We start from the raw sequence: 55,725 nt of genomic DNA, 5'->3' as shown, positions 1-55,725 counted from the left end.
AAGCCGGCCACCGCCTGGTAGACCCGGCGCCGGGTGTACGTCCGCAGGCCGCTTCCCTCAAGCGCTGTCGCGAACTTGGGGTCTTCGGCGTACAGCGCTCGCTCCATCTGCTCAAGCATTCGCTGCTCGTGCTCCGAGAGCGGCACGGCGTCCTCCTCATCGTGCAGTCGCCGGGGCGACCCGGGGGGTCCCTTCAGGATAGGCAGGGAATCGCCCCCGTGAAACCCGCCCCTCTAGGCCAATTGGCCAACCGGAACCCGCCATGGCAGTCCCGGCTCGCTGAGGCTTCCATTCCCCGGCAGCCGACCCGTCATGCCGGGTTGGTCTCCCTCGATCATACGGCGCAAACCCCTCGATCGGGGGGCCTGTGGCGTACTCCATCCGCTGCCGAGCCCCTGATCAGGGGGCTCGTCTCAGGAGACTCTCAGACCCCTGCGGCACCCGGTGTCTCGCCGAGCACGTGCAGCTGGGTGGCGACGGCGTGGAAGGCGGGGAGCTCGGCCGCGGCGGCCTCCAGCTTGAGCAGGGCGTCCAGGGCGCCGGGCTCGGTGTCCACCAGGACGCCGGGGACCAGGTCGGCGAAGACCCGCACGCCGTGCACGGCGGCGACGACCAGGCCCGCGCCCTCGACCAGGCCGGTGAGCTGCTCGGCGGTGAAGCGGCGCGGCATCGGATCGCCGCTGCCCCAGCGCCCGTCGGGGTCCTCCAGGGCCTGCTTGGCCTCCGTGAAGTGCCCGGCGAGGGCGCGGGCGACCACGGCCCCGCCGAGCCCGGCGGCGAGCAGACTGAGGACGCCCTCGGAACGCAGCGCGGCCACCGTGTTGCGCACGCCCTCGGCCGGGTCGTCGACGTGCTCCAGGACGCCGTGGCAGAGCACCACGTCGTGGCTGCCGCGCTCGACCACGTCGAACAGGCCGAGGACATCGCCCTGGACGCCCTTGACCCGGTCGGCCACGCCGGCCTCGGCGGCCCGGCGCTCCAGCGCGAACAGCGCGTTCGGGCTGGGGTCAACGACGGTGACGCGATGGCCGAGGCGGGCCAGGGGGACGGCGAAGTTGCCGCTGCCGCCGCCGGTGTCCAGGACGTCCAGCGCGTCCCGGCCGGTGGCCTTGACCCGGCGGTCGAGAGCGTCCTGAAGAACCTCCCAGACCACGGCGGTACGGAGAGAAGCGCGGGGTCGAGTGGGGTCCGGCACGGCAGTTGACTCCTCGGCGCGGCACCGCCTGTTGCCCGGCGGCGCGAACTCGGTGCCTCCCCGGCCCGGAGTGCGGGAGGAAGGAAGGCTTCAGGCGCTCTCCACCCTATTGCCTCCGCCGCCCGTTGCCCCCGCCGCCTTGCCTGGTCATCCCGCGTCGGGCAGTTCCCTTCCCGGGTCGCCAGCCGGCCGCTCCCCGTCCTGCCGGCGCGGCTGCGGCAGCACCGGCTGGAGGACGAGCATCCGCTCGACGATCCGGAGAAACATCGCCACGTCACGTATCAGGTCGTCGGCGTCCCGGCGGCCCGCCGCGCCCTGGATGCCGGCCTCGGCGCGGGCCCGGCGGGCGGCACCGGAGGCGAACAGGGCGCTCCACTCGGTGAGCTCGGGTGCGACCTCGGGGAGCACCTCCCAGGCGCTGCGGATCCGGGCCCGGCGCCGGGGCGAGGTCTCGGGGCGGGCGCGGGCGGCGAGCACGGCGGCCGCGGTGCGCAGGGCGGCCAGGTGGGCGGTCGCGTAGCGCTCGTTGGGGGTGTCGAGCAGCTCGGCCTCGTCGAGGGCGGCGCGGGCCTGGGTGAGCAGGTCGAGGGCGGCGGGCGGGGCCGTGGCCCGGCGGAGCACGGGGTGCACATCGCTCGCCGGGCCGGTCAGTGAGGGGGCAGGGCCGGTGGCGCGGCGCCGGTGGGCGGCGGACGCTGACGAGTTGGCCATGACGAACCTCCTGTCGTCTGAGTGACGGCGCCCTCACACGGGGTGCCGTATGTGCCCATCGTGAGGTATGGCACTGACAATCCGTCCTGACCTGGGGTTTTGCTTCGATCGTAGGTTCGGAGTAGTTTTTGCACTGACCAGTCAGTTCAAAAACAGTGCCGCTACGAACGAGAATGCAGGGGGGAACCTGTGCACGGCGTACCTGTCACGGCCGAGCGCCTCGGGCTCGAGGGCCCGCGGGGCTGGGCGTTCCGGGGGATCTCCCTGGACGCCGGGCCCGGCGCACTGATCGCGGTGGAGGGGCCGTCCGGCTCCGGCCGCACCTGTCTGCTGCTCGCGCTCACCGGCCGGATGAAGGCCACCGAGGGCACCGCGACCGTCGGCGGCGCCCGGCTGCCCAAGCAGCTCGCGGCCGTACGGCGGATCAGCGCGGTGGCCAACGTGGCCGGGGTCACCGACCTCGAACCCGCCCTGACCGTCGGCGAGCACCTGCGCGAACGGGCCCTGCTGCAGCGCCGGTTCGGTGACTCCCTGCGCGCGCTGCTGCGGCCGCGCGCGGAGCGCGGGGCGCGGGCACAGCAGCGGATCGACGACGCGCTGGCCGCCGCCGGGCTCGACCTGGAGTCGCTGCCCAAGGGCGCCCGGACCGCCGTACGGGACCTGGAGCGGATCGAGGCGCTGCGGCTGTCCGTGGCGCTGGCGCTGGTCGGCAAGCCGCGGCTGCTGGCCGTGGACGACGCGGACCTGAAGCTGTCGGAGTCCGAACGGGCCGAGGTGCAGGAGCTGTTGGCGTCGATCGCCGGGACCGGGACGACGGTGGTGGCGGTGTGCGGACAGGCGATGGCGGGGGCCGTCGTCGTGCGCACCGGGAGCACTGACGCAGCGGAGGCAGCACAGGCAGCAGAGACAGCACAGGCATCGGAAGACGAGGAGGCCGGCGATGCGCTCGCCGCGACTGGCCGCGCTTGAGCTCAGGCGCTTCGGACGGGGCAGGCTGCCACGGGCGGCCCTGGTGGCCCTGCTGGTGCTGCCGCTGCTGTACGGCGCGCTGTACCTGTGGTCGTTCTGGGATCCCTACGGCCGCCTCGACCGCGTCCCCGTGGCGCTCGTGAACGACGACAAGGGGGCGACCGCGAGCGGCAGGCGGGTCACCGCGGGCGACGACATCGTGGCCGGGCTGAAGGACAGCAAGGCCTTCGACTGGCACGAGGTGAGCGCCGCCGAGGCCCGCCGGGGCGTCGAGAACGGCACGTACTACCTGTCGTTGACCATGCCCGCCGACTTCAGCGCGCGCATCGCCTCCAGCGCGGGCGACTCCCCGGAGACCGGCGCGCTCCAGGTGCGTACGAACGACGCGAACAACTACATCGTCGGGCAGATCTCCCGCACGGTCTTCAACGAGGTGCGCTCGGCCGCGTCCACCAAGGCGTCCCGGTCCTTCCTGGACCGGATCTTCATCTCGTTCGCCGACATCCACGGGCAGACGGTGCAGGCCGCCGAGGGCGCCGACACCCTCGCCGGCGGCATCGGGAAGGCCGAGAAGGGGTCGAAGGACCTCGCGGACGGCCTGGCGGACGCCAAGACCGGCAGCGGGAAGCTCGCCAAGGGGATCAGGAAGCTGGACGCGGGCGCGGGGACGCTGGAGGACGGCTCGCGGCAGGTCGCGGACGGCACCCAGGCCCTCGCCGACCGGGTCGACGGGGTCTACGGGACGGTCGGCCCGTACCTGGCGAGGAACGAGAAGACCATCGGTGACACCGCCCGGCTGGTCGCCGACTCGGCACAGACCGTCCGCGACAACCTGGGCGTCCTGGTGAAGACCGCTCCGGCGGCCGCGAAGACCGCGCACGCGGCCGCCGACACGCTGGACGAGGTCTACGCGGCGCGCTGCTCGGCGGACCTGCTGACCGACCCGGTCTGCCCCGACCTGAAGAAGGCCAGGGACGCGGCCGACGACGTGGCCGCCGTCGCCGACGACCTGAACACGCTGATCGCCGACCAGAACGGCGACCTGAAGACCCTCGACGCGAACCTCGGCACGCTCCAGACCCAGGCACGAGCCCTCGCCGACCGTGCCCCGCACCTCTCCGAGGACGTCGCCGACGCCGTCAAGAAGATCGACAAGCTGAACGACGGCGCGGCCCGGGTCGCCGCGGGCGCCGCGAAGCTGCACACCGGACTCGGCACGGCCACCACCGGCGCCACCGGCCTCGACAGCGGCCTCGGCAGGCTCGAGTCCGGCGCCTACGACCTCAACGGCGGGATGTACAAGCTCGCCGACGGGTCCAACACGCTCGCGGGCGGCCTGCACGACGGCGCGGCGAAGATCCCCGACTACGACAAGCAGGACCGCGACGAGCGCACCGGCGTCATGGCCGACCCGGTCCAGCTCGCCTCGCACGACCTGCACAAGGCGCCCAACTACGGCACCGGGTTCGCCCCGTACTTCATCCCGCTCTCCCTGTGGGTCGGCGCCATGGTGGCCTACATGCTGATCCAGCCGCTCAACCGGCGCGCCCTGGCGGCCGGCTCGGCGGCCTGGCGGATCGCGCTGGCGGGCTGGCTGCCGGTGGTCGCGGTCGGGGTGCTGCAGACGGCCGCCCTGATGGCCGTACTGCACTGGGCGATCGGGCTCCAGATGGTCCGCGCGGCCGGGACGGTCGGGTTCCTGTTCCTGGTGGCGGCCTGTTTCGCGGCGATCGTGCAGTGGCTGAACGCGCGCTTCGGGGCGGCGGGGCGGATCCTGGTTCTCGCCCTGCTGATGCTCCAGCTGACGTCGGCGGGCGGCACGTATCCCGTGCAGACCAGTCCGGGCTTCTTCAACGCGGTCCACCCGTTCCTGCCGATGAGCTACGTCGTGTCGGCGCTGCGGCGGCTGATCACGGGCGGCGGCCTCGGACCGGTGTGGCAGGCCTGTGCCGTCCTGGCGGCCTTCACCGCCGGCGCGCTCGCGCTCACCGCCCTTTCGGCCCGGCGCCGCCAGGTGTGGACGCTGGACCGCCTGCATCCCGAGCTGAGCCTGTGAGGCGTCGATGACCTCCTCGTCCGTGTCCGCGGGGGCCGCGGTTCCTGTGAGAATCGGAACCATGGAAAGCAGCAGCACCACGGGCGGCAGCACACGCCGTGAGGCCACCCGGCAAAAGCTCTACGAAGCCGCCGTCACGCTCATCGCCGAGCAGGGCTTCTCCGCCACCACGGTGGACGAGATCGCCGAACGGGCCGGGGTCGCGAAGGGCACCGTCTACTACAACTTCGCGAGCAAGTCGGTCCTCTTCGAGGAGCTGCTGCGGCACGGCGTGGGCCTGCTCACCGCGTCCCTGCGAGACGCCGCCGAGCAGACCGCGCGGGAGGGCGGCAGCCGGGTCGACGCCCTGGACGCGATGGTCCGCGCGGGCCTCGTCTTCATCGACCGCTACCCGGCCTTCACCCAGCTCTACGTGGCGGAGCTGTGGCGCACCAACCGGGCCTGGCAGTCGACGCTGATGGTGGTCCGGCAGCAGGCCGTCGCGGTCGTCGAGGGCGTCCTGCGCGAGGGCGTGGAGAACGGCGAGTTCAGCGACGAGATCGATGTGCAGCTGACGGCGGCCGCGCTGGTCGGGATGGTGCTGGTGGCGGCGCTGGACTGGAAGTCCTTCCAGCCGGAGCGCTCCCTGGACGACGTGCACGCGGCCCTGTCCCGGCTGCTGCAGGGGCGGGTGAGCGGGAAGGGCTGAACCGGTGCGCGAAAGCGCCGGTCCCGCGGCGGCCGCGTCCCCCGCGGGCCGCCGTCGGACCGGCGCCTTCCGTGCACCCCCGTTTTCCCCCGGTTTCCCGTTGTTCCCCCGGGTCCCCTCTCCCCCGTGTCTCGCTTCCGCCGACGCGAATCGGCGGAAGGAGCGGTCGAGGGCGCCGGCGCCGTTCCGCCGCCCCGTGTCGGCGGTGCCGGGCCTCGCGTCCCTTTCCGTGTCTCCACTGTCTCGTTCACGCAGGTCGCGGCCCATCCGCGCGGGTACTCAACTCGCGCCCTAGGTACCCGTACTCAGGTCTGCGCACCGAGGCCCAGGACGCGCGGCCGCCGACTGGTTACGATCGCGTCCGTGTCGGTACTCCCCTTGGTCTTCACCAGCGGCTGGGCCAGCGGAATCAACGCCTACGCGGTGGTTCTCCTGCTCGGCCTCTTCGGCGCGACGGGCCTGAGCGACGACGTCCCCGAGACGCTGCAGCGCCCCGAGGTGCTGATCGTCGCGGGCGTGCTGTTCCTGTGCGAGGCGGTCGCCGACAAGATCCCGTACGTCGACTCGGTGTGGGACTCCGTGCACACGGTGATCCGGCCGCTGGCGGGCGCCTGGGTCGGAGCGCTGCTCGCCGGGCACAGCGGCTCGCTGTCGGACGTGGCGGCCGGGCTGGTCGGCGGTTCGACGGCGCTGGCCAGTCACACCGTGAAGGCCGGGACCCGGATGGCGGTCAACACCTCGCCTGAGCCGTTCAGCAACATCGTGCTGAGCTTCGCCGAGGATCTCGGGGTCGCCGGGATCGTGTCGTTCGCGATGTTCCATCCGCTGGCGGCGGCGATCATCGCCGCGGTGCTGCTGGCGAGCGGCCTGATCGTGCTGGTGTTCCTGGTCTCCCGGATCCGGCGCTTCTGGCGCCGCCGGGCCCAGCGCCGGGAGGAACGGCGGCTCGCGGCGCAGGTGGGACGGCCGCCCGGCTGACGGCCCGCCGGACCGGACTGTCGGTGGCGGTCGATAAAGTCGCGGGCATGGGACGGATTGCGGTGATCGGCGCCGGGATGGGCGCCATGGCGGCGGCCGCCCGGCTGGCCGTCGCGGGCCACCGGGTGACGGTGTACGAGCGTACGGAGACGTACGGCGGCGAGGTGCGCCGGTTCGAGCGCGACGGGTTCGCCTTCGACACCGGACCGGGACTGCTGCCGCTGCCCGCCGTGTACCGCGACCTGTTCGTCAAGACCGGCAAGGAGCCGCTGGAGGACTGCGTCGAGCTGGTCCAGGTGGACCCGTCGGCCCGGCACGTCTTCGCGGACGGCACGGAGGTGTCGCTGCCGAACGCGTCCCGCGCGGGCGTCGTCGCCGCCCTCGACGAGGCCCTCGGGGCCGGTGCCGGGCAGCGCTGGGGCGACTTCCTGGTGCGGGCCCGGGAGGCCTGGGACCGCACCCGGCGCCCGCTCCTGGAGGAGCCGCTGTGGCCGAACTGGCAGGTGCTGGCCGAGCGCGAGCCGTACCCGTCGGTCCCGCACAAGAGGCTGCTGCGCACCCGACGGGCAAGCACCCTCTACGAGATCGGCGCCTGGGAGCTGCGCGACGAGCGGCTGGCCGCGCTCCTCAACAGCCACGCGCTCGCGTACGGCCTCAACCCCCGTGACACGCCGGCGAGCGCGGCCGTGCTGCCGTACCTGGAGCACGCCTTCGGCACCTGGTATGTGCGCGGTGGCATACGGGAGTTGGCGCGCGCGGTGTACGAGCGCTGTGTGCGGCGGCGGGTCGAGTTCGTGTTCGGCGCCGAGGTCACGGCGGTGCTGGCGAAGGACGGCCGGGCAGCGGGGGTGGAGCTCGCCGACGGCGGTGTGGTCGACGCGGACCAGGTGGTGGCCGGAGTGGATCCGGTGCGGCTCGACACCCTCACCCGGCCCACGGGGTACCGGCTCGACGCCGACGGCGACGTGGCGGCCGGCCTGAAGGCGCCTCCCGCGGTCCCCCTCACCGTGCTGCTCGCGCTCCGTGGCGGGCCGGAGGCCGGTGCCGCGCACCGCACGGTCGTGCACGCCCCGGACGACGAGGCCGAGCTGGACCTGCTGACCGCGCCGGGCGGCGACCGGCCGGTGCGCCCCACCGTGACGGTGCTGCGCCCCGCCGACCCGGCGCTCAGACCGGACGACGAGCACGAGTCCGTGGTGCTGTCGGCGGTGCTGTCGGCCGAGGCCGGCTGGGAGCGGGACAGCACGGGCCGGGCCTGCACGGACTTCCTCCTCGAAGCCGCCGAGGCGGCCGTGCCGGGGCTGCGGGAGCGCCTGCTCTGGCACGAGACGCGGCTGCCGGAACAGGCCACGGACGGCACGGGGTTCGGGGGGATCTCCGCTCCCGCCCTGGCCGCGGGCGGGGGGCGCTTCCTGCACCCGGCCAACACCACCCGGCTGCCGGGGCTGTACCGCGTGGGCGGCTGGTCGCACCCCGGCGGCGGGCTTCCGCACGCGGGCATGTCGGGGGCGCTGGTGGCCGGACTGATCGTGGAGGGGCCGGAGTTCCGCGGCTCGCAGTGAGCCGGGCGCTGCCGGAAGGCTTCAGAAACGGTACTGCTCGTCGTACCCGTTGCCCTGGTGGCCCTGCTGCTGCCCCTGCCCGTCGCCCTGGTAGGGGTACTGCTGCTCCTGCGGGAGTTCGCCGCCGTAGGTCTCCTCGGCGCGCTGCTGCGGGACCCAGACCCCGCCCGCCGGGGTCTCACCGTAGCCGCCGGTGCCGTACTGGCCCTGGGCGTACCCCTGCTGGTCGTACTGCTGGGTCCCGTACGACGACTGGTCGTACCCGGCGCCGTAGGTCTGGTTGCCGATGTACGGGTCGGAGTAGTTGGCGTACTGCTGCTGGCCGCCGCTGGCGTCGTAGCCGTACTGCTGCTGGCCGTAGCCGGAGTAGTCGTAGGCGTAGTTCTGGTCGGTGCCCTGGGCGGCGTACGCCTGGTCCTGGCCGGCGGTCGCGTAGGCCGCCTGCTGGTCGCCGGTGGCGGCGTAGCCGGAGTCGCGGTAGACGCCGTAGGAGCCGGTGTCGTCGGGCATCGGCTGCGGCTCGTACACCGCGGTGGACTCGTTCGCGCCGGGCTCCATGGTGCGGGCCGCCGGGGTGAAGACGTCGTCGCGGTCGTACTCGTCACCGCCGTAGGACGGATTGCCGCCGTTCGCGGCGTAGCCGCCCTGCTGTTCGGCGTAGGCGGCGTCGGCCGCGTCCGGGTCGGTGGCCTCCAGACCCGGGTCCTCGTCCGGCTCGCCACGGCGGCGCTTGGTCAGGCCGGCGCCGTCACCGTCCGCACCGGGGCGCTTGACCGCCCAGCCGGCCTCGAAGCCACGGCGGAACGACAGCGTGACGTAGGTCTGGCCGACCGCGAAGGCGATCGCGCCCACACCGATGACGATCACGGACGGGATCAGGACACCGAAGACGACCCCGAGGAAGCCGACGAAGGCGAGCAGCCGCCAGCGCAGCCGCGCCTTGTACTGCAGCAGTACCTCGCCCAGCAACCACAGCGCGACGATGCCGAACGCTACGTAGAGGACCGTCCAGCCCATGTACGCCCCTCTCCCTGTAACCGCTACGCAGTGTGTCGTACTCCGGTGCGGCCGGTCTAGGCCCGCGGGGGATGGTGCAGGCCCAGGTTCTCGTAGATTTCCAGCGTCGCCGTGGAGTTGTTGAGCGTGATGAAGTGCAGTCCTGGCACTCCCTCGGCCAGCAGCCGTGCGCAGAACTCCGTGGCGTGTTCGATGCCAATGGAGCGTACCGCCGCCGGATCGTCTTTCGCTGTGAGGATCCGCTCTTTCAGGGCGTCCGGGAAGGCGGCGTTGCTGAGTTTGGGCAGCCGTTCCAGCATCTTCACACTGGTGACGGGCAGGATTTCCGGAATCACCGGAGTTTCGCAGCCGGCCGCGACGACCCGGTCGCGAAGGCGAAGGTAGGACTCGGGCTGGAAGAACATCTGCGTGATGGCGTAGTCGGCGCCCGCGCGGCACTTGTCGACGAAGTGCCGGACGTCGGTGTCCCAGTCGCTGGAGCGCGGGTGCATCTCCGGGAAGGCGGCGACGCCCACGCAGAAGTCGCCCGACTCCTTGATGAGACGGACGAGTTCGGCCGCGTAGGTCAGGCCTTCCGGATGCGCGACCCAGTCGCCCATCGGGTCGCCGGGCGGGTCGCCGCGCACCGCGAGCATGTTGCGGATCCCGGCGTCCGCGTACTGGCCGATGATGTTGCGCAGCTCGGCCAGCGAGTGGTCGACCGCGGTGAGGTGGGCGACCGGGGTGAGCGTGGTGTCGGCGACGATCTGCTGCGTCTCCCTGACCGTGCCGGCGCGGGTGGAACCGCCGGCGCCGTAGGTCACGGAGACGAAGTCGGGGGCGACCGCCTCGACCCGCCGGAGCGCGCTCCACAGGTTCCGCTCACCCTTCGGGGTCTTCGGCGCCGAGAACTCGAACGAGTACGTGGTCTTGCCGGAGGCGAGCATGTCGCGCACGGTGCGTGCGCGGTCAGTCCTGGTGGATGCGGTTCCGAGGGCCATACCCGCAGGTTAGTCAGGGGCGGACGGTCACCCAACCGAACTCGGGATATTTGCCGGAATTGCCCACCTCTTGTGGACCTCGCGTCCGGATACTGGACAAGTTTCCGGACCACCGCACCCCGCGCGTCACCGCGACCGCAGTCGCTTCGCGAACTCGGCCGCCGCCGTGCCCGGGTCGTCGGCCGCGGTGAGCGCGCGGACGACGACCACCCGGCGGGCGCCCGCGTCCAGCACCTGGTCGAGGTTGCCGAGGTCGATGCCGCCGATGGCGAACCAGGGGCGGTCGGTGCCCAGGGCGGCGGTGTACCGCACCAGGTCGAGCCCGGGAGCGGGCCTGCCGGGCTTGGTGGGGGTGGGCCAGCAGGGGCCGGTGCAGAAGTAGTCCACGCCGTCCTGCACGGCGGCCGCGGCCGCCTCGGACTCGGCGTGCGTGGAGCGGCCGATCAGGACGTCCGGGCCGAGGATCGCGCGGGCCGCCGGGACCGGCAGGTCGCCCTGGCCGAGGTGGAGCACGTCGGCACCGGCCGCGTGGGCCACGTCCGCGCGGTCGTTGACCGCGAGCAGCTTGCCGTGCCGGGCGCAGGCGTCGGCGAACACCGCGAGGTGCTCCAGCTCCTCGGCGGCCTCCATCCCCTTGTCGCGCAACTGCACGACGTCGACACCGCCCGCCAGGACCGCGTCCAGGAACTGGGCGAGGTCGCCCTGCTCCTTACGGGCGTCCGTGCACAGGTAGAGCCGGGCGTCGGCCAGCTGGGCGCGGGCGGTGTCGGTCATCGGTGTCCCCCGTTGTGTCGGTACTGGCTGCCTCAGACGGCGAGCGCCTGGGCGCGGCGCTTCACCTCCGTGCCGCGATTCTCGCTGAGCGCCTGCGCGGGGGTGCCGGGCAGGGTCGCGTCGGGAGTGAAGAGCCACTCCAGCATCTCTTCGTCCGTGAAGCCGTCGTCCCGCAGGAGCGTCAGGGTGCCGGACAGGCCCTTGACGACCTTGTCCCCGTCGATGAAGGCGGCGGGGACGTGCAGTGCCCTGTTCTCACCGCGGCGGACGGCGATGAGCTGGCCCTCCTTGACCAGCTGCCGCACGCGCGTCACCTCGACGTCCATCATCTCTGCGATGTCGGGGAGGGTGAGCCAGGAGGGGACGAGAGCATCGATCTTCGTGTCAATCTCGGTCACGGGATCCAGGGTAGGCGCTTCGCCGGGTGGGCCGCGATGGGTGGTGCCGGGTACGTGTCGGGGGTCGGGTGCGGGTGAGTGGGGGCTGGTCACGCAGTTCCTCCCCCCAGCCTTCGGCCGGGGGTGACCCCCAGCGCCCCTAAAGGGGCGCTGCAGTCGCGTTCTTCAAGGGGCGGCCGGGGTCTGCGAGGGCCTCGGGGTCCATTCGGGTACTCGCCTCGATCAGCCTGCGGCCCTGGGCCAGGTCGCGGGGGCGGCCTACCGCCAAGAGGGCGACCAGGCGGTCCGCGCGCAGCCAGCAGACGCTCCAGGAGGGGCCGGACGGGTCACCGCGCCAGACCAGGCGGTCGGCGGCGGCGTGGTGGCCGGCGTACTGGACGAAGCGGCCGAACTGTTCCGACCAGAAGTACGGGACCGGGTCGTAGACCGCGTCGGTCTCGCCGAGGATGTTGGCGGCGACCGTGCGCGGCCCCTGGAGGGCGTTGTCCCAGTGGTGGACCATGAGGCGCTCGCCGTAGCGGCCGGACGGGAACGAGGCGCAGTCGCCGACCGCGTAGACGTCGGGGACGGTGGTGCGCAGGCGGTCGTCGGCGAGCACCTCGCGGTGCGCGCCCAGCCCGATGCCGGAACCGGCCAGCCAGGCGGTGGCGGGGCGGGCGCCGATGCCGACCACGACGGCGCCCGCGGGCAGCCGCGAGCCGTCGTCGAGCACCACCACGCCGGGCTCGATGTGCACCACGCGCGCGTGGGTGCGCAGTTCGGTGCCGCTGTCCGCGTACCAGGCGGCCATCGGCGCGGCGACCTCGGCGGGGAGCGCTCCCGCGAGCGGGCGGTCCGCGGCCTCGACCACGGTGACCGCGCAGCCCGCCTCGCGGGCCGCGGTCGCGAACTCGGCGCCGATCCAGCCCGCGCCGACGACCACGATGTCGTGCTGCCGGGCGAGCACGGGCCGCAGCCGCTCGGCGTCGTCCAGGGTGCGCAGCAGATGGACGCCGGGCACGCCCTCGGTGCCGGGCAGCGTGATCGGCTCGGCGCCGGTGGCGAGGACCAGGACGTCGTACGGCACCGGTCCGGCCTCGGTGTCCAGCTCGTGGTCGGCGGTGCGCACGCCCAGCGCCTCGCGGCCGAGCGCCAGCTCGATGCCGAGCGCCTCGAAGTCGACCTCGAAGGCGGAGCCCTCCGACTTGCCGAGCAGCACGGCCTTGGAGAGCGGCGGCCGGTCGTACGGCTGGTGCGGTTCGGCGCCGATCAGCGTGACGGTTCCGGTGAACCCCTGCTCGCGCAGGGCGACGGCGGTCTGCACCCCGGCCATCCCCGCGCCCACGACGACCACGCGCCGCGTCTGTGACGTGCTCCGTCGCTGCGTCTGCTCGCTCACCTGATCACCATAGACAAGAACGATAGACAACTGACAGAGAGTCAGTCAGGGGGCGTGGCGAGTGACCTGTTCCACAGCACCGTCCACCACGCTGTCCACAGTGCCGTCCGAGGCCGTCTTACAAGGGCGGAGCTCCGCGGGCTAGGGTGGCGGGGAAGCACACGCGGGAGCCCGGACGCACCGGGCTGAGAGGGAGGCTGGCGGCCTCCGACCGTACGAACCTGATCCGGGTCATGCCGGCGAAGGGAGGGGCTGGACGCCCATGTCCTCACGTACGTCCGACGTCCTCGTCATCGGGGGCGGAATCATCGGCCTGGTCACGGCCTGGCGGGCGGCTCAGCGCGGGCTCGCCGTCGCCGTGGTCGACCCCGAGCCCGGCGGCGGGGCCGCGCAGGTCGCGGCCGGGATGCTGGCCGCGGTCACCGAACTGCACTACGGGGAGCAGACGCTGCTGGGGCTCAATCTGGCCTCCGCCCGCCGCTATCCCGCCTTCGCCGCCGAGCTCACCGAGCTGACCGGCCACGACCTCGGCTACCGGCGCTGCGGCACGCTCGCGGTCGCGCTGGACGCCGACGACCGCGCCCATCTGCGCGAGCTGCACGCCCTCCAGCAGCAGTCGGGCCTGGAGTCCGAGTGGCTGTCCGGGCGGGAGTGCCGACGCCTGGAGCCGATGCTCGCGCCGGGCGTGCGCGGCGGGCTGCGGGTCGACGGCGACCACCAGATCGACCCGCGCCGGCTGGCGGCCGCGCTGGTGGCCGCGTGCGAGCGGACCGGGGTGGTCCTCCACCGCGACTGGGCCGAGCGCCTGGAGGTGGTGCGGGGGCGGGCCGCCGGGGTCGTCACCCGTGCGGGCGCGGCCTGGGGCGCCGGGCAGGTGGTGCTCGCCGGCGGGAGCCTGAGCGGGCGGCTGGCGGGCGTGCCGGACGACGTGCTGCCGCCGGTGCGGCCGGTGAAGGGGCAGGTGCTGCGGCTGACCGTGCCCGCGCGGTACGCACCTTTCCTCAGCCGGACGGTACGGGCTGTGGTGCGCGGCGGGAACGTCTACCTGGTGCCCCGGGAGAACGGCGAGCTGGTCGTCGGCGCGACCAGCGAGGAGCTGGGCTGGGACACGACGGTCACCGCGGGCGGTGTGTACGAGCTGCTGCGCGACGCGCACGAGCTGGTCCCCGGCATCACCGAGCTGCCCCTGACCGAGACCCGGGCCGGCCTGCGCCCCGGCTCCCCCGACAACGCGCCGTTGCTCGGGCCGACCCGCCTCGACGGACTGCTGCTGGCCACCGGGCACTACCGCAACGGGGTGCTGCTCACGCCGGTCACCGGAGACGTGATGGCGGAGCTGCTGGCCGGCGGCGAGCTGCCGCAGGAGGCCCGTCCGTTCACGCCGAGGCGATTCGGCGACGTCCTCGTGGAGCAGAGCGCATGAACATCTCCGTCACCATCTCCGTCAACGGGGAGCGCCTGGAGATCGCCCCGGGCACCGCTCTCGACTCGCTGGTGCGGTCCCTCACGGCCGCGCCCTCCGGGGTGGCCGCGGCCGTCAACGAGACCGTCGTACCGCGCGGGCAGTGGGCGACGACCGGGCTCGCCGACGGTGACCGGGTGGAAGTCCTGACCGCCGTGCAGGGAGGCTGAGCGCCGTGGCCGACGATCCCTTCGTCCTGGGGGGTACGACGTTCTCCTCCCGGTTGATCATGGGTACCGGCGGTGCGCCCAGCCTGGAGGTGCTGGAGCGGGCCCTCGTCGCGTCCGGGACCGAGCTGACCACGGTCGCGATGCGGCGGGTGGACCCGGGGGTACGGGGCTCCGTGCTGTCGGTGCTCGATCGGCTCGGGATCCGGGTGCTGCCGAACACGGCCGGGTGCTACACCGCGGGCGAGGCGGTGCTGACGGCCCGGCTGGCGCGGGAGGCGCTGGGGACCTCGCTGATCAAGCTGGAGGTCATCGCCGACGAGCGGACCTTGCTCCCCGATCCGGTCGAGCTCCTTGACGCGGCGGAGACGCTGGTGGACGACGGGTTCACGGTGCTGCCGTACACGAACGACGATCCGGTGCTGGCCCGCAAGCTGGAGGACGTGGGGTGCGCCGCGGTGATGCCGCTCGGGTCGCCGATCGGGTCGGGGCTCGGGATCCGCAACCCGCACAACTTCCAGCTGATCGTCGAGCACGCGCGGGTGCCGGTGATTCTGGACGCGGGGGCCGGTACGGCGTCGGACGTGGCGCTGGCGATGGAGCTGGGGTGTGCCGGGGTGATGCTGGCGTCGGCGGTGACGCGGGCGCAGGATCCCGAGCGGATGGCTCACGCCATGCGAGCCGGGGTGGAGGCGGGGCGGCTGGCCCGGCTGGCGGGGCGGATTCCCCGCCGGTACCTCGCGGAGGCGTCGTCTCCTGCGGAGGGCCTGGCCGTGCTGGACCCCGAGCGCCCTGCGTTCTGAGCGTCGGTCCGCTCCCGCCTGCTCTCCCACCCACGCACCGCCCGAAACCGTTCGCTGGAAGGCCGGACTCTCCCGTGGGGGCCGAGCGCCGTCGGCGGCTGCGGGAGGGGGGACAAGCCCGGCCGGGGGGTCGATCACCGTCGGCGGCTGCGGGAAGGGGAGAGAGCCTGGCCGGGGGGCCGAGCGCCGTCGGCGGCTGTGGGATAGGTGCATATTTCAGCCAGGTGTGAAGCGTCACAGGTGCGCTGCAGTCCCTCTGGGAAAGCGGTCTCACCTGTGGAGGTGTCAGCCGGTGCTCGTAGACTCGCCGCGTGGATACGACCCTTCAGGACCCCCTCGTCGGGCAGGTGCTCGACGGCCGGTATCGCGTCGACGCGCGGATCGCCGTCGGCGGGATGGCCACGGTGTACCGGGCCCTGGACATCCGGCTGGACCGCGTGCTCGCGCTGAAGGTGATGCACCCGGCGCTCGCCGCCGACGGGTCCTTCGTCGAGCGGTTCATCCGGGAGGCCAAGTCGGTCGCCCGACTGGCCCACCCGAACGTCGTCCAGGTCTACGACCAGGGAGCCGACCGGTCGTACGTGTACCTCGCCATGGAGTACGTCGCCGGCTGCACCCTGCGTGACGTGCTGCGCGAGCGCGGCGCGCTGCAGCCGCGGGCCGCGCTGGACATCCTGGAGCCGGTGCTGGCCGCGCTGGGCGCCGCGCACCGCGCCGGGTTCGTGCACCGGGACATGAAGCCCGAGAACGTGTTGATAGGGGACGACGGGCGGGTCAAGGTCGCGGACTTCGGGCTGGTGCGGTCCGTGGACTCCGTCACCAGTACGACCGGCGCCGTGCTGGGCACCGTGTCGTACCTCGCGCCCGAGCAGGTCGAGAGCGGGGCCGCCGATCCGCGCGTCGACGTGTACGCGTGCGGTGTCGTGCTGTACGAGATGCTCACCGGTGAGAAGCCGCACGACTCCGATTCACCCGCGGTCATTCTGTACAAGCACCTGCACGAGGACGTGCCGGCGCCGTCGACCGTGGTGCCGGGGCTGGCCTACGAGCTGGACGAGCTGGTCGCCCGCGGCACGGCCCGTGATCCGGGGGTCCGTCCGTACGACGCCGTCGCGCTGCTCGCCCTGCTGCGGGAGACGCGGAGCGCGCTCCGGGCCGAGCAGCTGGACGCCGTGCCGCCGCAGGCGCTGGCGGAGGCGCACGACATCGGCGAGGACCGGACCAGTGTCATACCCCGGTCGCTGACGGTGCCCCGGCCGCTGCCCGTCAACGAGGAGGACGAGGGGGTGCTGCGGACCAGCCGGTTCGAGGCGCCGCCCTCCCCCACGCTCGGCTTCGCTCGCGCGGGGGCACCCCCATCCGACCGGCGGCGCGGGGGCCGTCGGTCCCGGCGCGGGCTGGTGACGCTCGTCCTGGCCGTACTGATCGTCCTCGGTGCCGGCGCCGGCGTCTGGTACATCAACTCCGGGCAGTTCACCAAGGTCCCGCCGCTGCTGTCGAAGACCGAGGCCCAGGCCACCGCGCGGCTGAAGGAGGCCGGGCTCGACGTCGGGTCGGTCGAGCACGCCTACAGCGACACGGTGAAGCGGGGCACGGTGATCAGCACCGACCCGGCGGCCGGCGAGCGGATCCGCAGCAACGACTCGGTGAAGCTCACCATCTCGGACGGCCCCGAGACGGTGAACGTGCCGGACGTGCAGGGGCGGACGCTGGCCAGGGCCAAGCTGCTGCTGACCGCCGACGGGCTGGCACCGGGCATGGTGACCCGGGAGTTCAGCGAGGGCGTGCCCAAGGGTTCGGTCATCTCGACCGACCCGGGCGCGGGTTCCAAGCGGCACGCCGGGACCGCGATCGCGCTCGTCGTCAGCAAGGGTGCCCCGGTCGACGTCCCCGACGTCACCGGCGACGACCTGGACGACGCCCGGCAGGAGCTTCAGGAGGCCGGGCTGAAGGTGACGGTGTCCGCCACCGAGATCAACTCCGAGTACGACCAGGGGCAGGTCGCCCGGCAGACCCCGGCGGGCGACGCGCAGGCCGCCGAGGGCGACACCGTGACGCTGACGCTGTCCAAGGGCCCGGAGCTGGTCGAGGTGCCCAACGTGGTCGGGGCCACGGTGGACGACGCGACCAAGCTGCTGGAGCAGTCCGGTTTCCAGGTCAAGGAGGACCGCGGGCTGCTCGGGCTGTTCGGCGACACCGTGCGGAAGCAGTCGGTGGACGCCGGCGAGCAGGCGCCCAAGGGGTCGACGATCACGATCACCATCCGGTGACCGGGTGCGGGCCGCGCCGTGACACCCTTGACGGGTGAAGAGTCAGCAGTCAGGCCCCGTCCGCAACCCCGTCGGCGGCCATGTCCCGGTGGCCGGCGGTCTGCACTCCGTGGGGCTGTCGTACGCCCGTGAGCTGAAGGCCGAGACCGTACAGGTCTTCGTCGCCAACCCGCGCGGCTGGGCCACCCCGGCGGGCAGCCCGAAGCAGGACGAGGCGTTCCGCGCGGCCTGCGCGGTGGGGGCGATCCCGGCGTACGTGCACGCCCCGTACCTGATCAACTTCGGGTCGCACACCGAGGCGACCGTGGAGAGGTCGGTGGAGTCGCTGCGGCACTCGCTGCGGCGCGGCCGGGAGATCGGGGCGCTCGGCGTGGTCGTGCACACCGGGAGCGCGACCGGCGGCCGGGCCCGGGACGTGGCGCTGAAGCAGGTACGGACGCATCTGCTGCCGCTCCTCGACGAGCTGACCCACGACGACGACCCGTTCCTGCTCCTCGAGTCCACCGCCGGGCAGGGTGCCTCGCTCTGCTCGCGGACCTGGGACTTCGGCCCGTACTTCGAGGCGCTGGACGCCCATCCGAAGCTGGGCGTCTGCCTGGACACCTGCCATGTGTTCGCCGCCGGGCACGACCTGACCGGGCCGAGCGGGATGCACCAGACGCTGGACCTGCTGGTGGACACCGTCGGCGAGGGGCGGCTGAAGCTGATCCACGCCAACGACTCCAAGGACGTCGTCGGCGCGCACAAGGACCGGCACGAGAACATCGGCGCCGGGCACATCGGCGAGGACCCGTTCCGCGCGCTCATGACCCACCCGGCGACCGCTGGCGTGCCGCTGGTCATCGAGACGCCCGGCGGCAAGGAGGGGCACGCTGCCGACGTCGAGCGCCTCAAGCGGCTCCGGGACGGCTGACCCCCCTCGCCGGACGGCTCACCCCACCGCCAGCGGCACTGCCGCCAGCAGCAGCCCCGTGCCGAGCAGCGCCATCGACCGGCGCAGCCAGCGGTACTTCGCCGACAGGATCACGCTGACGTCCTGGAGCTGGGTGAGCAGCCAGCCCACCTGGTCCGCCCCGGCTTCGGCGGCGGCGCGGCGCAGCGCCTCCGGGTCGATGCCGTGCAGGGCGTCGGCGTAGAAGGTCGGGCCGGGTGCCGAGCGGACCGTGCGGGTGCGGGGCACGATCACCGCGAGCAGCAGCAGGGTGCCGGCCGCCCAGAGCACCCCGCCCGCCGCGAGGAAGGCCAGCGCGACGCCCGACGCGCCGGACGGCGCCCCCCTGCCGAGCACCAGCGCCGGTATCGCGACGGCGCCCGAGAGCAGGACGGACGCCTTCACGTCCGCCCTGCCCAGGTCCTCGCGTACGGTCCCCAGCAGCCGTTCGGCGACGTAGTACGCGGCGGCGTCGGGTTCGCCCGGGGTCATCGGCGTGCCTCGGGGCTGGAGTCGTTCTCCACCCCCGTCCCCTGCCCGGGGATGACGTCCGCCGGCGGAACGGGCGGGGGCGCGTCGGCCGGGAGCAGCGGGGGTGCGGGCGGCATCGGGGGCATGGGCGGCACCGGCAGCGAGGTCGGGGCCTGCGGCAGGCCGTTGGGGAAGACGCCGGTGGATACCGTGCGGCTGTAGTCGATGAGCGCCTGGATCTGGTCGTCGATCTGGTGGCGCTGGACCACGCCCTGGTTGATCAGGTTGGTCAGGTAGTCCAGGGCGCCCTGCCGCTGGTCGCGGGCCTGCTGCTGGAGCACCCCGAGGATCTCGGCAGCCCGCCCCGGGTCCGAGGCGAGCAGGTGGGCGTACTGGACGGTCTCGCCGGCCGTGATCAGCTTCTGGGCGTCGTCCATGTTGGCCGCGATCCGCGCCTTGGTGACGTTGTCGATGGCCTCCTGGACCATACCGCCCTTCTCCACCGCGACCATCTGGGCCTGGTGGTCGGCGGCGGCCTGTCCGAGGTCGATGCGGACGAACGCCTGGGTGGTGAGGCCCAGTTCGGCGCCGAAGTCGCTCCACCGGCCGCTGGCCAGCTCGTCCTGGATGGCCTCGTCCACCTGCTGGGCCGAGTCCAGGCTGTAGCGGCGGCTGAGCCCGCGTAACCGGGCCTCGAGGGACGGGCGCAGCATCCGCTCCACGTCGACCACGCGCTTCTCGGCGGCGATGTAGAAGTCGCGGACCTCCCAGTTGACGTCCGCTGCCGCCCTGAACTGAGCCCGGTCGCCGAGGGTGGGCAGTGCCAGCTGGAAGGAGACCTGGTGCTGGCCGCGCGCGATCCAGCACACCGAGGTCGGCTTGCCCATCAGCGGCTTGTTGACGTGCTCGGCGCCGCGGACGGTGATGATGCTGTGCCCGCCGTTCTTGTAGTAGAGCACCGAGGCCACCTGGCTGTTGCGGTGCCGGTAGGCGGCCTGCGGGGCGAACTCGCGGACGAAGGGGCCTCTGAGGTCGTGCGGCAGGACGAACTCCTCGTCCTGGGGCGGCCACGGCTGCCACTGGTTGTGCGTCATGGTGTACTCGCTCCCTGGACCGCCCCCCACAGGCGGCGGACCTGCTGTTCGTTCAGTGGTTGGTCGGGGTCTTCGGTGAGTTCCTTGATGAGGGCCAGCAGCCGGTTGCGGTCGTCGTGGTTGTGTACGAGGAGCGGCAGGAACCGCTCCAGCCGCTCGGCCCAGGGCTGGTCGGCCGAGCCGCGCAGCCAGTCGGACACGGTCTCGATCGCCGCCTCGTAGGACCGCGGGGTCTGCAGTGCGGTCCACAAGAGCCCGGCGAGTTCCGGGGCGAGGGCGGGCCGGACGGCGGCCAGGGCCAGCATCAGCGGCCAGTCGCCGTAGCCCTCCAGGTCCTCGTGCTGGTTCCAGAGGTCGGTGACGGGGACGGAGGCGAGGTAGACCGTGGACTGCAGGCCGAGGTCCTGCTGAGGCCGACGTTGGTCGGAGAGCCAGGCGCGGATCCGGCGCGGGGTCTGGGCCTCGGGGCGGGCGCCGGCGAAGTGGGCGACCTGGGCGGCGGCGCCGGAGCGCAGCCTGCCCTCGTCCCAGACGCCGATGCCGCCGAGCAGGTCGAGAGTCTCGCGGACGGTGTCGGTGGCCCGGCCCCGGCCGAGTACGGCGCCTGCCGTCCAGCGCAGGTGCTCGTCGCCGTAGCGGGCCCAGGAGCCGATCAGGGCGCGGATCGCGGTGCCGACCTCCGGGGAGCCCAGCGCCACGTCGAGGACGGTCGCGGCGAACAGCCGGCGGCGGGCCCGCTCGGCCTGGGCCATGGGCTGGACCAGTTCGTGCACGGTGTGCGAGAGGTCGAGGCGGCACAGCTGACCGGCGGCCACGGCGGCCCGCACCCAGACCTGGGGCCGGTCGTCCTCGCAGAGTCCGGCCAGCCAGCGCAGCACGGGTCCGCGCGCGTTGTGCCGGTGCTGCCAGAGGTGGCCGAGGACGGCCGGGGCGAGGGCCTCGCCGCCGAACCGCACGGTGCGCACGGGGACTTCCTCGGTGCCGACCTCCTCGGTGCCGAGTTCGGCGACCGCGCGGGCGGAGACCAGCCGAGCGTCGACTCCGTCGCTGAACAGCGGGCGGCCGGGCGTGGCCTCGGGGTCGACGGTGACGGCCAGTTCCCAGGCGAGCACTTCGGCGGCCTCGGCGACGGCGCTGAGCGAGGCTCCGTCGAGGACGGCGACGGCGATCCGGTAGGCCGCGTCCCGCAGCCGCTCCGGGGTCTCGGAGCGGACCCCGCCGGCGAACCATTCGGCGGCCTGGTTCTCGGCGAACTTCCGGCATTCGGAGAGGAGTTCGTCGTGGGTGAGCTCGTCCCTGGTGTGCCGGGAGAGAAGTCGCGCGTAGTGCGCGGCCTCCGCGGGCCGCAGTTCGTCGAGTCCGCGTGCCTCCAGGACGTCGGGGTCCAGGGCGGTGGCCCGGGCCCGCTCGTACAGCTCGGGGGCCTTGTCCGCCAGTTCGACGGCGAGGTGGCCTTCGAGTACCGCGGTCTGGGCGGCCGGGGTGTGGGCGCGGTAGTAGCGGCCGCTGCGGGAGAGCACGTCACCGGGTTCGGGGGTGGCCAGCAGGACCGCGTACGCGTCCTTCTCGCCGAGCAGTTGGCAGAGCCGGTCGAGGCCGGTCTCGTCCGGTAACCCGGTGTCGTTCGGCTCCACGGCGTAGCCGTGGCCTTCACTGATCTGGTCGTCGTCGAGCCGGTCCAGGTCGGTGCGGGGGTCGAGCCGGGAGACCCGGCCGCCGGTCAGGCCGTCCAGCAGGGACAGGGCGGTGTAGGCGCGGCCGGTGCCGGGCTGGCCGTACAGCACCAGGAGGCGTCCGTCGCGGAGTTGCTCGCGGTGTTCGCCGTAGTCCGCCGGCTCCTGGAAGACCTGGCGCAGTCTGCGCAGCTGGTCCTCCGGGAGTGGGCCGGCGAGGACGCGTTCGGCCGTCTGCCGGCTGTAGAAGTTCATGGTGCCGACGGAGCCAGAGCTGATGAGGGTGCCGGTGCCGTGCTGGCTCACGGTCGAGCGGTAGATCCGGGAGGCGGCGGCCGCCGCGCCGGGCAGTGCCTCCTCGCCGAGCGGGTCGGCGGCGGAGCCGCCGATGACGTCGGCCTTCTCCGGCTCGGGCGCGCCGCCGGGCTCGGCGCCCTGCGGCTTGTCCGGCTCGGCCTTCTGCTGCGGCTGCGGTTGCTGCGGCGGTTTCGGGCCGCCCTGCGGCGGCGGGGGGTTCTGGGCGTTCACCGGCCACCGCCGCGGCGGTCGATGTTGAGGGTCTCGATCCGCTCGGCGGCGATGACCTCGCCGTCGCCGTGCTGGTGGATGTTCTGCACGAACGGGCCCCCGGTCTCCGTGGCGGCCGGCGTCCGTGACGGAGTGCTCGCCTGCGTACCTTTCGTACCGGCGGGCGCGATCGCCTCGGCCGGCTCGACCGACTCGGGCGGCTGGGACCGGCCGGGGACCATGAACCAGGCGGTGGTGCGGCCCTCCTTGAGCTCCACGTCGTGTCGGCGGTAGTGCTCGGGGTCCACCCAGCGCCCGCCGGGCAGGACGAAGTCCTCGTGCACGCGGTCGGAGGCGATCACCACCAGGGGCGCGCCGTCCGCGGCCTTGAGGATCGCCTTCGCGGTGCCGCAGTCGCACAACCGGCAGGCCAGGTCGACGGCGCGCCCGGAGCGGCCGTGGGCGTCGGCCGTGACCCGGCCGATGTGCAGTCCCACGCGCAGCCGCAGCGGTTTCCTGAGGTCCCGGTTGCTCTCCCGGAGGTTCTGGTGGAGCTGCTGCACCCACTCCCCGACGACCCGGGCGGGCGGCACGTCGGGCGCCAGCACGCTGAGGATGCCGTCCCCGCGGTCCTCCTGGTAGAGGCGCGGCGGGCGGATGCCGGCCTGTTCGAAGGCGGTGCCCGTGACGTCGTAGAGTCTGCGCCGCATCTCGGGTTTCTCGGTGTCGGACAGCAGGCCCGAGCCCTGTGCGTCCACGTTGACGATGAAGCCGTACGCGGCTTCCCCCTCCATCGTTCTCTCCTCCCTGCCGTCCCGCCGGACCGTCGGCCCCTCGGCTGCGATGGTCGCGGAGCCGGACGGTCGCCGCTGTAGCCGTTTACACAGCGCGGGACGTGTGCTTGTCAGGTCTCCGTGCCGTGTGGTTGTCCGGCGGCGAGCAGGCGGAGCGGGTCCAGGTCGGCCACGGCCAGGGTGCCGGGGCCGGTGCGGACCAGGCCCTGTTCCCGTAACAGGCGCAGGGCCTTGGCGACGGCCTCGCGGGTGGAGCCCACGGACGCGGCCAGTTCGTGCTGCGCGAGCGGCAGCCGTATGGTCACGGCCTCGTTCTCCGGCCGGCCGGTGCGCTCGGCGAGTTCGACCAGTCGCTCGGCGAGCCGTTGCAGCACGGTCATGGAGGCCAGGGCCCGGCGCTCGTGGTCCGCGCTGCGCAGCCGCTCCGTGAGCTGGATCGTCATCAGCGCGTTGGCGTGCGGCCGGGAGGCCAGGAACCGCCGGAACCGCTCCCCGGGTACGACCAGTCCGGTCACCGGGCCGAGGGTGCTCACCGAGGCGCTGCGCGGGCGGCCGTCGAGCGCCGCCATGTCGCCGACGACCTCGCCGGCCCGGCGCAGCGCCAGGATCAGCCGGCCGCCGCGCTCGGTCGGCGTCCACACCGTGCACCAGCCACTGAGCAGGACCACCGCGAACGTGGTGCGGTCGCCTTCCGCGACGACTGTGTCGTACGGCGGGTAATCGTGCCGGGTGCCGAGTCCCGCCAGTGCCTCCCGGTCCCCCGGACCGAGGCCACCCATGAAGGTATGCCGCTCTCCGAACAGCCCCACCGTCGTCCCCCGACCGCTCGCCCCCGAACCGGATCACAAGCGGAACCCCAAGGGCCCCACGGATCCGTCTCCGCCCGGCGCGTCTCGCGCCAGGCAAGAATCTCAGCGTAGCGCTCTGGGCACGGAATGTGCGTGCCGTTACCGGAACGAGCCCGGGGCCTTTCCCGGAATACCCTGGGGGGGTATACATGGTTGGCGTCACAGAAGGATCCGCATCTGACTCCGGGGGTCGGTCATGAACCGCGAGCACGCCGTCCACGAGCACACCGAACACACCCACGCGCACCAGGAGACACACGGCGGCACCGGCGCCTCCTGGGCGATGGCCGCCCAGGCCACCCTGCACTGCCTCACCGGCTGTGCCATCGGCGAGGTGCTCGGCATGGTCGTCGGCACGGCGTTCGGCTGGGGGAACCTGCCGACCACGCTGCTGGCGATCACGCTGGCGTTCGCCTTCGGCTACGCGCTCACCATGCGCGGGGTCCTGAAGGCGGGCGTCGACCTCCGCACCGCCCTGCGGGTGGCGCTGGCCGCGGACACCCTTTCCATCGCCGTGATGGAGCTGATCGACAACGGCACGATCCTGGTCTGGCCGGCCGCGATGGACGCCCAGCTGGCCGACGCCCTGTTCTGGGTCTCGCTGGCCGTCTCGCTCGTGCTCGCGTTCGTGGTGACCACCCCGGTCAACAAGTGGACGATCGGGCGGGGCAAGGGGCACGCGGTGGTGCACCGGTACCACCACTGAGCGGGCGGACCTCAGAGTTCGGGACCGTCCCCCGGACCCTCCTGGTAGGAGTAGCGCTGTTCCTTCCAGGGGTCGCCGATGTTGTGGTAGCCGCGCTCCTCCCAGAAGCCGCGGCGGTCGGCGGTCATGTACTCGACGCCGCGGACCCACTTGGGGCCCTTCCAGGCGTACAGGTGGGGAACGACCAGGCGGACCGGGAAACCGTGCTCGGCGGTGAGGAGTTCACCGTCCTTGTGGGTGGCGAAGAGGGCGCCCTCGGCGGCGAAGTCCGCGAGGCGCAGGTTGGAGCTGAAGCCGTACTCCGCCCAGACCATCACATGGGTGACCTCGGGGGCGGGCGGCGCGAGCTCCAGGACGGTCCGTGCCGGGATCCCGCCCCACTCCGCGCCGAGCATGCTGAACTTCGTCACGCAGTGCAGATCGGCGACCACGGTGCTGTACGGCAGGGCCGTGAACTGCTCGTGGTTCCAGATGTGCGCGCCCCCGTCGGCGGTGGCGCCGAAGACCCGGAGCTCCCAGCGCTCGGGCCGGAACCTGGGCACCGGGCCGTAGTGCGTGACCGGCCAGCCGCGCTGCAGTCGCTGTCCCGGCGGAAGCTCGGCCCCCGCGTTTTCCCGAGACGCGCGCTCCACCGGATGACCCATGCCTTCCATCCTGACAGACCACGGGCAGTGCACCCGACCAGGCAGAGCACTCAAAGATCAGCAAATCGCTCAACTGGCATCAAGCATGCACTTACTTACTAAGTACGCACTTACTGGACGATCTTCCGCACCGGTGCAATCATGCGCCGCAAACGTCCCATCCGTCCGGTACGGAACCATGCGGAAGGAGCCTCTGCGATGCAGGGCGACCCCGAGGTCATCGAAATCCTCAACGAGCAGCTCACCGGCGAGCTCACCGCGATCAACCAGTACTTCCTGCACGCGAAGATGCAGGAGAACTTCGGCTGGTACAAGCTCGCGAAGTACACCCGGCACGAGTCGTTCGACGAGATGAAGCACGCCGAGGTGCTCACCGACCGGATCCTGTTCCTGGAGGGGCTGCCCAACTACCAGCGGCTGTTCCACGTCCGCGTGGGGCAGACCGTGAAGGAGATGTTCGAGGCCGACCGACAGATCGAGGTGGAGGCGATCGACCGCCTCAAGCGCGGGATCAAGATGATGCGCGAGAAGGGCGACATCACGTCCGCGAACATCTTCGAGGACATCCTGGCGGACGAGGAGCACCACATCGACTACCTCGACACCCAGCTGGAACTGGTGGAGAAGCTCGGCGAGGCGCTCTACATCTCGCAGATCATCGAGCAGCCCGAGACCAGCTGAGTCAGGCGGCTTCGTCGAGCTCGTCGACCGCTTCGAGCGCGGCGAGCACCGGGCGGCCCTGGTCGGCCAGCTCGCGGCGCGGACAGGCGCCCCGGCCGAGAATCGCCTGGATGCGACGGACGCACGAACCGCAGTCCGTGCCCGCCTTGCAGGCGGACGCTATCTGGCGGGGGGTGCAGGCGCCGTCCTCCGCGTGCTGCTTGACCTGCGCCTCGGTCACTCCGAAGCAGCTGCAGACGTACACGCGGATTCACCTCCCGCCGGGATCGATCAGTGGTGCCGTCCCGATGGATCGGTGAGGCAAACCTAACCTTACCCATCACCCGGCGAGCGCAAAAGTGGGGTGGGGCTCGGATCGCATGTGATCCGCGCCCCACCCCCCATGGGGCCGCCTACTGGTCGCGGTACATCTCCGCGACGAGGAACGCCAGGTCCAGGGACTGGCTGCGGTTCAGCCGCGGGTCGCAGGCCGTCTCGTAGCGCTGGTGCAGGTCGTCGACGAAGATCTCGTCGCCGCCGCCCACGCACTCGGTGACGTCGTCACCGGTGAGCTCCACGTGGATGCCGCCCGGGTGGGTGCCGAGCGTCTTGTGGACCTCGAAGAAGCCCTTGACCTCGTCGAGCACGTCGTCGAAGCGGCGGGTCTTGTGGCCCGAGGCCGCCTCGAAGGTGTTGCCGTGCATCGGGTCGGTCACCCAGGCCACGGTGGCGCCCGAGGCGGTGACCTTCTCGACCAGCTCGGGGAGCTTGTCGCGGACCTTGTCCGCGCCCATCCGGACGACGAAGGTCAGCCGGCCCGGCTCGCGGTCCGGGTCGAGGCGGTCGATGTACTTCAGCGCGTCCTCGGCGGTCGTCGTCGGGCCGAGCTTGAGACCGATCGGGTTGCGGATCTTCGAGGCGAACTCGATGTGTGCCCCGTCCAGCTGCCGGGTGCGCTCCCCGATCCACACCATGTGCGCGGAGACGTCGTACAGCTTGCCGGTGCGCGAGTCGACCCTGGTCAGGGCCGACTCGTAGTCCAGCAGCAGCGCCTCGTGCGAGGAGAAGAACTCGACCGTCTTGAACTCCTCCGGCTCCGCGCCGCAGGCCCGCATGAAGTTCAGCGCGTTGTCGATCTCGCGGGCGAGCTGCTCGTAGCGCTGGCCGGACGGGGAGGACTTCACGAAGTCCTGGTTCCAGGCGTGCACCTGGCGCAGGTCCGCGTAGCCGCCGGTGGTGAAGGCACGCACCAGGTTCAGCGTCGAGGCGGAGGCGTTGTACATCCGCTTCAGCCGCTCGGGGTCCGGGATGCGGGCCTTCTCGTCGAAGTCGAAGCCGTTGACCGAGTCGCCGCGGTAGGTCGGCAGGGTCACGCCGTCGCGGGTCTCGGTCCCCTTGGAGCGCGGCTTGCTGTACTGGCCGGCGATCCGCCCCACCTTCACCACGGGCACCGACGCGGCGTACGTCAGTACGGCACCCATCTGGAGGAGGGTCTTGAGCTTGTTGCGGATGTGGTCGGCGGACACCGCGTCGAAGGCCTCGGCGCAGTCGCCGCCCTGGAGGAGGAACGCCTCTCCCTTGGCGACGGCCGCCATCCGGGCGCGCAGCTGGTCGCACTCGCCCGCGAAGACGAGCGGCGGATACGACTCCAGCTCCGCAACGACGGCGCGCAGAGCCTCGGGGTCGGGGTACTCGGGCTGCTGCGCCGCGGGCAGGTTTCGCCAGGTGTTGCCAGCGCCGAGGCTGGTCTTAGCGTTCACGGTCACCTCGTAAACATTACGGGGTCGTGTCGCCATATTTTCCTCCGGCTCGACTGGTGAGACGCTGCGATTGTCCTGTGGACAGGGCGCGGGGTGGGGTAGGGTTTTCGGCATGTTCGCGCATTCGACCCAGAACTGGTGGTGGACCGCTTCTCCGGCGGCCCACTGACTGCGCGTACGCAAGACTTCGCGAAGGCCGCCCGGAGGGGCGGCCTTCGGCGTTTCCGGGGCCGTTCCTCTCCCGCCTGTCCCACCCGACAAAGGACCGCAGAGGAACCATGGACCTGAACCAGTTGCTCCACGACGACCGTCCCTTCGCCCTGCTCCGCCGCCGCGCCCCCGGGCACGACGAGAACACGGTGGAGCTCCTGCTCGGCCCGGTCACCGCCCGCGACCGGCTCGCCGACCTGCCCGAGGAGGGGCTCGCCCTGGTCCCGTACCGGCAGATCCGGGAACGGGGGTTCGACGTGCGGGACGACGGGACGCCGCTGCTGGTCCTGACCCCGACAGTGGTATGTCACATTCCACTCGACGAGGCCCTCGCCGCCCTCCCCACCCACGACGTGCACGTCGAGTCCGGCGCCTTCGACGTCGACGACGACGCGTACGCGGAGATCGTCGGCCGGGTGCTGCGCGAGGAGATCGGCCGGGGCGAGGGCGCGAACTTCGTGATCCGGCGGACGTACGAGGGCGAGATCCCGGGCTTCGGCCGCGCCGACGCGCTGGCGCTGTTCCGGCGGCTCCTGGAGGGCGAGCGCGGCGCGTACTGGACGTTCGTCGTGCACACCGGGGACCGGACGCTGGTCGGCGCGAGCCCGGAGGTGCACGTCCGGATGTCCGGCGGCACGGTGGTCATGAACCCGATCAGCGGCACATACCGCTACCCCGCCGAGGGCCCCACCCCCGAGCACCTGCTCGGCTTCCTCGCCGACGGCAAGGAGATCGAGGAGCTGTCGATGGTCGTCGACGAGGAGCTCAAGATGATGTGCACGGTGGGCGACATGGGCGGCGTGGTCGTCGGGCCGCGGCTGAAGGAGATGGCGCACCTCGCGCACACCGAGTACGAGCTGCGCGGCAGGTCCTCGCTGGACGTGCGGGAGGTCCTGAAGGAGACCATGTTCGCGGCGACCGTCACGGGGTCCCCGGTGCAGAACGCCTGCCGGGTGATCGAGCGGCACGAAGTCGGGGGGCGGGGTTATTACGCCGGCGCGCTGGCCCTGCTCGGCCGGGACGCCGGCGGCGCCCAGACCCTCGACTCCCCCATCCTGATCCGCACCGCCGACATCGACGCGGACGGCCGGCTGCGCGTCCCCGTCGGCGCCACCCTGGTTCGCGGCTCGGACCCGGCGAGCGAGGTCGCCGAGACGCACGCCAAGGCGGCGGGTGTGCTCGCGGCCCTCGGAGTGGGGCCGGCCCGGCCGCGCGCGGAACGGACGGGACCGCGGCTGGCCGACGACCCCCGGGTGCGGGCCGCGCTGGACGGGCGGCGGACCGCGCTGGCGCCGTTCTGGCTGCGGATGCAGGAGCGGACCGGCGAACTGTCCGGGCACGCGCTCGTGGTGGACGGCGAGGACACGTTCACGGCGATGCTCGCGCACGTGCTGCGGGCCGGCGGGCTCGACGTCACCGTCCGGCGGTACGACGAACCGGGGCTGCGGGCGGCCGTGCTCGCCCACGAGGGCCCGCTGGTGCTCGGGCCGGGGCCCGGTGACCCGTCCGACCTGGACGATCCGAAGATGCGGTTCCTGCGGGAACTGGCGGCGACCGTGATCCGGGAGCACCGGCACGGCGTGCTGGGCGTCTGCCTCGGGCACGAGCTGATCGCGGCGGAGCTGGGGCTGGGGATCGTCCGCAAGGAGGTCCCCTACCAGGGGGCGCAGACGACCGTGGACCTGTTCGGGCGTCCGGAGACGGTCGGCTTCTACAACAGCTTCGTGGCCCGCTGCGACGAGGAGGCGGCGCGGGAGCTGGCCGCGCACGGCATCGAGGTGAGCCGGGCGGAGAACGGCGAGGTGCACGCGGTGCAGGGACCTGGCTTCGCCGGGGTGCAGTTCCATCCCGAGTCGGTGCTCACGTTGAACGGGGCGGTGATTGTGCGGGAGTTGGTGGGGCAGTTGAGCGGTACTGGAACCGTTCGGGCTTGAGTTTCGGGTGCGGGTGCGTGGGGGCTTGGTCGCTCCCCCACTCTCGGCTTCGCTCGAGCGGGGGGACCCCCATCGCGGCGGAGCCGCATACCGAATACAGCCCCGCGCCCCTCAGGTGTCCCGCCGTGGCATTGCGTCAAAGCTCGGCCCGCGCGCGCGGGCCGAGCAGGGGAAGCCGGCTGTCAGCCGAAGAACACCCCGACCTCCTCGTACAGCTTCAGGTCGACGGTCTTCAGCTTGGCCGTGGCCTCCGCGATCGGTACCCGGACGATGTCGGTCCCGCGCAGCGCGACCATCTTGCCGAAGTCCCCGTCGCGGACCGCGTCGACGGCGTGCAGGCCGAAGCGGGTGGCGAGCCAGCGGTCGAAGGCGCTGGGCGTGCCGCCGCGCTGGATGTGCCCGAGGACGGTGGTCCGGGCCTCCTTGCCGGTGCGCTTCTCGATCTCCTTGGCCAGCCACTCGCCGACCCCGGAGAGCCTGACGTGCCCGAAGGAGTCCAGCGACCCGTCCTTGAGGACCATCTCGCCGTCCTTCGGCATGGCGCCCTCGGCGACGACCACGATCGGGGCGTACGACGCCTTGAAGCGGGAGGTGACCCAGGCGCACACCTGGTCGACGTCGAAGCGCTGCTCGGGGATGAGGATGACGTTGGCGCCGCCGGCGAGGCCGGAGTGGATGGCGATCCAGCCGGCGTGCCGGCCCATCACCTCGCAGACCAGGACCCGCATGTGGGACTCGGCGGTGGTGTGCAGCCGGTCGATGGCCTCGGTGGCGATGCCGACCGCGGTGTCGAAGCCGAAGGTGTAGTCGGTGGCGGACAGGTCGTTGTCGATGGTCTTGGGGACGCCGACGACGGGCACGCCGTACTCGTCGGTGAGGCGGGCGGCGACGCCGAGGGTGTCCTCGCCGCCGATCGCGATCAGCGCGTCGACCTCCAGCTTGGCGAGGTTGTCCTTGATCCGGCGGATGCCGTTCTCCTGCTTGAGCGGATTGGTCCGCGAGGAGCCGAGGATGGTGCCGCCGCGGGGCAGGATGCCGCGTACGGCGGGGATGTCGAGGCGGACGGTGTCGCCTTCGAGGGGTCCGCGCCAGCCGTCCCGGAAGCCGACGAAGTCGTAACCGTACTCCTGCACGCCCTTGCGGACGATGCCCCGGATGACGGCGTTGAGCCCGGGGCAGTCGCCGCCTCCGGTCAGTACTCCGACCCGCATGGAAATGTCCCTTCGCCGCGGTTGCCTGTGGGACTCACGCTAATGGTGATCCAGCTCACACAGGGATGGGCGCGGAAGGGCAATTCCGGTGAATTGTCGGGCGGTTGGTTTACGCGCCGCCCGAAGATCAGATCAGATCAGATCAGTCGTCGGCTCAGTCGTCGTCCAGTCCCGCCTCTATCGCGTACCGCACCAGTTCCACCCTGTTGTGCAGCTGGAGCTTGCCGAGGGTGTTCTGGACGTGGTTCTGGACGGTGCGGTGGGAGATGACCAGGCGCTCGGCGATCTGCTTGTAGCTCAGGCCCTTGGCGACCAGCCGCAACACCTCGGTCTCCCGGTCGGTGAGCCGGGGCGCGTCGGGCCGGTCGGGGTCCGCTTCCGGGGCGGGCTCGGAGGCCAGCCGGCGGTACTCGCCGAGGACCAGTCCGGCGAGGCCGGGCGTGAACACCGGGTCGCCGACCGCGGTACGGCGGACCGCGTCGAGGAGTTCCTCCGTCGAGGCCGACTTCAGCAGATAACCCGTCGCGCCGGACTTCACCGCCTCCAGGACGTCGGCGTGCTCCCCGCTCGCGGAGAGGACGAGGACCCGCAACGCCGGGTTGTGGCCGACGAGTTCCTTGCAGACCTGGACGCCCGGCTTGGCCGGCAGGTTGAGGTCCAGGACGAGGACGTCGGGCGCCGCGGCCTTGGCGCGGCGCACCGCCTGGTCGCCGTCCCCGGCCGTGGCGACCACCTCGAAACCGGACTCGGTCAGGTCCCGGGCGACCGCGTCCCGCCACATGGGATGGTCGTCGACCACCATGACCTTGATGCTCATCGCCGCTCCGCCTTCCCCGGGGAGACCTTCGGTACCTTCAGCTCTACTTCCGTGCCCTGCCCGGGAGTCGAGAACAGCTCGGCGCTGCCGCCGAGGTCGCGCAGCCGCCCCCGGATCGACTGGGCCACCCCGAGCCGCCCCTCCCCCTCGGCCTGGGCGAGCCGCCCCTCCGGGATGCCGGGGCCGTCGTCCCGTACGGTCACCACGACCTCACCGGGCTCCTCCTCGACCAGGATCCAGGCCCGCGCCCCGTCCCCCGCGTGCCTGCGCACATTGTCCAGGGCGGCACCGACGGCGGCGGCCAACTCGCGTGCGGCGCCCGGTGGCAGCTCCACCGGCGCGCCGGGCTCGGCCAGGCTGACCCGGGATCCGGCGTACCGCGAGAGCAGCGTGCGCAGGTCGACGGGACCGCTGTCGTCCGGCTCCTCGACCAGGCGTACGACCGCGCCCCGGGCCTCGTCCTCCGAGACCCGCGAGGGCGGCACCAGGCCGCCGGAGACCAGCGTCCGCAGGGCGACCTCCTGCTCCCCGGCCAGCCGGCCGAGTTCGGCCGCGTCGCCGCCGAGGACCGTGCCGCGCCGCTGCACCATGGCGAGGACCTGGAGCACGCCGTCGTGGATGTCCCGGGCGAGCCGCTCCCGTTCCCGGGTCCGCGCCTCGATCTCCAGGGCGCGGGCGAGGGTGCGCTCGGAGGCGCGGGCGACCTCGACGACGTACCCGATGGCGATGGAGGCGACCCAGACCAGGATCACGTTGTGGACGGTGTCGCGGGCCGGGTGGCCGCGCTCGATCAGGTTGGCGGCGGCGACCGGCGTGGAGGCGAAGGCTGCCCAGCGCCAGCCGCCCTTGAGGGCGTAGGCGAGGACCGAGCCGGCGGTCCAGATCGACGGCAGGGTCGGGCCGCCCCGGTCGATGTGGCCCTGGGTGACCACCCAGGGGGTCAGCACGATGCCGGTGAGCGCGATGGCGAGGTCGACGGCGAGGAAGCGCTTGGTGCAGGCCGCCGCGCTCTGCACGCGGGGCAGGGTCGCCAGGGTCCAGACGGTCAGGACGGCGTAGTAGGCGAGGGCGACGCCCAGGCGGTCGTAGTCGTCGTAGGCCGAGGCGAACAGGCCGATCGCGTACAGCAGGGTCAGCACGCGGTAGCCCGTGAGGGCGCGCCACAGCGGCTGCTCGACCGACATCCGTACGACGCGTTCCCGCTTGCTCATGTCCCCCAGTCCCCCTGCCAGTCCCCGGCCGCCGGTCCCCCCGCCCGCCGGTCCCCCCGCCGCCGGTCTAGGACTCGGCGGCCTTCTTCTCGGCTCTCCGCGCCGCGTCCTTCTCGGCCTTGGCCGCCTCCGCGATCTGCCGCTTGGCGGCCGTCGCGTAGATGTCCACGTACTCCTGGCCGGAAAGTTTCATGATCTCGTACATGACCTCGTCGGTCACCGCGCGCAGCACGAACCGGTCGTGCTCCATGCCCTGGTAACGGCTGAAGTCCAGCGGCTTGCCGATCCGGATGCCCGGCCGCATCAGCTTGGGCATCACCTGCCCGGGCGGCTGGATCTTCTCCGTGTCGATCATGGCGACCGGGATGACCGGGGCGCCGGTCGCGAGCGCCACGCGCGCGAGGCCGCCGGGCTTGCCCCGGTACAGGCGGCCGTCGGGCGAGCGGGTGCCCTCCGGGTAGATGCCGAACAGCTCGCCGCGCTCCAGTACGTCTATGCCGCTCTGCACCGCGGCCTCGCCGGCGCCGCGCGCGCCGGAGCGGTCCACGGGGAGCTGGCCGACGCCCTTGAAGAAGGCGGCCGTGAGGCGGCCCTTGAGGCCGGGCGTGGTGAAGTACTCGGCCTTCGCGATGAAGGTGACCTTGCGGTCCAGCACCGCGGGCAGGAAGAACGAGTCCGAGAAGGACAGGTGGTTACTCGCCAGGATCGCCGGGCCCTCGGCCGGGACGTTCTCCAGGCCCTCCACCCAGGGCCTGAAGGTGACCTTCAGCGGTCCCCCGATGGCGACCTTCATCGCGCCGTACAACAACCGAGTGCCTCCTGTTTCCGTCGATCAGACCTTAACCCGGAGCGCCGGGAATGGGCCCGACGACCCTGGTCGGTGTCAGTGCCGTCGCGTACGGTGAAGCACAACTGGAGTCGTCGTCCATGGCTCCCGCAGTTCCGCCCCCTCGAACGAACTCGAAATGAATTGGAGACCGAAGGTGCCGGTTCTCCCCGGAGCCGAGCCGTTCCGCCATGACGGCGGGGAGGTCGGCGTCCTCCTCTGCCACGGTTTCACCGGCTCGCCCCAGTCGCTGCGCCCCTGGGCGGAACACCATGCGGCACACGGCCTGGCCGTGTCCCTGCCCCTGCTGCCCGGGCACGGCACCCGCTGGGAGGACATGGCGGTCACCGGCTGGCAGGACTGGTACGCGGAGGTGGACCGCGAGCTGCGGCTGCTGCGCGAGCGCTGCTCCCGGGTGTTCGTCGCGGGCCTGTCCATGGGCGGCACTCTGGCCCTGCGGCTGGCCGCGAGGAACGGTACGGGTGTGGACGGCGTGGTGATCGTCAACCCGGCGAACAAGGTGCACGGCCTGTCGGCGTACGCCCTTCCGGTGGCCCGGCATCTGGTGCGCACGACGAAGGGCATCGCGAGCGACATCGCCAAGCCGGGCGCCGCGGAGGTGGGGTACGACCGGGTACCGCTGCACAGCGCGCACTCGCTGCGGAACTTCTTCCGCCAGGTGGACAAGGAGCTGCCGCAGGTCACCCAGCCCCTGCTGCTCCTGCGCAGCGCCGCGGACCACGTGGTTCCGGCGGTGGATTCCGCCCGCATCCTGAGCCGGGTGTCGTCCACGGACGTAACGGAGGTCGTGCTGGAACAGAGTTACCACGTCGCGACGTTGGACCATGACGCGGACCGGATCTTCGAGGAGAGCCTCGCCTTCATCGGCCGGCTCGCACCCAGTGTCGGCAAGGAAGGGACGGCCGCAGTTGGCTGAGCACGACTCCGACCGCGAGGACCGCGAGCCGGACGAGACGGGGGTGCCCTTCGACGAGGAGGCCGCCTGGGCGGCGATCGTCGCGGGGTACGGCGCCGAGCCGCCGGACCCGCCGGGCACGACGCCCTTCAAGCCGGTGAAGGACCTCGCGCTGCCGGCGATGGACGAGGACGAGACCGACGCGGGCGCCGAGGCCGCCGGGACGGAGACCGGGGCGGCCGAGGAGCAGCGGCCGGCGCACCCGCTGGGCAGTTCGATCTCCTTCGCGCCCGGGGTGGGCGGCCCGCGTGACTACACGGCGCCGGAGCCGTCCGAGGACGACTTCGACGAGGACGACGAGGGGCACTTCGTGCCGCCCGAGCCGCCGCCGCTGCCGGAGGCCGACGTCACGGCCAAGTTCGCCTGGCTGGGCGTGGTGGGCGGGCCGGTCCTGCTGCTGCTCGCGGTGCTGCTGGGCTGGGACATGACGTGGTGGCTGGCGACGCTGGGCATCGGCGGCTTCCTCGGCGGGTTCGTCACGCTGGTGACCCGCATGAAGACCGACGACGACGAGGACGGCGACCCTGGGCGGGGAGCCGTCGTCTGACCGATCCGCCACCGCCCGAGGGCCCGTCCGGAACCACTCCGGACGGGCCCTCGCGTTTCCGCGCGCGACCCCGGTCCCGGAAAAGGGAACTCGCTTCCGCCGAGGGGCGAAGGAGAGGTGAACCACCAAGCCCAAGCCTTCGAGGCGTTCGAACGAACGGAAAGGAGCCCCGATGACCGTCGGACCACCGGGCACCGGCACCCGCGAGGAGGATCGCGAGGACAGCGACGCCCGGGTGATCGCGCGGTCCCGGGACGAGCCCGAGCGGTTCGCCGTGCTCTTCGACCGGCACGCCGGCGCCGTACACCGTTACGCGGCCCGGCGGCTGGGTCCGGAGGCGGCGGAGGATCTGATGGCGGAGACCTTCGTCACCGCCTTCCAGCGACGTCACACGTACGACCTCGCACGCGCCGACGCCCGCCCGTGGCTGTTCGGCATCGCGACCAACCTCGTGGGCCGGCACCGCCGGGCCGAGGCACGCCGCTTCAAGGCGCTGGCCCGGCTGCCGGAGCCGGTGGAGCACGAGGAGCCGGTCGCGGACCGCGCGGTCGCCAGGGCCGGTGCCACGGGGGTGCGCCGGGAACTGGCGACCGCGCTGGGCGGCCTGTCCGCCCGCCATCGCGACGTCGTACTGCTGGTGGCGTGGGCCGGCCTCGACTACGAGGAGGCCGCCGAGGCGCTCGGGGTGCCGGTCGGCACCATCAGATCGCGGCTGCACCGGGCTCGCAGCAGATTGCGCGAAGCACTGGGCGGAACCGATCCGACGGCTTTCCGAGAGGCAGACGCCCATGCGTGACATCGACGAACTGCGCGAACTGAGGGACTTCGACACGGGGACTCCCCCGCTCGACGACGAGACCAGGCGCCGGGCCCGGGCCCGCCTGCTCGCCGCGATGAACGGGACCGCCGCGGGCGTACGGCCCCGCCGTCCCATCCTGCGCATCGCCCTGACGGCCGGGCTCGCCGCCGCGGTCGCGGCCGGTGTGCTGGTCGCCGTACGGGACGACGACGGCACCGGCACCCACCGCACCGCGAAACCGCCCGCGACCAGCGCGCCCGCCATGCGGAACGTGAGCGCGCAGACGGTGCTCAAGGGGGCCGCCGCGTACGAACGCGCGCACGAGCGGACGGCCAGCCCGCGCGACGACCAGTTCATCTACACCAAGGAGATCATCAAGGAGACGAACCAGGAGACCGGTGTCACGCGGAGCTACACCGACGAGAACTGGCGCTCGGTGGACGGCTCCGCGCGGGGCTGGACGATGGAGATCGGCAAGGGCTGGTGGTCGCCGCCGCTGAAGAAGGGCGAGAGCGTCTGGCCGCCGCAGGACTGGGGCACGCTGCGGAAGCTGCCGACCGACCCCGAGCAGCTGATCCTGTCGATCACGAACGAGTTCGGCGGCCGGAAGACCTCGCTCGGCGATCTCTCCGACGAGGACTGGTCGAGCGTCCACTTCAGCCTCGCCGGGCTGCTGAAGCTGGTCCCGGTGATGCCGGCGGGGCTGCGGCCGGCGGCGTACGAGGCGCTCGGCATGGTGCCGGGGGTGAAGGTCGTGCCGGGCCAGAAGGACGCCAAGGGGCGCACCGGGGTGGCCATCACGTACGACGACCCGACGCTCCCGAAGGGCTCGGTGGGTTTCGGCGGCTACTTCATCTTCGACCCCGTGACGTACGAGTTCCTCGGCTTCCGCGACGTGCGGACCTCGGGCGACGGCGCGGCCATGAAGACGTACACCCAGCTCTCGTATCTCGACAGCTGGGCCGTCGTGGACAAGGTGAAGCAGCGGCCGTAGACGGCTAGAGGGCGGCGGGGACCCTGAGGGCGGCCAGCACGGGCAAGTGGTCCGTTGCCCGTGCGAGGTCTGCCCGGGTCACGCCGGGCAGGTCCTCGGGGACGCCGCAGCCGAGCACCTCGATGCCCTTCGTCGCGAAGATCGCGTCGATGCGCTGGTGGGGGTCGGTGGACCAGGAGGTGAACTCGCCGCCCCAGGGGGCGGCGGTTCGGCAGTCCTGGAAGGCCTCTGCCAGGCGGCGGAAGGTGCGGCCGTCGGGGCGGTCGTTGAGGTCGCCGCCGACGATGGCGTGGGCCACGCCCAGGCCGGCGACCCGGTCGAGGAGCATGCCGCCCTGCTCGTAGCGCTCGTCCTGCTGGAGGCTGAGGTGGAAGCTGGTGACGCCGAGGCGGGCGCCGCCGAACCGGACGACGGCGGTCGCGAGGCCGCGGCGGTGCAGGCCGGGGGTGAGCGGGAGGAGGACGTCCTCGGTGCGCTCGACGGTGGCCCGCAGGTCGCAGAGGATCGCCGGGCCGGCCGCGGTGCCGCCCCCGGTGAGGATCACCAGGTCGGAGGCCGAGGCCAGCCGGGCGAGCTTCTTGCGCCAGCGGAAGAAGCGCGGGGCCTCCTGGATCAGGACCAGGTCGGGGGCGCAGGCCTTGATGACGCGGGCGAGGGCGTCGGTGTCGTCCCGCATGGAGCGGATGTTGTAGCTGAGGACGCGGATGACGGCGGAACCGTCGGGCTCTGTGTGGGAGTTGGGGAGCGACGCCATGTGGATCAATGTACGCCCCATGGCTGGGGGCGCGAGGCGGGTGTGCGACTGCCGGTGCGTGGTGGCTTGTCGCGCCCACGCGGCGGCAGCCGCACATGAGTACAGCCCCGCGCCCCTTGGGGGTCGCAGTTGCCGCGCCTCAAGAGGTCCGGGGCATCACATGATCGGGTCGGGCTCTCTCGCCAGGTCGGCGGCGCCCACCAGGCCGGCCTCGTTGCCCAGCTGGGCCGCGATGACCTCGGCGACCGGGCGCCAGTTGCCCCCTACCAGCCAGCGCTTGTAGGACTTGCGGATGGGGTCGAGGACCAGTTCGCCCTCGTCCGAGAGGCCGCCGCCGACGATGAACGCGGAGGGGTCGAAGAGGGAGGCCAGGTCGGCGAGGCCGGCACCGGCCCAGCGGGCGAGCTCGCGGTAGGAGTCGACGGCCACCGGGTCGCCCTGGCGGGCGGCCATGGAGATGTGCTTGCCCTCGATGCCGTCGGGGGTGCCGTCGCCGAGGCCGAGCAGGATCTCGGCGTGCTCGGGGGTGGCGTTGGCGCGCTGCTTGGCGTACCTGACCAGGGCACGGCCGGAGGCGTACTGCTCCCAGCAGCCCTGCGAGCCGCAGCCGCACAGCAGCCCGTCCGGGACCATCCGGATGTGCCCGAACTCGGCGGCGACGCCGAAGTGCCCGCGGCGCAGCTTGTTGCCGATGATGATGCCGCCGCCGAGGCCGGTGCCGAGGGTGATGCAGATGACGTTGCGGTGGCCCTTGCCGGCGCCGAACTTGTACTCACCCCAGGCGGCGGCGTTGGCGTCGTTCTCCACGACCACGGGGAGGCCGACGCGGGCCTCGACCTCCTCCTTCAACGGCTCCTGGCGCCAGTCGATGTTGGGCGCGAAGTAGACCGTGGAGCGCTGCCGGTTCACGTAACCGGCGGCTCCGATGCCCACGCCGACGATCTCGTGCCCGGCCCGGGCGCCCTCTACGGCGGAAGCAATGGCGTCCACGATGCCCTCGGGCGTGCCCGGGGTCGGCACCTTGTGGGTCGAGAGGATGTTGCCTTCCTCATCGACCACGCCGGCCGCGATCTTCGTGCCGCCGATGTCGACGCCGATGGTGAGTCCCATGAATCCCTCAGTTTCGGTCGAGCCCCGCTACGGCCAACCGTACCCGAGGCACTGCCGTCGGGTTCCCGTCGTCCGCCCGGAGGGCGGGCCGGGCGGGGTCTGGTGCGTGCAGCTGCGAGGCGGAGGAGGGAGTCGACGCGGTGGGGGCACCTCCCACGCCCTTGGGGCAGTGGGGGAGGGAACCCGACGGCAGGGCCTTCAGGGGGCTGTCAGTCGAGATCGATGCGTTCCCCCGGGCCGTCGTCCTCGCCCTTGTCGTGGCCGCGGGAGGCCCAGCGGGTCTCCTGGGCCTGGACCGCGGAGCGGTAGGCGGCGAGAAGTTCGCTGCCGGCCGCGGCCAGGTGGTCGAAGACGTCCGGGTTGCGCTCTATGACGGGCTCGACGGCGTTCTTCGCCTGCTGGACGACCTGCCGGACCACCTGCTGGGCGGCGGGTCCGGCGACCGCGCCGAGCAGCGGGGTCTGAATGCCGGAGAGCTTGTCGGCGACGGCGTCGACGAGTCGGCGCAGTTCCTCGGCGGCCGACCCGGGGGGCGGGCCGTACTGGGCGCGGCGGCGGGCCTTCTCCGCCTCCAGGTCCTCGGCGCAGGCGGTGGCCCAGGCGTCGTCGTCCGTCGCCCGTACCTCGTCCGCGGCCTCGGAGGCGTCAGCAGTGGGGCGCTCTTCGCTCATGACGGACTCCTGACTACGGTTCGTCTTACGACGTTACCCGAACGGGCGTACCGGTTTCACCGTCAGCGCGGCCACAGCTCCGGGTCCGGCGCGAACCGCAGCCGCAGCTCGCCGTCGCGCAGGGCGGCCCCGGCGACGGTGCAGCGGCGCAGGGCCGACGGCAGGGCGACGATCCGGCGGAAGCCGCCCACGGTGATCACGACCTCGTCGCCGCGCCGGACGAGGTCGAGGTCGTCCCGTATCGCGCCGGGCAGCGGGATCTGCCAGACGAGGACGCCGTCCTCCTCGATCCGGTCGGCGACGGGCCACTCGACCGGGGCGGGCGCGGTGTTGACACCGGGCACGGCGAGCGCGGCGAGGTCGTCGGTGCCGCGCGGGTCGTGCCCGTGGTGGGCGACCGCGGTGACGTCGTACGCCTCTCCCCACTCCGCGAGGGTCTTGCGCTGCTGGGCGACGAGGGCGTGCAGGGGGGTGGCCTCGGGCAGCACGCGGTTGGCGACCAAAGTGTCGACGGACAGGCCGCGCAGGGCGAGGCCGAGGCGGGCGGTGCGGACGGCGTCGGCGCCGGCCGGGCCGGGATCCGCGACCAGGCGTACGGCGGTGCGGCGGTCGGCGAGGACGGCCTGCACGGCGGCCAGCTCCGTGTCCCAGCGTGCGGCCGTCTCGTAGAGCCAGTCGGCGGGCATGGGGACGCCGGCGAGCCGGCCGAGGACGGGGCGCAGGGCGCGGGCCGCCTGCCGCTCGGGCGGGAGCAGGCGGCGCAGGTACCGGCGGAGCTCCTCGGGGAGGGCGAGCAGGTCGAGGGCCTGGGACACCGGCGGGAGATCGACGACCAGCAGCTCGTAGCGCTCGGAGAGGGCGGCGTCGCGCAGCGCGCGGAGGAAGGAGAGTTCCTCGGCGCCGGGCAGGGGGGTGAGCTCCTCGGCGTCCAGGCGGGAGGCGCCGAGCAGGTCGAGGACGTTCGCGGCGCGGGTCTGGAAGGCGGTGAGGTCCTCGCGGAAGCGGGCGGCGGCGTCGGGGCGCCAGGCGGTGAGGGCGGGGGTGAGGCGGGTGGGCTCCGGTCCTGTCGCCGCGCCCAGGGCGGCGCCGAGGGTGTCCGTGCGGTCGGCGCTCAGGACGAGGGTCCGGGTGCCCTCGGCCGCGGCGCGCAGGGCGGTGGCCGCGGCGACGGTCGTACGGCCGCTGCCGCCGGGGCCGGTGATCAGGAGGGTGCGCATGAGGGTGAACCGTAACCGAAGCGGGCCGCGCCTGACGGTGCCCGGCGCTGGGGCCGGGGGGTGGGGACGCTTACCGGCGCTTGCAGGGTGCTCCGGCGGCACGCCTGCCCGCGGCTATGAAGCCGACGCGACTGCAGCGCCCCGTAAGGGGCGCTGGGGGTGCCCCCGGCCGAAGGCTGGGGGAGGAACTGCGCGATCAGCCGCGACGGACCCGCACCCGGGGTCCTACGCGTACCCCCGCTACGCGCCCTTACCTCACTTCTCCCCCGACTCCACCCTCTTCTTCAGGCCCGCCAGCGCCCGGTCGATGATGACCTTCTCCGCCTTGCGCTTGATCATCCCGAGCATCGGGATCTTCACGTCCACCGTCAGCGAGTACGTGACCTCGGTCGAGCCCGCGCCCGCCGGCTTCAGGAGGTACGAGCCGTCCAGGGAGCGGAGCATCTGGGACTTCACCAGCGTCCAGGAGACCTCGTTGTCGCCGGTCCAGGTGTATCCGAGGACCTGGTCGTCCTTGATCGCGCCGGCGTCCATGACCAGCCGGACCTGCTCGGCACGGCCCTGGGCGTCGGTCTTCAGGACCTCCGCCTCCTTCACTTCGCCGGTCCAGTCCGGGTAACGGCCGAAGTCGGCGATCACCGCCATGACGTCGGCCGGGGCCGCCTCGATCGTGATGTTCGAGCTGGTGTGTTCCGCCATCGCCGTGGCTCCTCCAGATGCGGGCCGGTGGGACCGGTGGGACCAGTAAGGGGGTCGGCGTGCGCGGGCGTGCGCACACGCGTGCCGCGTGAAGGCTACCGCGCGTCCGACCAGCCGACTTCACCCCCTGTCCGGGGCCGTCACCATTCCAGCGCCCAGGGCCTGCCGGTACCGGCGAAGTGCCCGACGTTCACGCACTCGGTGGCCCCGATCCGCATCCGCTTCACCAGTGGCTGGTGGACATGCCCGAAGAGCGAATACCGGGGGCGGGTGCGGCGGATGGCGTCCAGCAGCGCCCGGCTGCCCCGTTCGAAACGGCGCGCCACCGTGTCGTACACCAACTCCGGCACCTCCGGCGGAATGTGCGTGCAGAGCACGTCGACCTCGCCGAGCGCCTCGATCTTCGCCGCGTACTCCTCGTCGGAGATCTCGTAGGGCGTGCGCATCGGGGTGCGCAGCCCGCCGCCGACGAAGCCGAAGACCCAGCCGCCGATCTCGACCCGCTCGCCGTCCAGAACGGTGGTGCCCGGGCCCGCGTACTCCCGCCACAGCGGCGGCATGTCGACATTGCCGTACGTCGCGTACGTCGGTGTCGGGAACGCCGCGAACATCTCGGCGTACTGCTTGCGCACCGCCTTCTCGATCGCCGTCGCCCGGTCCATGCCGATCCCACCCCACAGCCGGGCACCGAGTTCCCGGACCTCCTCGAAGCGGCGGGCGGTGCGCAGTTCGACGAGGCGGTCGGCGTTCTCGACGCCGAACAGGTCGGGGAAGATACCGCGGGAGTGGTCGGCGTAGTCGAGGAAGAGGACGAGGTCGCCGAGACAGATCAGGGCGTCGGCACCGTCGCCGGCTCGGGCCAGGTCACGGGCGTTGCCGTGCACGTCGCTGACCACATGGACGCGGGTCCTTCGGATGCCGGAGGGTGTGGCTGCCATGGTGATCAAGCGTAGGCCTGTGCGGCAAACGTGAACAGGCGGTGGCCGGGCTTGCGGTTACTGGTCAGTCACTAAAGCAGTGGACTACCGTACGCGAAGGAACACCAACCTGTGTGACGCACCGAACATCTCGTCGGACCCCCCTGTCGAAGAAGCCATACCGGCGGGTAACGTCCGGGCAGTCCAGTCGTGCTCAGGATTTCAACCAACGGATCTTCCACCCCGTGGCGAAGCCCTGGGCACCTGCCCGAGCCTTGGACCGCACCGTCGCATCGCACAACGTCGTGGCGTCGGCGCCCTATGAGGAGCAGCAGTCTTGCGCGAGTTCAGCCTTCCGGCTTTGTACGAGGTCCCCGCGGACGGCAATCTGACCGACATCGTCCGCAGAAACGCCGCGCAGCATCCGGACGTCGCCGTCATGGCCCGCAAGGTCGGCGGTGTCTGGCAGGACGTGACCGCCACCGCCTTCCTGGCCGAGGTGCACGCGGCCGCGAAGGGCCTCATCGCCTCCGGCATCCAGCCGGGCGACCGGGTCGGCCTGATGTCCCGCACCCGCTACGAGTGGACGCTCCTCGACTTCGCGATCTGGAGCGCCGGCGCGGTCACCGTGCCGGTGTACGAGACCAGCTCGCCGGAGCAGGTGCAGTGGATCCTCAGCGACTCCGGCGCGACCGCCTGCATCGTCGAGCTGGACAACCACACGGCCGCCGTCGAGTCGGTGCGCGAGACCCTGCCCGCCCTCAAGCACGTCTGGCAGATCGAGGCCGGCGCCCTGGAGGAGCTCGGCAGACTCGGCCAGGGCGTCACCGACGCCACGGTCGACGCGCGCAGCTCGCAGGCGAAGGCGGACGACCCGGCGACCATCGTCTACACGAGCGGTACGACCGGCCGCCCCAAGGGCTGTGTTCTCACCCACCGCGCCTTCTTCGCGGAGTGCGGCAACATCGTGGAGCGGCTGCGCCCCCTCTTCCGCACCGGCGAGTGTTCCGTCCTCCTCTTCCTCCCGCTCGCGCACGTCTTCGGCCGGCTCGTCCAGATCGCCCCGATGATGGCGCCGATCAAGCTGGGCTGCGTCCCGGACATCAAGAACCTCACCGACGAACTGGCCGCCTTCCGGCCGACGCTGATCCTCGGTGTCCCGCGCGTCTTCGAGAAGGTCTACAACTCGGCGCGCGCCAAGGCGCAGGCGGACGGCAAGGGCAAGATCTTCGACAAGGCCGCGGACACCGCGATCGCCTACAGCAAGGCGCTGGGCACCCCGTCGGGCCCGGCCCTCGGACTGAAGATCAAGCACAAGACCTTCGACAAGCTGGTCTACAGCAAGCTGCGCGCGGTGCTCGGCGGCAGGGGCGAGTACGCGATCTCCGGCGGCGCCCCCCTCGGCGAGCGCCTGGGCCACTTCTTCCGCGGCATCGGCTTCACGGTCCTGGAGGGCTACGGCCTGACGGAGTCCTGTGCGGCGACCGCGTTCAACCCCTGGGACCGGCAGAAGATCGGCACGGTCGGGCAGCCGCTGCCCGGCTCGGTGATCCGGATCGCGGACGACGGGGAGGTGCTGCTGCACGGCGAGCACCTGTTCAAGGAGTACTGGAACAACCCGGCCGCGACCGCCGAGGCGCTGGCCGACGGCTGGTTCCACACCGGTGACATCGGCACCCTGGACGAGGACGGCTACCTCAGGATCACCGGCCGCAAGAAGGAGATCATCGTCACCGCGGGCGGCAAGAACGTCGCTCCGGCCGTGATCGAGGACCGGATCCGCGCGCACGCGCTGGTCGCGGAGTGCATGGTGGTGGGCGACGGGCGGCCGTTCGTGGGCGCGCTGGTCACCATCGACGAGGAGTTCCTGGGCCGCTGGGCGGCCGACCACGGCAAGCCGGCGGGTGCCACCGCGGCGTCGCTGCGTGACGACCCGGATCTGATCGCGGCGATCCAGGACGCTGTCGACGACGGCAACGCCGCGGTGTCGAAGGCGGAATCGGTGCGGAAGTTCCGCATTCTGTCCTCCCAGTTCTCGGAGGAGTCGGGCCACCTGACGCCGTCCCTGAAGCTCAAGCGCAACGTGGTGGCGAAGGACTACGCGGACGAGATCGAGGCCATCTACCAGAAGTAGTACGGCATTTCAGGCCTCCGGGAACTCAGAAGTCCTCGGCGAGAACCCGTTCCATCGCCCGCTCGGCGAGCGCGGTGATGGTGACGAACGGGTTCACGCCGATGTTCCCGGGCACGAGTGAGCCGTCCGTGACGTACAGCTTGGAATACCCCTTCACCCGGCCGTAGTTGTCGGTCGCCTGCCCCAGTACGCAGCCGCCCAGCGGGTGGTAGCAGAAGTCGTCCGCGAACACCTTGCTGCTCGACCCGAACAGGTCGTACCGGTAGATCGTCGCGTTGGCCGCGTTGATCCGGTCGAACAGCTTCTTGGCCATGGCGACCGAGACCGCGCTCTGGGCCGCGGTCCAGCCCAGCTTCACCCCGCCGCTCGCGGAGTCGTAGGTGAAGGAGGCCCGTTGCGGGTTCTTGGTGATCGCCAGATACAGACTCACCCAGGTCTCGAACCCGATGGGCAGCGGGGCGATCTCCGCGAAGACGGGGTTGGCGGTGTTGGCCCAGTCGTCGATGCCCATGACCGGCATGGTCGCCTGGTTGGCGCCGGTGGTGTCCCAGATGTGGTTGGCGCGCCCGAGCATGGTGTTGCCGTTGGTGCTCCAGCCCGCCCCCACACTGGAGTTGAGCGCGGGCAGCGCCCCGGTGTCCCGGGCTCGGACGAGCAGTTCGGTGGTCCCGAGGCTCCCGCCGCCGAGGAAAAGGTAGGTGCAGCTGTACTGCTTGCTCTCGACGACGGCTCCGCTCGTGTCGATCCGATCCACGCTCAGCACGTACGAACCGTCGCTCGCCTTCGTGACGCTCTTCACCTTCTCCAGGGTGTGGATGGTGAGGTTGCCGGTGCCGAGGGCGGCTGCGAGGTAGGTCTTGTCGAGGCTCTTCTTGCCGTAGTTGTTGCCGTAGATGACCTCCTGGGCGAGCGCGGACTTGGTGGCGGTGCCGGCGGCCTCCTGCTCCATGTAGCCGAAGTCGTAGACGTTCGGCACGAAGGTGGTCTTGAGCCCGGTGTTGGCGGCGGCCTTCCGGGAGGTCCGGGTGAACTGGTACCACTCGGTCGACTCGAACCAGGTGGCGTCGACGGTGTTGACGCCAAGCACGGTGCGGGCGCGCGGGAAGTACGTGTTGTACATCGCGGTGGCGTCCACGGTCGGGAACTGCTCGGTGAAGTACGACTGGAGCGGCGTGACCGCCATCCCCCCGTTGACCAGCGACCCGCCCCCGACACCACGCCCCACGTACACGGACATGTTGTCGTAGTGCACCCGGTCGAGCACCCCCGCATAGGGAGTGATGTCCTTGTTGACGACATCCAGCCAGAGGAAGGTGGCGAGCGGGGCCTCCGTACGGGTCTTGAACCACATGGACCGCTTGTCCGGGGCGGCGGTGGAACAGAAGATCTTGCCGTCGGAGCCGGCCGTGTTCCACAGCTGGCCCATCTCGATCATGAGGGTCCGTACCCCGGCCTGCCCGAGCCGCAGCGCGGCCACGGCCCCGCCGTACCCGGAACCGACCACGATCGCGGTGGCGTTGTCGACGTCGGCCGCTTCCTCGGCGGCCTGCGCCGTCTGGAGCCCGACACGGGTGAGACCGGCCGCGGCGGCGGTCTGGAGGGCGATCATGCCCAGGATATGACGTCTCGTCAGCTGACGCTGCATCAGTTTTGCTGCCATGCGCGCAGCATGTGCGGATTTTCCGGTTCCGCCTAGAGCTGCGACAGAGTTAGTGACGCGCCCCGAAGGGGCACGGAGCTGTATTCGACATGCGGCTACCGCCGCGTTGGGGGTCCCCCCGCTCGAGCGAAGCCGAGAGTGGGGGAGCGACCAGCCACAACGCACCCGCGGACAACACGCGACCCGCCCCTCTACAACAACGCCTTCAACCGCTCCGCGAGGAGATCCCAGCGCCACTTCTCCTCGACCCACCGCCGCCCGCGCTCCCCCATCCGCTGACGCAGTTCGGAGTCCCCCAGGAGCGCCACGATGCGCTCGGCGGCCTCCTCCGGGGACCCGCCCCGCACCACCCACCCGGTCTCCCCGTCGAGAACCGCGTCCGGCGCCCCGCCCGAATCCCCGGCCACCACCGGCAGGCCCGTCGCCGAGGCCTCCAGGTACACGATCCCGAGCCCCTCCACGTCCAGCCCGCCCCGCCGGGTCCGGCACGGCATGGCGAACACGTCCCCCGCGCCGAAGTGCGCGGGCAGCTCCGCCCACGGCACGGCCCCCGTGAAGCGCACGGAGTCCTCGACGCCGGTCTCCTCGGCGAGGCGCCGCAGCTCCTTCTCGTACGGCCCGCCGCCCACGATCAGCAGCACCGCGTCCGGCTCGGCGGCCAGGATCAGCGGCATCGCGAGGATCAGGGTGTCCTGCCCCTTGCGCGGCACCAGCCGCGACACGCACACGACCACCGGCCGCTCGCTCAGCCCCAGCCGCGCCCGCACCGCGTCCCCGCCCGACCCGGGGTGGAAGGTCTTCTCGTCCACCCCCGGCGGCAGCTGCACCATCCGCCCCGCCGCCTGCGCACTGAGCGCGGTCGCGATCCGGGACCGCGTGTACTCGCCGAGATAGGTGATCGTGTCGGTCGCGTCCCCGATCCGCCCGAGCAGCTGCCGGGCCGCGGGCAGCTGGGCCCAGCCCGCCTCGTGCCCGTGGGTGGTGGCGACAAGGCGCTCCGCCCCGGCCTTCCGCAGCGCCGGCGCCATCAGGCCCAGCGGAGCCGCCGCCCCGAACCACACGGACGTGCACCCGTGCTCCCGCAGCAGCCCGACCGCCGTCCGGGTCGCCCCGGGCGTCGGCAGCAGCATCGTCGTACGGTCGCGTACCACGGTGAAGGGCTGCTCCGCGTCGAACGCGGCGGTGGCCTCGACTCCCTCCCGGCTCCGCTTCCAGGTGGACGCGTAGACGACGAGCCGCTCGGGGTCCAGGCGCAGGGCCATGTTGTGCAGGAAGGCCTGGATGCCGCCCGGCCTGGGCGGGAAGTCATTGGTCACGACGAGGGTCTTGTTCATCGGCGCCGACCCTACCCGCACAGGGTGTTCGGCCGTGCTTCATGGCCCCCGCACAGGACATCGGGAGATCATGTGGCCCACTCGACACGGCGACGCCGACGGACAGGGGCTCAGGTGGACAGGACGGGCGTGCGGCGTGCCCTGGCGTTGCCGCTGTTCATCTGGGGTGCCACCCGGCTGGTGCTGCTGCTGTTCGTCCTGAAGGTGTTCGTGTTCCCGGGCGCGGACGTCACCAGCGACGTCTCCGTCATCTACCAGGGCTGGTACGAGGTCCTGCGGCACGGAACGTTTCCCCTGGACGACGTCACCTGGCAGTACCCGCCCGCGGCCGCCCTGGCGATCCTCTCCCCCGGCCTCCTCCCCTTCCTGGACTACCCGACCGCCTTCTTCGTGCTGGCCTGCCTCGCCGACCTGGTGGTCCTCTCCCTCCTCCTCTACACCGGCCCGCGCCCCGGCCGCACCCTGCGCGGCGCCTGGGTCTGGGTGCTGGGCGTCCCGCTGCTCGGCCCGACCGTCTACGCCCGCTACGACCTGATGGTCACCGCCGTCGCCGTCGCCGCGCTGCTCGCCGGGGCCCGGCACCCCCGGCTCATGGGCGCGCTGGCGGGCTTCGGCGCGATGGTCAAGGTGTGGCCGGCGCTGCTGCTGGTGGGTGCGGTACGGCGGCGGGCCTGGGCGTCGGCGGCCGTCACCGCGGGCGCGGTCGGCACGCTGTTCGCGGTGGCCATGCCGGGCGCGTTCGCGTTCCTGACCTTCCAGCGGGACCGGGGCACCGAGGTGGAGTCCCTGGGAGCGCTGGTCCTCCACGTCGCCCGGCACTTCGGCTGGCACGGCGAGGTGCTGCTCAACTACGGCTCGATCGAATTCCTCGGCCCGCACGTGAAGGCGGTGAGCACGGCGGCCCTGCTGTTCACCGTGGCCGCGTTCGGCTGGCTGCTGCTGTGGCGGCTGTCTGCGGCCCGCTTCCGGCCGCACACGCTCGCGGACGCGGCCTTCACCGCCGTCCTGATGTTCACGATCACCAGCCGGGTGATCAGCCCCCAGTACATGGTGTGGCTGGTGGGCCTGGCCGCCGTCTGCCTCTGCTTCCGCGCCGGCCGCATGACCCTCCCGGCCGTCCTGGTCCTCCTGGCGACCTTCGTGACGGTCCTGGAGTTCCCGGTCGGCTTCTCGCACGTCGTGGTCAGCGACTGGTACGGCATCACCCTGCTGCTCCTGCGCAACGGCCTGCTGCTCGCGGCCACGGTCACGGCGGCCCGCGCACTGTGGCGCTCCACGGTGCCCGGGGACACCGTCGCCCCCTTCCCCGCCCAGGCGACCCACACGGAGGAGACCCAGGTCTCCTCCTGAGCCCGGGTGCGCCCGGCTCAGTCGCCCAGCTGGGCCTTCACGTAGTCCTGCCAGCGGGCGGTGAAGTCCGGCAGGGTCGTCCCGAGTTCGGTCTTCAGCGCGTCCTCGACCGCGCCCGCCCGTTCCTTGTGCGCGCCGACGGCGCGGTAGAAGGCGCCGAGCCTCTCCTCGCCCCAGTGGGCGGCGATCATCCGGCAGGCCAGCCAGCCGCCCTCGTAGGCCTGGGCCAGCTTGGTGGGGTCGTCGGTGAAGCCGAAGTCCTGGTCCGCCGGGAGGTCTTCGGGGGTGTCCCCGGCCTCGACGGCGCGGGCGAGTTCGGGGGCCACCTCGGTGGGCGTGCGGTCGGTGCCGAGGTAGCCGATCCAGTCGGCGTAGCCCTCGGAGAGCCAGAGCGGGGTGGCGGCCGTGGTGTGGGCGCGGGTGGCCACGTGGGTCGTCTCGTGGGTGAGGACGACCTGTCTGCCGACCGCGCCGAGGACGGCGTACGCATCCGGGTTGAGGATCACCCGGTCCGCCGGGGCCTGGCCGGAGCCTCCCGCCTCGCCGGTGGTGACGGCGGCGATGCCCTTGTAGTTGGAGGCGGGGGCGCCCAGCAGGCCGGCCATGCCGTTCAGCGACCCGGGTACGAGCAGGACCACCCGCCGCGTCCAGTCCGTGCCCCAGGCCTTGGAGACCTCCGGGACGGCGGTGTCGGCGAGGCGCGCGTAGCCGCGCAGCGCGGTCCGGGGCTGGCCGACGCCGAGGACGAGGGCGTGGGCGGTCTTGACGGCGGTCACCTTGCCCTGGTCCCAGAGCTGCTGTCCGGACTTCTTGGCGGGCTTGTCGTATGTGACATACCACTGCCCGTCGGCGGTGCGGCTGAGGGTGAGCGTCCGCTCCGCCGTGACCGGTGCCTTGTCGTAGCCCTGTATCCGGTAGCTGAGCTGCGCGTCGGCGGTGGCCCCGGCGCCGTCGGGGTGGAGGGCGGTGAGCCGGTAGCTCCAGGCCGCGAGCGGTACGGCCCGCAGGTTCCCGTACGAACTCCGGGTGCCGGTCTCGGCGTACGCCTCCTCGTCGTGGCCGAGGACCGCGGCCGAGCGGCGGTCCAGGACCTGCTGCACCTCGGCCATCGCGGTACCCGTCGACGACGCCCCGGCGCCGCATCCGGTCAACGGCAGGAGCAGCAGACACAGCCCCACCGCTCCTGAGCGCCACACCCGTCCACGACCAGCCACTTTCCGATCGTACGGGCAGGAGCCCGGAAGTCAGGGCCGGGTGACGGAGGCGACCGGCATCATTCCGACCGGGTCGTAGCGGACCGGGGCGCCCGGGTAGGGGGCGTGGATGACCTGGCCGTTGCCGACGTACATCCCCACGTGGCTGGCGTCGGAGCGGTAGACGACCAGGTCACCGGGTTGCGCCTGGGAGAGCGGCACCTGATGGCCGGCATAGCGCTGCTCCTGCGAGGTACGCGGGAGGTGGATCCCGGCATGGGCGTACGACCACTGCATCAGGCCCGAGCAGTCGAAGCCGGAGGGGCCGCTGGAGCCCCAGACGTACGGCTTGCCGAGGGCGGAACGGGCCGCGGCGATCGCGGCGGCGGCGCGGCCGTCGGGGACGGCGACGCCGGAGAGGTCCGGCAGGTCGGCGCGGTCGGCGCCGCGGGAGGCGTGCTCGAAGGCGGCGCGGTCGGCGGCGGGCAGCGCGTCGAGGAGCCGCCGGGCCTTGGCGAGCTTCCTCTCCACGACGGCCTTGTGGAAGGCGACCGTCTTGCGGCTCTTCTCCAGCTCGGCAAGGCTCCCGGCGGCCTCGGCGCGCTCCTGGGCGAGTTCGCGCATCGCCGCCTGGAGCCGCTTGAGCTGCCCGGCCCGGCGGTCGTCGACGCGGTCGATGAGGGAGGCCCGGTCGAGGTAGTCCTGGGGGTCGTCGGAGAACAGGAGGGCCACGGTGGGGTCGATGCCGCCGGAACGGTACTGGGCGCCGGCCAGCGAACCGAGCGCCTCCCGCATGGTGTTGATGCGCTGCTGCTGGCGGGCGATGCGGTCCTGGGCGTCGTTCACCTCGCGGCGCAGCGCGTCGGCCCGCTCGTCGGCCTTGTCGTAGGCCTGGGTCGCCTCCTCGGCCTGCTGGTACAGCCGGTCCACCTCGGCACGGGTGTCGGCGTGCGGGGCGGCACTCGCCGGCACGGCACCGAGCGCGGCGGCCGCGGCCGACAGCACACAGAGAGCGGCACCGGCGCCCCGGTTGAACCCGGACGACGGTACGAGACGGCGATGAGACCCCACGGGAAACGGCACCCCTTTTGCTTGTCGGACGCCGACGGTCTCCCCCGGTTACAGGGGAAACGCGCCAGACATTGACGCCCTCCCCCGCCCGAAGACGGGGAATTCCGGTCCGCACCGCACAGCGGCGCCACCACGGGTTCCTGTTTCACAGGCCGCCGCCAACCCGTGTGGGCTGGTCCTACGCGGCCTCCGCAGGCGTGACTTTCCGCCCGTCCGGCGGTAGGTCCGACAACTCGGTCGCCGAACGCCGCGATGCTAGCCATACGACCGGCCGACGGCCAAAGACCTCCACGGCCACGCAAACGCCACGCCCCGCCGCTGACGCAGGTCACCGGCGGGGCGTGGAGTCAGTTTCGATTGTTGCGATTCGCCCGTTCGGGCGGCACAGCGAGTTGATCTTCGGCCGTACGGGTGTCGGCGTAACCCGGTGGGGTCAGATCCGGACGCCGAACTCGAAGGTCATGTCGCTGATCGACTCGTAGCGCACGACGGCACCGGTGTGCGGGGCGTGCAGCACCTGGCCGTTGCCGGCGTAGAGGCCGACGTGGTGGTAGTCGCCGTAGAAGATGACCAGGTCGCCGACCTTGAGGTCGCTCTCGCTGTAGATGCGGGTGCCGGCGTTGGCCTGCGCCTCGGAGGTGCGCGGGATGGTGACGCCGGCCTGGGCGTAGGCCCAGGAGGTCAGGCCCGAGCAGTCGAAGGAGGACGGGCCGGAGGCGCCGTACACGTACGGCGAGCCGATCTTGGACTGGGCGGCGGCGAAGGCCGCGGCGGCCCTGCTGGAGGCGGAGCCCGTGTTGCCAAGGTCCACGCGGGAGGAGGCGCGGCTGGCGGCCTGGGCCTGCTCCGCGTCGAGGGCCGCCTTCTCCTTGGCCGTCAGGGTGTTGAGCAGCTTCTGCGCGTCGGCGAGCTTGGCCTGGACGGCCGACTTCTGCTTGGCCAGCTCGGTGCGGGTGGCGGAGAGGTCCTTGAGCTTGTCGGAGGCCTCTGCCCGCTCCTGGGCGAGTTCGCGCTGTTTGTCCTGAATCTTCTTCAGGGCCTCGACCTGCTGGCTGCTCAACTGGTCGAGCGTGGAGGCCTTGTCGAGGTAGTCGTCCGGGTCGGACGAGAGGAAGAGCTGGACCGACGGGTCGATACCGCCGGAGCGGTACTGCGCGGTGGCCAGCGAACCGAGGCCGTCCCGCAGCTTGTTGAGGTCCTCCTGACCACGGGCCACGTTGTCCTGGATCGTGGATATTTCCTTCTGCAGCTTCTGCTGCTTGTCCTTGGCCCCGTCGAGCTTCTCGGTGGCCTGCTCGGCCTCCTCGTAGAGCTTGTCGACCTTCGCCTTGACCTCGTCCTTGGTCAGCTTCTCGCTGGGCGCCGCGTTGGCGGCGTTGGCGCTGAGGACTACGGCGGCGGCTGCTGCGGTGGTGAGCACGGTCACGCGCGCACGACTCGGCTGCTTGGGTCGACGATGGGACGCCACGGAGACGGGCTCCTTCGTTTGAGTGATCACCCGTGTGGAGGTTCGAGGCCAGACCCTAGTGACCTACCTGTGATCAGTTCAAACCCAGCAGCCAAAAAAGTGGTCACGCAACGCACTCTTTGCACATAACTCACGAGCAGTAATGCGCGATTGACGCTACGTTGCGTGACGGTTCGGTCAATTCGGGCATTGCATATGCGGGTTGCACGTTCAGGACAGTCGTTTCAGAAGCATCGCAGAAGCGACCGGGCGGGCACCCGCCTTCGCGACCCCGTCGGCGACCTCGCGGTCGGTCGAGGCGACGATCACCGGGCGGCCCGGCGGCTCGGCGCGCACCAGCTGGCGGATCAACTCGTCCGCGGTCACACCGGGCTTGGAGAAGAGGACGCGGACCCCGCGCGGCGGGGCGAGCAGCACCGGCGCGGCCAGCTCGGCGCCGTCGAAGACACAGGTGACCTCGGCGCCGGTCTGGGCGGCCAGCTGGGAGAGCTGGCCGAGCAGCCGCAGCCGCTGCTTCTCCAGCGGCATCTGCGGATAGCCGGTCTTGGTCACGTTGTAGCCGTCGACGACCAAGTGCGCCTGGGGCAGGGCGAGCAGCTGGTTGAGGATGGCCGGGTCGTGCTCGGACAGCGCGCGCGCCGCGATGTCCTTCGGGGTCATTCGTCCCGGTTCGACCGCGTCCACGGTCTCGGCGGGCCGCACCGAAACCGGCGGCAGGGCCAGCTCCCGGCGCAGCCCCTGGGCCGCGTCGAGGACGGTGTCGAGCAGCAGCCGCAGCCGCATGTCCTCGACGCTGCGCCCCTCTCGGGCGGCCCGGCGGCTGGCCTCCAGGGCCGCCTCGACCTCGCCGAGCCGGGCCTTGAGCCGCCGGCTCTCGCTCTCCGCGGCGGACACCAGGGACTGCCCCTCGGCCCGCCCCGTCTCCATCTCGGCCTGCAACTTGCGCAGGGCCGCCTCACCGCGCTTGACGTCGCTCAGGGCGGCCCGCAGTTTGCGGTGAAGCGATTCCGCTTCCTTCTTGGCCGCGTCCAGCTCGGTGCGCAGCCGCTCCGTCTCGGACCGGGTCTGCTCCCGGGCCCGGTCCAGCTCCTCGCGCAGCCGCTCGAGTTCGGCCCGGCTCTCCTCGTCGGCCCGCTCGGCGTCGGCCCGCTGGGCCTCCTCGCCGGCCGCCGCCACGAGTTTCACCCAGCCCGTGGGGCGCAGTACATAGGCCGCGGCCGCCACATCGAGCGGGTCCGCGGCCGGGGGCGGGGAGCCGGAGTCCAGGGCGCCGGCCAGTTCGGGCTGGGCCTCTCTCAGCTTCTCCCCGATCCGCTGCCGGAAGAGGGTGTCCGTCTCCAGCGCGGCGGCCATGGCGTTCCCCGCGAACTTGGCCCGGCGATTCGGGGCAAAGCGGGCGTACTGCCGTAGCTGTGCGGGCAGTTCGCCGACGGTCAGCCCGCCGAACCCGTCCGACACGATCTGTACGACACGCCGTCGCACACCGTCGGGCAACGGACGGTCAAGCACCTCGGCGGTGCCGTCGCCCGGCCCCCCGCCTGTGGTCTCCACCATCCGTCACACCCCATCACCTGTACGGGGCCGGCTCCCGCTCTCAGGAGTCGGCGCCCGGCCTGTCCACGAGTTCCACCTGGTCCACCGCGTTGCACCAGCGGCAGCGCACCGACTCGATGGTCTCACTGACCACCTCGCGCTCCTCGACCTTCGGCTCACCGGCCAGGTCGAGGTGGACGTACTCGACCACCTTCGACGAGCGGGTCACGTCGAAGCGCGTGAGGTTGCCGCAGAGGGTGCAGCGCCACCGCGTCGTGGCGGTCGGCAGGGGAACCGTCATCGTGGCTTGTTCGCTTCCTTCTAGTGTCCGTGACGCGCCGTCCCGACGCGTGTGGCTCGTAACCCTACGGCCTGGCGGGTACTCGACGCCGCCCCGTCTGCGGCGGCGAGGCGGTCTGCACCAGTGCGTCCCGTTACGCCATGCTCTATGTCCATGATCGGCAACTGGAACACGACGGCCGCCCGGACCCTGCGGAGCCTGCGGGGCACGTCCGCGCCCATGACGTACACCCTGATCGCCGTGTGCTGCCTGATCTTCGTGCTGGGCCCCGTCTCGGGCTTCACCCCGTCCTATGGCACCGGAGAGGCCCTCGCGACCGCCCAGCGGGCGTACTTCCGGCACTGGGGGGTGGTGCCCGCCGATCTGTTCGACGGCCCGGCCCGGGAGGCGCTCACCCCGGCCACGGCGCTGTTCATCCACGGCAGCTGGGTGCACCTGCTCGGCAACATGCTCTTCCTCTTCGTCTTCGGGGCGATGACCGAGGAACGGATGGGTCGCGTGGAGTTCACGCTCTTCTACGTGGGCTGCGGCTATCTCGCCCTGCTCGGCTACGCGGCCGCCAACGCCACGTCCCAGCAGTCGCTGGTAGGCGCGTCCGGGGCGATCTCGGCGGTCCTCGGAGCGTTTCTGTACCTGTTCCCCAGCGCTCGCGTGACCAGTCTCCTCCCCTTCCTCTTCTTCCTCCCGCTCCGATTCCCGGCCTGGGTGGTCCTCCCCTTCTGGGCGGCCCTCCAGTGGCTGGCCCTGAACCAGGCCCCCTCCGGCCCCGGCGTGGCCTACCTCGCCCACCTGGTCGGCTTCGGACTCGGGTTCGGCTACGCGTGGGTGCGGTACAGAAAAAAGAAGGGCGCGCAGCGCGGCCTTGGAAGGGCGGTGGTGGGCGACGGGCGGGCGACTAAAGTGAGGACCGCCCCAGCTCCGGCACCCGAGGGAGAGAACCAGCCGTGATCACCGCGATCGTCCTCATCAAGACCAGCGTGGACCGGATCCCCGAGATCGCGGAACGGATCGCCGCGCTGGAGAGCGTCAGCGAGGTCTTCTCCGTCACCGGTACGTACGACTTGATCGCCATGGTCCGGGTGAAGCAGCACGAGGACCTGGCCGAGGTCATCCCCGGCTCCATCAGCAAGATCCCCGGCGTGGAGGCCACGGACACGCACGTCGCGTTCCGCACGTACTCCCAGCACGACCTGGAGGCGGCGTTCGCGATCGGCCTGGACAGCTAGTAGGCACCGCCCACTGAAGCGCCCCGTCAGGGGCGCGGGGAACTGCGCGACAAGCCCCCGCGGACC

The 55,725-nt window shown here is 72.0% G+C and carries 55 protein-coding genes and 1 riboswitch (1 of these 56 only partly in view); of the genes, 22 read left to right on the top strand and 33 right to left on the bottom strand.

Annotation, left to right across the window (positions count from 1 at the left end; all coding sequences use genetic code 11):
* The 3 genes from ACFY0P_RS17515 to ACFY0P_RS17505 form a co-directional block, all read right to left on the bottom strand.
* Nucleotides 1-146, bottom strand: partial view of a DUF3040 domain-containing protein gene (locus ACFY0P_RS17515; RefSeq protein WP_388913166.1) — the 5' portion only. It extends 244 nt beyond the left edge of the window; the window shows 146 of its 390 coding nt (coding positions 1-146); it begins with the start codon at nt 144-146; its stop codon lies off the left edge, out of view.
* A 278-nt stretch (nt 147-424) separates the two neighbouring features.
* Nucleotides 425-1,195, bottom strand: coding sequence for a methyltransferase (locus ACFY0P_RS17510; protein ID WP_388913163.1), 771 nt, complete (start codon nt 1,193-1,195; stop codon nt 425-427).
* A 147-nt stretch (nt 1,196-1,342) separates the two neighbouring features.
* Nucleotides 1,343-1,906, bottom strand: coding sequence for an SAV_6107 family HEPN domain-containing protein (locus ACFY0P_RS17505; protein WP_351496995.1), 564 nt, complete (start codon nt 1,904-1,906; stop codon nt 1,343-1,345).
* Between the two features lie 189 nt (nt 1,907-2,095).
* Here ACFY0P_RS17505 and ACFY0P_RS17500 point away from each other — a divergent pair, with 189 nt between their 5' ends.
* The 5 genes from ACFY0P_RS17500 (at nt 2,096) to ACFY0P_RS17480 (ending at nt 8,159) form a co-directional block, all read left to right on the top strand.
* Entirely contained in the window at nt 2,096-2,875 is a 780-nt protein-coding gene (locus tag ACFY0P_RS17500; protein WP_388913159.1) for an ATP-binding cassette domain-containing protein, read from the top strand.
* Nucleotides 2,847-4,931, top strand: coding sequence for a YhgE/Pip family protein (locus ACFY0P_RS17495; protein ID WP_388913156.1), 2,085 nt, complete (start codon nt 2,847-2,849; stop codon nt 4,929-4,931). Before ACFY0P_RS17500 ends, ACFY0P_RS17495 begins: the two co-directional genes overlap by 29 nt.
* A 61-nt stretch (nt 4,932-4,992) precedes the next feature.
* Nucleotides 4,993-5,619, top strand: a complete 627-nt coding sequence (locus ACFY0P_RS17490; protein WP_383720216.1) for a TetR/AcrR family transcriptional regulator — start codon at nt 4,993-4,995, stop codon at nt 5,617-5,619.
* Nucleotides 5,620-5,982: 363 nt separating this feature from the next.
* Entirely contained in the window at nt 5,983-6,597 is a 615-nt protein-coding gene (locus tag ACFY0P_RS17485) for a DUF4126 domain-containing protein (RefSeq protein WP_388913153.1), read from the top strand.
* Nucleotides 6,598-6,644: 47 nt separating this feature from the next.
* Entirely contained in the window at nt 6,645-8,159 is a 1,515-nt protein-coding gene (locus ACFY0P_RS17480) for a phytoene desaturase family protein (protein ID WP_388913150.1), read from the top strand.
* A 21-nt stretch (nt 8,160-8,180) separates the two neighbouring features.
* On the opposite strand, the gene ACFY0P_RS17475 is transcribed toward ACFY0P_RS17480, so the two are convergent.
* From ACFY0P_RS17475 to ACFY0P_RS17455, 5 genes are all read right to left on the bottom strand, one after another.
* Entirely contained in the window at nt 8,181-9,176 is a 996-nt protein-coding gene (locus tag ACFY0P_RS17475; RefSeq protein WP_388913147.1) for a hypothetical protein, read from the bottom strand.
* A gap of 56 nt (nt 9,177-9,232) precedes the next feature.
* On the bottom strand, nt 9,233-10,156 hold the full coding sequence (gene metF / locus ACFY0P_RS17470; RefSeq protein ID WP_388913145.1) for a methylenetetrahydrofolate reductase [NAD(P)H]: 924 nt from the start codon (nt 10,154-10,156) through the stop codon (nt 9,233-9,235).
* 126 nt (nt 10,157-10,282) lie between these two features.
* Nucleotides 10,283-10,930 (bottom strand): thiamine phosphate synthase, encoded by a 648-nt coding sequence (thiE, locus tag ACFY0P_RS17465; RefSeq protein WP_388913142.1) that lies wholly within the window; start codon nt 10,928-10,930, stop codon nt 10,283-10,285.
* Nucleotides 10,931-10,962: 32 nt separating this feature from the next.
* Nucleotides 10,963-11,328 (bottom strand): Rv2175c family DNA-binding protein, encoded by a 366-nt coding sequence (locus ACFY0P_RS17460; RefSeq protein ID WP_388913139.1) that lies wholly within the window; start codon nt 11,326-11,328, stop codon nt 10,963-10,965.
* 139 nt (nt 11,329-11,467) lie between these two features.
* Nucleotides 11,468-12,706, bottom strand: a complete 1,239-nt coding sequence (locus ACFY0P_RS17455; protein WP_388913136.1) for an NAD(P)/FAD-dependent oxidoreductase — start codon at nt 12,704-12,706, stop codon at nt 11,468-11,470.
* A gap of 153 nt (nt 12,707-12,859) precedes the next feature.
* A riboswitch (TPP riboswitch) is annotated at nt 12,860-12,971 on the top strand.
* Between ACFY0P_RS17455 and thiO the strand changes: the two genes are divergently transcribed.
* The 5 genes from thiO (at nt 12,969) to ACFY0P_RS17430 (ending at nt 18,321) form a co-directional block, all read left to right on the top strand.
* Entirely contained in the window at nt 12,969-14,129 is a 1,161-nt protein-coding gene (gene thiO / locus ACFY0P_RS17450) for a glycine oxidase ThiO (RefSeq protein WP_388913133.1), read from the top strand. (Overlaps the previous riboswitch by 3 nt.)
* Nucleotides 14,126-14,338, top strand: a complete 213-nt coding sequence (gene thiS, locus ACFY0P_RS17445; RefSeq protein ID WP_388913130.1) for a sulfur carrier protein ThiS — start codon at nt 14,126-14,128, stop codon at nt 14,336-14,338. Before thiO ends, thiS begins: the two co-directional genes overlap by 4 nt.
* A gap of 5 nt (nt 14,339-14,343) precedes the next feature.
* Entirely contained in the window at nt 14,344-15,138 is a 795-nt protein-coding gene (locus ACFY0P_RS17440; protein WP_361283518.1) for a thiazole synthase, read from the top strand.
* A 311-nt stretch (nt 15,139-15,449) separates the two neighbouring features.
* Entirely contained in the window at nt 15,450-17,408 is a 1,959-nt protein-coding gene (pknB, locus tag ACFY0P_RS17435) for a Stk1 family PASTA domain-containing Ser/Thr kinase (protein WP_388913127.1), read from the top strand.
* Between the two features lie 34 nt (nt 17,409-17,442).
* Nucleotides 17,443-18,321 carry a deoxyribonuclease IV gene (locus ACFY0P_RS17430; RefSeq protein WP_388913124.1) on the top strand — a complete coding sequence of 293 codons (879 nt, stop codon included), beginning with the start codon at nt 17,443-17,445 and terminating at the stop codon, nt 18,319-18,321.
* Nucleotides 18,322-18,339: 18 nt separating this feature from the next.
* Here the strand turns inward: ACFY0P_RS17430 and ACFY0P_RS17425 are convergent, their stop codons facing one another.
* From ACFY0P_RS17425 to ACFY0P_RS17405, 5 genes are all read right to left on the bottom strand, one after another.
* Nucleotides 18,340-18,831 (bottom strand): Pycsar system effector family protein, encoded by a 492-nt coding sequence (locus ACFY0P_RS17425; protein ID WP_388913122.1) that lies wholly within the window; start codon nt 18,829-18,831, stop codon nt 18,340-18,342.
* Nucleotides 18,828-19,904: a hypothetical protein gene (locus ACFY0P_RS17420; protein WP_388913119.1), complete on the bottom strand. Its 1,077-nt coding sequence runs from the start codon at nt 19,902-19,904 to the stop codon at nt 18,828-18,830. Before ACFY0P_RS17420 ends, ACFY0P_RS17425 begins: the two co-directional genes overlap by 4 nt.
* Entirely contained in the window at nt 19,901-22,105 is a 2,205-nt protein-coding gene (locus tag ACFY0P_RS17415; protein WP_388913117.1) for a hypothetical protein, read from the bottom strand. Before ACFY0P_RS17415 ends, ACFY0P_RS17420 begins: the two co-directional genes overlap by 4 nt.
* Nucleotides 22,102-22,878 (bottom strand): hypothetical protein, encoded by a 777-nt coding sequence (locus tag ACFY0P_RS17410; protein ID WP_388913114.1) that lies wholly within the window; start codon nt 22,876-22,878, stop codon nt 22,102-22,104. The genes ACFY0P_RS17415 and ACFY0P_RS17410 overlap by 4 nt, the downstream gene beginning before the upstream one ends.
* Nucleotides 22,879-22,988: 110 nt before the next feature.
* The gene (locus tag ACFY0P_RS17405; RefSeq protein WP_388913111.1) at nt 22,989-23,687 is read right to left on the bottom strand and encodes a Crp/Fnr family transcriptional regulator; all 699 of its coding nucleotides are present in this window, start codon (nt 23,685-23,687) and stop codon (nt 22,989-22,991) included.
* A 235-nt stretch (nt 23,688-23,922) separates the two neighbouring features.
* On the opposite strand from ACFY0P_RS17405, the gene ACFY0P_RS17400 reads away from it, so the two are divergent.
* A complete protein-coding gene (locus ACFY0P_RS17400; protein ID WP_388913108.1) occupies nt 23,923-24,432 on the top strand; it encodes a DUF4396 domain-containing protein in 510 nt (169 codons plus the stop codon).
* Between the two features lie 11 nt (nt 24,433-24,443).
* Here the strand turns inward: ACFY0P_RS17400 and ACFY0P_RS17395 are convergent, their stop codons facing one another.
* Nucleotides 24,444-25,076 carry a sulfite oxidase-like oxidoreductase gene (locus ACFY0P_RS17395; RefSeq protein WP_388913105.1) on the bottom strand — a complete coding sequence of 211 codons (633 nt, stop codon included), beginning with the start codon at nt 25,074-25,076 and terminating at the stop codon, nt 24,444-24,446.
* A gap of 198 nt (nt 25,077-25,274) precedes the next feature.
* Here ACFY0P_RS17395 and bfr point away from each other — a divergent pair, with 198 nt between their 5' ends.
* The gene (gene bfr, locus ACFY0P_RS17390; RefSeq protein WP_388913102.1) at nt 25,275-25,757 is read left to right on the top strand and encodes a bacterioferritin; all 483 of its coding nucleotides are present in this window, start codon (nt 25,275-25,277) and stop codon (nt 25,755-25,757) included.
* A 1-nt stretch (nt 25,758) separates the two neighbouring features.
* On the opposite strand, the gene ACFY0P_RS17385 is transcribed toward bfr, so the two are convergent.
* Both ACFY0P_RS17385 and ACFY0P_RS17380 read right to left on the bottom strand, forming a co-directional pair.
* Nucleotides 25,759-26,001: a bacterioferritin-associated ferredoxin gene (locus ACFY0P_RS17385; protein WP_388913099.1), complete on the bottom strand. Its 243-nt coding sequence runs from the start codon at nt 25,999-26,001 to the stop codon at nt 25,759-25,761.
* 148 nt (nt 26,002-26,149) lie between these two features.
* A complete protein-coding gene (locus tag ACFY0P_RS17380) occupies nt 26,150-27,502 on the bottom strand; it encodes a class II 3-deoxy-7-phosphoheptulonate synthase (protein WP_388913097.1) in 1,353 nt (450 codons plus the stop codon).
* Nucleotides 27,503-27,608: 106 nt separating this feature from the next.
* On the opposite strand from ACFY0P_RS17380, the gene ACFY0P_RS17375 reads away from it, so the two are divergent.
* Nucleotides 27,609-27,665, top strand: a complete 57-nt coding sequence (locus ACFY0P_RS17375; protein ID WP_071659820.1) for a trp operon leader peptide — start codon at nt 27,609-27,611, stop codon at nt 27,663-27,665.
* 109 nt (nt 27,666-27,774) lie between these two features.
* A complete protein-coding gene (locus ACFY0P_RS17370) occupies nt 27,775-29,640 on the top strand; it encodes an anthranilate synthase family protein (RefSeq protein ID WP_388913094.1) in 1,866 nt (621 codons plus the stop codon).
* Nucleotides 29,641-29,822: 182 nt separating this feature from the next.
* Here ACFY0P_RS17370 and ACFY0P_RS17365 read toward each other — a convergent pair whose 3' ends face one another.
* From ACFY0P_RS17365 to ACFY0P_RS17350, 4 genes are all read right to left on the bottom strand, one after another.
* Entirely contained in the window at nt 29,823-30,851 is a 1,029-nt protein-coding gene (locus tag ACFY0P_RS17365) for a 6-phosphofructokinase (RefSeq protein ID WP_351490425.1), read from the bottom strand.
* Nucleotides 30,852-31,005: 154 nt separating this feature from the next.
* Nucleotides 31,006-31,668 (bottom strand): response regulator transcription factor, encoded by a 663-nt coding sequence (locus ACFY0P_RS17360; protein ID WP_351715910.1) that lies wholly within the window; start codon nt 31,666-31,668, stop codon nt 31,006-31,008.
* On the bottom strand, nt 31,665-32,879 hold the full coding sequence (gene macS / locus ACFY0P_RS17355) for a MacS family sensor histidine kinase (protein ID WP_388913090.1): 1,215 nt from the start codon (nt 32,877-32,879) through the stop codon (nt 31,665-31,667). Before macS ends, ACFY0P_RS17360 begins: the two co-directional genes overlap by 4 nt.
* Nucleotides 32,880-32,946: 67 nt before the next feature.
* Complete coding sequence (locus ACFY0P_RS17350; RefSeq protein ID WP_388913087.1) at nt 32,947-33,684, bottom strand: lysophospholipid acyltransferase family protein; 738 nt, start codon at nt 33,682-33,684, stop codon at nt 32,947-32,949.
* Nucleotides 33,685-33,862: 178 nt separating this feature from the next.
* Here ACFY0P_RS17350 and ACFY0P_RS17345 point away from each other — a divergent pair, with 178 nt between their 5' ends.
* The 4 genes from ACFY0P_RS17345 (at nt 33,863) to ACFY0P_RS17330 (ending at nt 37,021) form a co-directional block, all read left to right on the top strand.
* Nucleotides 33,863-34,642, top strand: coding sequence for an alpha/beta hydrolase (locus tag ACFY0P_RS17345; RefSeq protein WP_388913084.1), 780 nt, complete (start codon nt 33,863-33,865; stop codon nt 34,640-34,642).
* On the top strand, nt 34,635-35,228 hold the full coding sequence (locus ACFY0P_RS17340) for a hypothetical protein (protein WP_388913081.1): 594 nt from the start codon (nt 34,635-34,637) through the stop codon (nt 35,226-35,228). The genes ACFY0P_RS17345 and ACFY0P_RS17340 overlap by 8 nt, the downstream gene beginning before the upstream one ends.
* 172 nt (nt 35,229-35,400) lie before the next feature.
* Entirely contained in the window at nt 35,401-36,024 is a 624-nt protein-coding gene (locus ACFY0P_RS17335) for an RNA polymerase sigma factor (RefSeq protein ID WP_388913078.1), read from the top strand.
* Nucleotides 36,017-37,021, top strand: coding sequence for a CU044_5270 family protein (locus ACFY0P_RS17330; RefSeq protein ID WP_388913075.1), 1,005 nt, complete (start codon nt 36,017-36,019; stop codon nt 37,019-37,021). Before ACFY0P_RS17335 ends, ACFY0P_RS17330 begins: the two co-directional genes overlap by 8 nt.
* 4 nt (nt 37,022-37,025) lie before the next feature.
* On the opposite strand, the gene ACFY0P_RS17325 is transcribed toward ACFY0P_RS17330, so the two are convergent.
* The 6 genes from ACFY0P_RS17325 to ACFY0P_RS17300 all read right to left on the bottom strand — a co-directional run bounded on the left by ACFY0P_RS17325 (nt 37,026) and on the right by ACFY0P_RS17300 (nt 42,410).
* Nucleotides 37,026-37,775 carry an endonuclease/exonuclease/phosphatase family protein gene (locus ACFY0P_RS17325; protein ID WP_388913072.1) on the bottom strand — a complete coding sequence of 250 codons (750 nt, stop codon included), beginning with the start codon at nt 37,773-37,775 and terminating at the stop codon, nt 37,026-37,028.
* A gap of 156 nt (nt 37,776-37,931) precedes the next feature.
* On the bottom strand, nt 37,932-38,885 hold the full coding sequence (locus ACFY0P_RS17320; RefSeq protein WP_388913069.1) for an ROK family glucokinase: 954 nt from the start codon (nt 38,883-38,885) through the stop codon (nt 37,932-37,934).
* Nucleotides 38,886-39,094: 209 nt separating this feature from the next.
* Nucleotides 39,095-39,556, bottom strand: coding sequence for a DUF5304 domain-containing protein (locus ACFY0P_RS17315; RefSeq protein ID WP_388913066.1), 462 nt, complete (start codon nt 39,554-39,556; stop codon nt 39,095-39,097).
* Between the two features lie 62 nt (nt 39,557-39,618).
* Nucleotides 39,619-40,773 (bottom strand): ArsA family ATPase, encoded by a 1,155-nt coding sequence (locus tag ACFY0P_RS17310; protein ID WP_388913063.1) that lies wholly within the window; start codon nt 40,771-40,773, stop codon nt 39,619-39,621.
* A gap of 255 nt (nt 40,774-41,028) precedes the next feature.
* Nucleotides 41,029-41,472 carry an SRPBCC family protein gene (locus ACFY0P_RS17305; RefSeq protein ID WP_093503999.1) on the bottom strand — a complete coding sequence of 148 codons (444 nt, stop codon included), beginning with the start codon at nt 41,470-41,472 and terminating at the stop codon, nt 41,029-41,031.
* 140 nt (nt 41,473-41,612) lie between these two features.
* Nucleotides 41,613-42,410, bottom strand: a complete 798-nt coding sequence (locus ACFY0P_RS17300) for a metallophosphoesterase (RefSeq protein ID WP_388913060.1) — start codon at nt 42,408-42,410, stop codon at nt 41,613-41,615.
* 316 nt (nt 42,411-42,726) lie between these two features.
* Between ACFY0P_RS17300 and ACFY0P_RS17295 the strand changes: the two genes are divergently transcribed.
* Nucleotides 42,727-44,523 carry an AMP-dependent synthetase/ligase gene (locus tag ACFY0P_RS17295; protein ID WP_388913057.1) on the top strand — a complete coding sequence of 599 codons (1,797 nt, stop codon included), beginning with the start codon at nt 42,727-42,729 and terminating at the stop codon, nt 44,521-44,523.
* A gap of 25 nt (nt 44,524-44,548) precedes the next feature.
* Here the strand turns inward: ACFY0P_RS17295 and ACFY0P_RS17290 are convergent, their stop codons facing one another.
* Both ACFY0P_RS17290 and ACFY0P_RS17285 read right to left on the bottom strand, forming a co-directional pair.
* Entirely contained in the window at nt 44,549-46,132 is a 1,584-nt protein-coding gene (locus tag ACFY0P_RS17290) for a GMC oxidoreductase (RefSeq protein WP_388914112.1), read from the bottom strand.
* A 242-nt stretch (nt 46,133-46,374) separates the two neighbouring features.
* Entirely contained in the window at nt 46,375-47,517 is a 1,143-nt protein-coding gene (locus tag ACFY0P_RS17285) for a glycosyltransferase family 4 protein (protein WP_388913054.1), read from the bottom strand.
* A gap of 114 nt (nt 47,518-47,631) precedes the next feature.
* Here ACFY0P_RS17285 and ACFY0P_RS17280 point away from each other — a divergent pair, with 114 nt between their 5' ends.
* Nucleotides 47,632-48,867 carry a glycosyltransferase 87 family protein gene (locus ACFY0P_RS17280; protein ID WP_388913051.1) on the top strand — a complete coding sequence of 412 codons (1,236 nt, stop codon included), beginning with the start codon at nt 47,632-47,634 and terminating at the stop codon, nt 48,865-48,867.
* 17 nt (nt 48,868-48,884) lie between these two features.
* Here ACFY0P_RS17280 and ACFY0P_RS17275 read toward each other — a convergent pair whose 3' ends face one another.
* The 5 genes from ACFY0P_RS17275 to ACFY0P_RS17255 all read right to left on the bottom strand — a co-directional run bounded on the left by ACFY0P_RS17275 (nt 48,885) and on the right by ACFY0P_RS17255 (nt 54,433).
* Complete coding sequence (locus ACFY0P_RS17275; protein ID WP_388913048.1) at nt 48,885-50,081, bottom strand: hypothetical protein; 1,197 nt, start codon at nt 50,079-50,081, stop codon at nt 48,885-48,887.
* Between the two features lie 30 nt (nt 50,082-50,111).
* Nucleotides 50,112-51,131, bottom strand: coding sequence for an NlpC/P60 family protein (locus ACFY0P_RS17270; protein ID WP_388913045.1), 1,020 nt, complete (start codon nt 51,129-51,131; stop codon nt 50,112-50,114).
* Nucleotides 51,132-51,564: 433 nt separating this feature from the next.
* Entirely contained in the window at nt 51,565-52,599 is a 1,035-nt protein-coding gene (locus ACFY0P_RS17265) for an NlpC/P60 family protein (protein WP_388913042.1), read from the bottom strand.
* Nucleotides 52,600-52,809: 210 nt separating this feature from the next.
* Nucleotides 52,810-54,153, bottom strand: a complete 1,344-nt coding sequence (locus ACFY0P_RS17260; RefSeq protein ID WP_388913039.1) for an NYN domain-containing protein — start codon at nt 54,151-54,153, stop codon at nt 52,810-52,812.
* 40 nt (nt 54,154-54,193) lie between these two features.
* Nucleotides 54,194-54,433, bottom strand: coding sequence for a hypothetical protein (locus tag ACFY0P_RS17255; RefSeq protein ID WP_009309707.1), 240 nt, complete (start codon nt 54,431-54,433; stop codon nt 54,194-54,196).
* Nucleotides 54,434-54,586: 153 nt separating this feature from the next.
* Here ACFY0P_RS17255 and ACFY0P_RS17250 point away from each other — a divergent pair, with 153 nt between their 5' ends.
* Together ACFY0P_RS17250 and ACFY0P_RS17245 are read left to right on the top strand one after the other, a co-directional pair.
* A complete protein-coding gene (locus ACFY0P_RS17250; protein WP_388914109.1) occupies nt 54,587-55,381 on the top strand; it encodes a rhomboid family intramembrane serine protease in 795 nt (264 codons plus the stop codon).
* Entirely contained in the window at nt 55,378-55,659 is a 282-nt protein-coding gene (locus tag ACFY0P_RS17245) for an Lrp/AsnC family transcriptional regulator (protein WP_020137395.1), read from the top strand. The genes ACFY0P_RS17250 and ACFY0P_RS17245 overlap by 4 nt, the downstream gene beginning before the upstream one ends.
* Nucleotides 55,660-55,725: the final 66 nt, after the last annotated feature.

Origin of the sequence: Streptomyces sp. NPDC001714 (genome assembly GCF_042892755.1) — a bacterium.
Lineage (GTDB): Bacteria > Actinomycetota > Actinomycetes > Streptomycetales > Streptomycetaceae > Streptomyces.
The sequence above is the reverse complement of the archived record's forward strand: the minus strand, read 5'-3'. Positions and strand labels throughout refer to the sequence as shown.

What these genes read in the sequence shown, in the direction of transcription:
- ACFY0P_RS17505 (WP_351496995.1), bottom strand. Translation starts at nt 1,906, where the DNA reads ATGGCCAACTCGTCAGCGTCCGCCGCCCACCGGCGCCGCGCCACCGGC.
- ACFY0P_RS17495 (WP_388913156.1), top strand. Translation starts at nt 2,847, where the DNA reads ATGCGCTCGCCGCGACTGGCCGCGCTTGAGCTCAGGCGCTTCGGACGG.
- ACFY0P_RS17490 (WP_383720216.1), top strand. Translation starts at nt 4,993, where the DNA reads ATGGAAAGCAGCAGCACCACGGGCGGCAGCACACGCCGTGAGGCCACC.
- ACFY0P_RS17480 (WP_388913150.1), top strand. Translation starts at nt 6,645, where the DNA reads ATGGGACGGATTGCGGTGATCGGCGCCGGGATGGGCGCCATGGCGGCG.
- ACFY0P_RS17475 (WP_388913147.1), bottom strand. Translation starts at nt 9,176, where the DNA reads ATGGGCTGGACGGTCCTCTACGTAGCGTTCGGCATCGTCGCGCTGTGG.
- metF (WP_388913145.1), bottom strand. Translation starts at nt 10,156, where the DNA reads ATGGCCCTCGGAACCGCATCCACCAGGACTGACCGCGCACGCACCGTG.
- thiE (WP_388913142.1), bottom strand. Translation starts at nt 10,930, where the DNA reads ATGACCGACACCGCCCGCGCCCAGCTGGCCGACGCCCGGCTCTACCTG.
- thiO (WP_388913133.1), top strand. Translation starts at nt 12,969, where the DNA reads ATGTCCTCACGTACGTCCGACGTCCTCGTCATCGGGGGCGGAATCATC.
- thiS (WP_388913130.1), top strand. Translation starts at nt 14,126, where the DNA reads ATGAACATCTCCGTCACCATCTCCGTCAACGGGGAGCGCCTGGAGATC.
- ACFY0P_RS17425 (WP_388913122.1), bottom strand. Translation starts at nt 18,831, where the DNA reads ATGACCCCGGGCGAACCCGACGCCGCCGCGTACTACGTCGCCGAACGG.
- ACFY0P_RS17420 (WP_388913119.1), bottom strand. Translation starts at nt 19,904, where the DNA reads ATGACGCACAACCAGTGGCAGCCGTGGCCGCCCCAGGACGAGGAGTTC.
- ACFY0P_RS17410 (WP_388913114.1), bottom strand. Translation starts at nt 22,878, where the DNA reads ATGGAGGGGGAAGCCGCGTACGGCTTCATCGTCAACGTGGACGCACAG.
- ACFY0P_RS17400 (WP_388913108.1), top strand. Translation starts at nt 23,923, where the DNA reads ATGAACCGCGAGCACGCCGTCCACGAGCACACCGAACACACCCACGCG.
- ACFY0P_RS17395 (WP_388913105.1), bottom strand. Translation starts at nt 25,076, where the DNA reads ATGGGTCATCCGGTGGAGCGCGCGTCTCGGGAAAACGCGGGGGCCGAG.
- bfr (WP_388913102.1), top strand. Translation starts at nt 25,275, where the DNA reads ATGCAGGGCGACCCCGAGGTCATCGAAATCCTCAACGAGCAGCTCACC.
- ACFY0P_RS17370 (WP_388913094.1), top strand. Translation starts at nt 27,775, where the DNA reads ATGGACCTGAACCAGTTGCTCCACGACGACCGTCCCTTCGCCCTGCTC.
- ACFY0P_RS17365 (WP_351490425.1), bottom strand. Translation starts at nt 30,851, where the DNA reads ATGCGGGTCGGAGTACTGACCGGAGGCGGCGACTGCCCCGGGCTCAAC.
- ACFY0P_RS17360 (WP_351715910.1), bottom strand. Translation starts at nt 31,668, where the DNA reads ATGAGCATCAAGGTCATGGTGGTCGACGACCATCCCATGTGGCGGGAC.
- macS (WP_388913090.1), bottom strand. Translation starts at nt 32,879, where the DNA reads ATGAGCAAGCGGGAACGCGTCGTACGGATGTCGGTCGAGCAGCCGCTG.
- ACFY0P_RS17335 (WP_388913078.1), top strand. Translation starts at nt 35,401, where the DNA reads ATGACCGTCGGACCACCGGGCACCGGCACCCGCGAGGAGGATCGCGAG.
- ACFY0P_RS17330 (WP_388913075.1), top strand. Translation starts at nt 36,017, where the DNA reads ATGCGTGACATCGACGAACTGCGCGAACTGAGGGACTTCGACACGGGG.
- ACFY0P_RS17325 (WP_388913072.1), bottom strand. Translation starts at nt 37,775, where the DNA reads ATGGCGTCGCTCCCCAACTCCCACACAGAGCCCGACGGTTCCGCCGTC.
- ACFY0P_RS17320 (WP_388913069.1), bottom strand. Translation starts at nt 38,885, where the DNA reads ATGGGACTCACCATCGGCGTCGACATCGGCGGCACGAAGATCGCGGCC.
- ACFY0P_RS17315 (WP_388913066.1), bottom strand. Translation starts at nt 39,556, where the DNA reads ATGAGCGAAGAGCGCCCCACTGCTGACGCCTCCGAGGCCGCGGACGAG.
- ACFY0P_RS17310 (WP_388913063.1), bottom strand. Translation starts at nt 40,773, where the DNA reads ATGCGCACCCTCCTGATCACCGGCCCCGGCGGCAGCGGCCGTACGACC.
- ACFY0P_RS17305 (WP_093503999.1), bottom strand. Translation starts at nt 41,472, where the DNA reads ATGGCGGAACACACCAGCTCGAACATCACGATCGAGGCGGCCCCGGCC.
- ACFY0P_RS17300 (WP_388913060.1), bottom strand. Translation starts at nt 42,410, where the DNA reads ATGGCAGCCACACCCTCCGGCATCCGAAGGACCCGCGTCCATGTGGTC.
- ACFY0P_RS17290 (WP_388914112.1), bottom strand. Translation starts at nt 46,132, where the DNA reads ATGATCGCCCTCCAGACCGCCGCCGCGGCCGGTCTCACCCGTGTCGGG.
- ACFY0P_RS17285 (WP_388913054.1), bottom strand. Translation starts at nt 47,517, where the DNA reads ATGAACAAGACCCTCGTCGTGACCAATGACTTCCCGCCCAGGCCGGGC.
- ACFY0P_RS17260 (WP_388913039.1), bottom strand. Translation starts at nt 54,153, where the DNA reads ATGGTGGAGACCACAGGCGGGGGGCCGGGCGACGGCACCGCCGAGGTG.
- ACFY0P_RS17255 (WP_009309707.1), bottom strand. Translation starts at nt 54,433, where the DNA reads ATGACGGTTCCCCTGCCGACCGCCACGACGCGGTGGCGCTGCACCCTC.
- ACFY0P_RS17250 (WP_388914109.1), top strand. Translation starts at nt 54,587, where the DNA reads ATGATCGGCAACTGGAACACGACGGCCGCCCGGACCCTGCGGAGCCTG.